This is a genomic window from Aquimarina aquimarini, assembly GCF_900299535.1.
In the GTDB taxonomy this organism is placed as follows: Bacteria; Bacteroidota; Bacteroidia; order Flavobacteriales; family Flavobacteriaceae; genus Aquimarina; species Aquimarina aquimarini.
In genome coordinates, this window is the sequence record NZ_OMKE01000049.1 from 57,672 (window position 1) to 115,342 (window position 57,671).

The window sequence follows — 57,671 nt, forward strand, 5'->3', positions numbered from 1 at the left end:
GAGTTTTTGATTTCATGAACTCAAGAACTGATTACAATCCTACATATCGGGTTTTCAAGGAGTATTTTGTAGTTTGTTGGGCAGGAAAAGAAAAAAGACAAAATGGAGAAACCTATTATTCTAGAGTTGATATTGAATTAATTAATGAACAGGTTAAATTATTTTATTCAGAACTAGATGAAGTAAGCATATCATTAACCAATGATCAGTTTAAAATCGTAGAATACGTACAATTAGGATTACAAGATAACTTTGCGTATTATCCTTTAGAAGAAGTAACCATTACTTTTAAGGATAATGCAAGTTATGACATCGAAAATAAACTTCTATTTGAGCCTCCTCAATTTGATCGCAAAACATTACATCATCTGTACAATAGCAATAATAGCTTAATAGAAAAATTAAAAAACAATAGTTCATTATCTAAAAATGATGAGAAAGATATTATCAATCTTCCTGCTACATACCTAATATGTTATTTTAATGATTTTTATGAAGCAAAGGAGAGGCTAGAAGAAGCAAAACCGTATCTAAAAGCACATAATGATACTGCATATTCCCTTTACAAAGAAAGTATGCGAATCTTAAGAAAAGTTAGATACAATTAAACAATATATAACAATTATTAGTAATCAATAAATTAGCAAACTCATATTATGGGAAGAATTTTAGTCATTGGAGATATGCACGGCGCTTTGAATGCTCTACAGCAAATACTCAAAAGAGCAAAAGTTACCCAAGATGATACCTTACTATTTTTGGGAGATTATGTAGATGGCTGGAGTCATAGTGCTGAATTAGTTTCATTTTTAATACAACTCAACACTTCTCATAATTGCATATTCATAAAAGGAAATCATGATGATCTTTGCTACACTTGGTTAACCAAAAAAACATATAATCCTGATTGGATTGAACACGGTGGACAGGCAACAATAGACTCATATGCAAAACTATCTCAAGAAGACATTAATATTCATCTTGATTTTTATAAGAATCTTATTAATTACCATGTTGACACCCATAATCGACTGTTCCTTCATGCTGGGTTCACCAGTATTCATGGGCCACATCGAGAATATTTTGATGAATCTTTCTATTGGGATAGAACGCTATGGGAGACTGCTCTTGCAATTGATCCTACGCTCAAAAAAAACAATCCAAAATACCCGAAAAGACTGTTACTTTTTGACGAAATTTATATTGGCCATACGCCAGTAACAAGAATTAACCAAACTACTCCAGTACAAGCAAATTGTATATGGAATATAGATACAGGAGCTGCATTTAAAGGAGCGCTAACTATAATGGATATCAATACTAAAGAGTTTTGGCAAAGTGACCCTGTTTATCAATTATACCCCGATGAAAACGGAAGGAATTAAAAAAGAAAAAGGTAACAAAAAGGCACAACTATTGATATAATGTTGTAAATGACAAAAACCAAGAATCATGAAAACAACAATTAAATTTTTAACCTATAGTTTACTAGCATTTTCTTTGGTGTTTATAATTATCAAAGAAAAGGTTCATTTATGGAAAAAATAAACTCAAAATCAATCCAACTATTATAGAAACAGAACTACGCACACTCTCTTATAAAAAAGAACTTACTTATACCAGATAAGATATAAGTCACATCATTCATGACCTATTCACAATGAAAATGATGTAATACCAATTTGGTATAATTAACTCAAAAATATTTTTCTTCGACCAATCTATTTTGTAGTTTTAAAAACACAAATTTAAAATCAACTCATCAATGGGAATTTTTGACGAAATAAAAAAGAAGCTTAGCCATGAATTTATAGACATCATAGAGTGGTTAGACTATACAGATGACACTATCGTACATAGGTTTGAGCGATACCAAAATGAGATTAAAAACGAAGCAAAACTTATTGTAAGAGAAGGACAAACTGCAGTCTTTGTAAATGAAGGGCAACTAGCAGATGTTTTTACTGCAGGAACATATACATTAAACACACAAAATCTTCCTATCCTATCTACTTTAAAAGGATGGAAATATGGTTTCAACAGCCCTTTTAAAGCAGAAGTATATTTTGTAAACACCCATTTGTTTACAGATGAGAAATGGGGAACAAAAAACCCAATCACTCTAAACGATGATCGTTTTGGACTCGTAGAAGTGCGTGCTTTCGGAACCTATGCTTTTAAAATCAATGATGCAGGAAAATTTATTATAGACATTGTAGGAACTGATGCAAATTTCACCAATTTTGAAATCAACGAACATCTTAAAAGTCTGATTTCTACTCGTTTTACAGATACTATCGGCGAAGCTAATTTACCTATTGAACTTTATGCGGCGAATACTACAGAATTATCAGACACCTGTCTCGAGGTAATGCAACCTGAATTCAACTCTGTTGGAATCTCTCTTGAAAAATTCTTTATAGAGAATGTATCTATGCCAGAAGAGCTGAAAAAAGAAATTTTTGAATACAGCAGAATTGATAAACTAGATTTGGATAAATTAACCAAGTTTAAAACAGCCAAAGCTATTGAAGCAGCAGCAGCCAATGAAGGAGGAACTGCAGGTGCTGGAATGGGAATGGGAATGGGATTTGTTCTTGCACAGCAAATGGGTGGTATGATGAGCCCAATGGCAGGACAACAACAAGCACACACTCCTCAACAAGCAACTCCAGTAACCCCACCACCAATACCAGTGCAAGTGCAGTATTTTTATGCACATAATGGACAACAAGCAGGCCCAGTATCTTTTGAGCAATTAAAAGCATTATTTGCAAACAGAACTATTAATAAAGATGCTCTGATATGGAAACAAGGAATGAGTAATTGGACTGCTCTAAAAGATATAGAAGAATTAAAATCATTTCTTGGCGGAAACACACCTCCTCCTTTACCAAGTAACTAATTTATAGTGTTTAGAATAAAAAAACTCAGCTTATAGCTGAACACATCAAGATTTTGTAAAATATCAAAGAATATCTTTGACAAACTTATACAGTGTATAAACTAGTCGTTTTTACAAGACTTGCGATACGCACATGGAACAAAAAGAAAAAAAAGCAGTTTCAGAACATAAAAAATCCTGCACTAATTGTGGCGCAGAATTAAAATATAAACCTGGAACTAAACATATTACCTGCGAATATTGTGGTCATCATGAAGAATTCACACACGCTACTGATGGGTTTCAAGAATTAGAACTAAAACCTTATCTACAAGAAATGGGGTCTCAATCTCATTCTGAGAAAATCATGATGTTGCATTGTAAAAATTGTGGTGCAAATCAACATATTGAAGAAAACTATAAATCTTTGCATTGTGTTTATTGTACGATGCCCCTAATTATAGAAGATGCTTATAAGGAAGATTGGATTCTACCTGGAGCAATACTCCCTTTTCAATTTGATCAAAAAAAATCACATCAAATTTTTTCGAAATGGGTAAAAGGTTTATGGTTTGCTCCTAATAATCTCAAAAAAGCTACTCTAGACCCACAAAACACCAAAGGGCTATACTTACCATACTGGACTTTTGATGCCCAGCTATACGCCAATTACAGAGGAGAACGAGGAGACTATTACTATGTCAATGTACCCTATACAACAACCGTAAATGGGAAACAGGTTTCAAAAACCCGAAGAGAGCGCAGAACCAGATGGTCTTCTGCCAGCGGAAACATAAATGGTTTTGTCGATGATACCCTAATAAAAGCATCTCACCAAAACAAAAATCCTATTCCTAGAAAAATATCGAATTGGAATCTAAATTCACTAGAATCCTTCAATACTGGATTCTTAGCAGGTTTTGTTACCGAAAAATATACGATACCTCTTAAAGATGGCCACCTGTCTTCTACAAAAGAAGCAGAACGTATTGCTGATACGTGGGCTAGACAAGATATCGGGGGAGACACTCAAAGAGTACATCATATTGATATGAGTTTAAGTCAAGAAACTTTTAAACATATCCTTCTTCCTGTCTATATAAGTGCATATCGATTTAATGGCAAAAAGTATAATTTTTTTATCAATGGTCAAACAGGAGCAATTTCTGGAAACAGACCCTATTCTTTTTGGAAAATATTTTTCTTCGTACTATTTATAGCAGCAATTATCGGAGCAATAATATGGTTTTCAGAAAAATAACAGCTACCTATTAAAACACCTTAAGACAATCAAAAAAAACCTCGCTTTGTTATTTCAGTAACTTGCGAGGTCTTATACTAGTTGTATTTTATTTTTTGCTTAAACTAAAAATAATTCAATTCAGATCACGATTATTTTAATTAAGAATTAGTATAACGTTTTAATAGCTTACTTGTAGATGCATCATGCTTTTCAATCTTACCAGTGTCTATCTCAGAAAGTATTGTGGTTGCTAGTTGCTTACCCAGCTCTACACCCCATTGATCATAACTAAAGATGTTCCAAATAACTCCTTGAACAAAAATGCGTTGTTCATACATTGCCACCAATGCACCCAGACTTTTTGGAGTAAGTTTATCAATCAAAAGAGTTGTAGTAGGCTTATTTCCTTCAAAAACTTTGAATGGCATTAATTGCTTGAGTTTATCTTCAGACAAATCTTTACTTTTCAAGTCAACGAGTACTTCTTCTTCTGTCTTACCATTCATCAAGGCTTCTGTCTGTGCAAAGAAATTTGCCATTAATTTATCCTGATGGCTCTGATCTTGGAATAAAGAATGTTTAAATCCTATAAACTCTGCAGGAATCAATTTCGTTCCTTGATGAATTAATTGAAAAAATGCATGTTGCGCATTTGTTCCTGGTTCACCCCAGATAATTGTACCAGTTTGATAATCCACAGGGTTTCCATTACGGTCTATACTTTTTCCATTACTCTCCATAATACCTTGTTGTAAATACGCAGGTAATCTATGCAAATATTGAGAGTAAGGAATAATAGCTTCGCTCTCTGCCTCAAAGAAATTATTATACCAAACACTTATCAACCCAAGAATAACGGGTATATTCTCTTCAAAAGGAGTGTCCTTGAAATGTTTATCCATTTCGCAAGCTCCTTTTAGTAATGCTTCAAAATTTTCATACCCTACAGTCAAACTTATAGATAATCCAACGGCGCTCCATAATGAAAAACGACCACCTACCCAATCCCACAAAGGGAAAATATTTTCTTGAGCAATTCCAAAATTGGTAACATTGGCTATATTACTGGATACTGCTACAAAATGCTGACCAACCGCTTCTTTTGGTGCTTTTTTAACAAACCATTCTCTTGCTGTAGTTGCATTGGATAAGGTTTCTTGTGTAGAAAAGGTCTTAGAAACTACCACAAACAAAGTAGTTTCAGGGTTTAATTCTTTTAAGTTTTGATGTACATGATCTCCATCTACATTAGAGATAAAATGTGTAGTCAAGTGATTTTGATAATAAGCCAAAGATTCTGTAATCATAGCAGGCCCAAGATCAGATCCACCTATTCCTATGTTTACAATATCCGTAAACGCTTTGCCTGTATACCCCTTAAGGGTTCCAGAAATGACTTGATCACTAAACGTTTTTATCTTTTCTTTTACAGCTGTAATTTCTGGGATAATATTTTTACCATCAACAATAACCTCATGTGTTGATGGAGTTCTAAGTGCTGTATGTAAAACTGCTCTTTCTTCTGTTTTATTAATAACACTTCCTTCAAAATAACGCTGTATGGCTTCTTTAAGACCTGTTTGGTCTGCAAGATCCAACAACAATTTCTTTGTTGTATTATCTATTCGGTTTTTGGAGTAGTCAACATAAAAATCTTGCCAAGAAATAGAAAAAACATTTGCACGCTCAGAGTCTTGCTTAAAAAGATCCTTGAGATGAGTATGTTTTATCGTTTCATAATGTGACTTTAAGTCTTGCCAAGCTTTTGTGGTGGTAGGGTTTATAGTTGGTAGTGACATGGTTATAAAATTTCTTCTGTTTTTTTTGGTTTTTCTGGTTCAAACAATATACTGTCTAGCTGTGTTCTTAATGGTTTTATGTGATTATAAAAACCTGTTTTTAGGCTATCTGCTAATGGTTTTGATGCAGGAAGATCTTCTCTAAAAGGATCTACTTCTTTCCCGTTTTTCCAAAACCTATAACATACATGAGGGCCACTGGTATTACCTGTCATACCAATATACCCTATCACATCTCCTTGTTTTACAAATTGACCTACCTTTACAGCTTGTTTACTCATATGTAAATATTGCGTATCATAGGTTGCATTATGTCTTATCTTTACGTATTTACCATTCCCTCCTTTTCGTTCGGATTTGGTTACGATACCATCTGATGTTGCTAGAATAGGTGTGCCTACTGGTGCTGCAAAATCGGTTCCTCTATGTGGTCTAATTTTGTTACCATAATACTTGATTCTTCTTTTGAGATTATACCTAGAAGAAATTCTACTGAATTTTACAGGTGCTGTAAGAAATGCTCTTCGCAAATTATTAGCTTTCTCATCAAAGTAATCCATCGACTTATTAATAGAATCATCCATAAACCTAAATGCATAGATAGATTTTCCGCGATGTTCAAAATACGATGCTTTAATCTGGTCAACTCCAGCAGGAATTGAATCATCTATAAAACGTTCTGTATAAACCACCTTAAACCTGTCTCCCGCCTGTAGTCTGGTAAAATCTATTGTCCAAGCATAGATATCTGCCATATTATATGCTACCAGAAAATTAAGATCCATATCATCAAAGGTTTGCATCAGACTACTATTAATGGTTCCTGAAGCAACTTTTTCTACTAGTGTTACTGGTTTTTTACTTTTTCTAGCACTTATACTATCTCTTAAATCAATTACCGTATAATCTATCTTATTATTCTGATAAACAAAAACCTGCACTTTATCTGTCGTATCTTTAGATTTAAGAAGCGTATATGGTTTTCCTGCTTTTATTCTAGCCACATTAAATGTGTCTTTGATTGCATTGGTTATCTCAAAAACCTTGGCAGTACCTATACCGTGAGTATCCATAATTGCACCAAAACTATCTCCTGATCGTATCGTATCTCTTACTACATTAAAATCATTCAGAACATATCCAAACTCCCTAATAACAGGTGGTGCTTTTTCTTCTTGCACTAGCTCAGAAGCACCATTCATTATTTCTTTTTTTTCTTCTTTACATGAGAATAATACTACCATAATTAGTAGTAAGTAACCTATTTGTTTCAACTGACAATTATTTATTTTGTGGTATTAAATTGATGAGTTACCCATTGTTGACCCCAATTTTCTTTCTCTTCTTCACTCCAAAGATTAGGAAAAAACATGATTCTCTGAAAACTTGGAGGCAAGAAACTTTTCCAGTTGGTTCCTCCAGTAGCTTTAACCTCTCCTTTTCCTTTACTGAGATATCTATAGGCTGCACCCATATGCATTAATAACCAATTAATATTCACATTAGTGTCAAAAGTACGTAATGCTTCTATAAGATGGGTATTATTTCGCTCTTTTTCGGGAAGCTCCTGATATTTATGAAAAATAGTACTGTGCTGTACTTGCTGTGCAATACGCATCATTCTTGGCGTATATCTATATTCAAATTGTTTGAGAGTTAATGTTTTTTCACCTGTATCTTTATCTGTCGCACCAGATTTCCAGTATAAGTATTCAAACACTTCTCCTAATTCGTCTTTTTCAGAAAATTGATTTCTTTCTTTAGAACTCACCAAATGCACCAAAGGAGTTGAATAAATCTCGATTAATCTAAATTGCACTGATTGAAAACCACTAGCTGGCAAAAGAGACATTCTATATTTGAGAAATTGCTCTTTATCCATTCCTTTGATCATCACATCAAAAGAGTTAATTAAAACATTAAAATAGCGATTTACTCTTTCTATTTTTGATATAAAAAATATAGCTGTTTGCAACTTATCATCAATGATTTGTTTTAACTCATGTATGATAAGTTTAAAATACAATTCTGTAATCTGGTGATATGTAATAAATATCTCTTCATCAGGAAAATGAGTTCTGGGTATTTGCAAACTCAACAATGTATCTAGATGGATATAATCCCAATAGGTAAGATATCGGTCGTGAAGAAGACCGTCTAGGTATGAGCCTAGGTCCTGACCAGAATTTTTAAATTTTTTTTCTAATTGCTTTATTTTTTCAGCAATCTCTGGTTTTATAGATTCATTCATTAATCTACTATAATTTTAAACGGGTGTTTTAGCCCTTTGAAGGCATCTAAATCTGCTTTTATAGAACCTACTAGTATATCTGCTTTTATTCTTACTGGCATTCTATTATCATCATCACTCACCCACACAGTCATACTTTCTTCTTCTTTAAAAATCCTTTCTGCTTGCACATAGGGTCTGAATTTTAAACATGCAATTTTACCCATTTTAGTTTTAATAACTTCTCTTCCTAAAAACTTTAACTTAAATCGATAGTTTTCATTATCAAAAAACATATTTACATATTGTTCATCCCCTTTTTTTAGAGAAGATGTATTGATCTTATTACGTAAGTAATAAAACGAAGACATCATATCTTGTACTCCAGGCTTGATCGCAAAAGATTCTTTGGTGTTATATTTTTTATTAAACACTCTTGCTTTATTTCCTTTATAATCAAAATTGATTTCTATATCCTTGGTATGCCCTCCTTCATTTATCTTTCTAATAAAACGATATGGTTTTACCTCTTGTCTATCTATATATGTTTCATAATAATCTTCTACTTTAAAAAAAACACTTAAAATACCAGATGATTTACCAGTCCCGATTATATGATGTACTGGTACGCCATTTAGTTTTTCATCTTTAATTTCTAGTGTTGCATAACTAGCTGTAAAAAGACCGTAATGAATTCTAAATTTGAACCATTCTCCTGCATCAAACGCTTTATGGTTTTTTTGAGAAGAAACAGTCATGGCACTTATTCCTAAAAGCAATGTAAAAATATACTTTTTCATAGTATGGGGGCATTGTTATTATTCGACTTATATATTGATTGGTTATATATAATTACAATATCCATTCCAAAAATAACATTTAATGTGAAGAGATAAAAACTAATATTGCTATCAAATTTAAAATATAAAAACAAAAAGAGAGCCACCACAGCTCTCTCTTTTACTTTTATTAACCAACTAAAAACTTAAATTATGAGAATAATTATTGTTATTAGATATAGGCGGTAACCACTCCACCTCTATTTGCAAAATTGCACTTTTTTTGAATAATTATCAAACGAAAACGTTTTTTTATTATGAATTTTAACATAAGTTTATACTGTAACCTATAAAGATTGCATTTTTCTCAAAAAAACTAAAAAACCATTATACTTAATAAAAATCGTGTTTTTCAAAAAAACTAACCAAGCTTACACATTAAATAGTTGGCTTAATTTATAGGTTCATACTGTTTTACTACCTGATTTATTTTTCCAAAAATAGTTTCTCCTTGGTCATTTTTCATTTCGATCTCTATACGATCTCCAAAACTCATAAAGGGAGTTTTAGGCTTCCCATCTTTTATAATTTCAAGACATCTAATTTCAGCAAGGCAGCTAGACCCATTAGGACTCCCTTGGTTTGCAACTGTACCAGATCCTATTACTGACCCTGCCATCAACGATCGAGATTTGGCTGCATGGGCAATCAATTGACCAAAATCAAATGTCATATCAACACCTGCATTAGGAGTTCCTATAATTTTAGAGTTTACTGTAGAAATAAGTGGCAAATGAACCTTTCCTCCATCCCAAGCATCTTCTAATTCATCAGGAGTTACTACTACTGGAGAAAATGTAGTCCATGGTTTTGATTGATAAAACCCAAATTGCTTAGATAACTCGTTAGGAATCAAATTCCTCAAAGAAACGTCATTAATAATTGCAATAAGCTTGATATGGTTTCGTGCATTTTTTGCATTTACTCCTGCAGGAACATCGTCTGTTATTATAGCTACTTCAGATTCAAAATCAATCCCCCATTCTTCATTCTCAATTTCAATATCATCATTTGCTCCTATAAATGCATCTGAAGCCCCCATATACATTAAAGGGTCTGTCCAGAAGGTTTTTGGTAATTCTGCATTTCTTGCCTTTCTTACCAATTCTACATGAGTAACATAGGCACTACCATCTGCCCAATGATATGCTCTAGGAATAGCTGCCATTGTTTCTGATGAATTAAAATCAAAAACATCAGACAACTCATTATTTTGCAATTGCTTGTATACTTCCTCCAATTGAGGCGCAATAGTATCCCAATTATCCAATGCTCCTTGCATTGTTTGAGCTATCTCAGGAACTTTTACAGCCTTGGTTAACGCTTTATTTACTACAATTAACTGACCGTCTCTGGTATGATTTTTTATTGTTGCTAATTTCATTTTTATGTTTTTACATAGAAGTATACGTTAGATTATACTCCTTGCTTTTATATAATAAGTTGATGGATATAATTACACACACTAATGTATACCAAATGAAGCACATAGTATGTCTATACAATTGGTATACAATAATGGATATAAGAAAACAGATTTGTTTTCCTGATGTATGTTATTTAATCTGACAGGTGTTTCTACAAAGTACCTCGCTGCTCTTGCTCTCTTTCTATAGCTTCGAATAGTGCTTTGAAATTACCTTTTCCAAAGGATTGAGCTCCTTTACGCTGTATAATTTCAAAAAACATGGTAGGCCTGTCTAGTACTGGTTTTGTAAAAATCTGAAGAAGATACCCTTCATCATCCCGATCGATTAGAATTCCTAATTCTTTGAGCGGAGCAAGATCTTCATCTATTTCACCAACACGATCTAAAACTGTTTCATAGTAACTTGCAGGAACGGTAAGAAAATCCACTCCTCTTTCCTGAAGTTCAGAAACAGTTTCTATAATATTGTCTGTTGCCAATGCCATGTGTTGCACTCCTGCACCATTGTAAAAATCAATATATTCTTCTATCTGTGATTTTTTTCTTCCTTCAGCAGGTTCGTTTATAGGAAACTTAATACGTCCATTCCCATTACTCATTACCTTACTCATCAAGGCCGTATACTCTGTAGAAATATCTTTATCATCAAAAGATACTAATTGTGCAAATCCCATAACTTTGGCATAAAACTCGCACCACTTATTCATTTCATTCCACCCCACATTACCTACCATATGGTCTATAAACTTAAGCCCTGTAGATTTTGTTTTATACGGTTTATCCCATGCAGTATATCCTGGTAAAAACGTTCCGTGATACTCTTTTCTTTCTACAAAAATATGCACTGTTTCTCCATAAGTATGAATTCCTGAAAATACCACTTTACCATTTTCATCTTCCTCTACTCTAGGTTCCATATATGATTTAGCTCCTCTTTTTACTGTTTCTTCATAGCTTTTGGTTGCATCATCAACCCAAAGAGCAACAGCTTTTACACCATCTCCATGTGCATTTATGTGATTATTGATTTCTCCGTCAGGTTGTAATGGCGATGTAAGGATCAAACGTATTTTATCTTGTTGCAACACATAAGATACGCTATCCTTTCTTCCTGTTTCTAACCCAGCATAAGCGACTATCTGAAACCCCCATGCGGTTTGATAATAATACGCTGCTTGTTTGGCATTGCCAACATAGAGTTCTACATAATCTGTTCCTAATAATGGTAAAAAATCTCCAGCTTCTGGAACTAATTTTTCTAAATTTTGAGGTGTTGTATTACTTGACATAATGTTTTTGATTTATATAAATTAAAATAAATGAATCAACAAGAAATGTTTTATTGAATTTCTTGGACAAATTGATTTTAAAGCGCGCTACCACATCGCCCTTAAATGGGCTGTAATATCCTTCCTGTAATTTAGCATACTATAAAATATATTTCTAAAAAAGCACCCATGCATCTTATTGATTATAAATCATTTAATCGACAGGTTTTTGTTAATTAATCTAACCATGATTTATGATACTCCTCATCAGCTATTTTCATAGCTTCTTCTGTTACCATAAGAGGTTTAAAAGTATCTACCATAACTGCTAGTTCATCAGTTTTGGTTTTACCAATACTTCGTTCTGCCGCTCCAGGGTGAGGCCCATGAGGAATTCCTGCTGGGTGTAGTGAAATATGCCCTGCATCAATATCATTTCTACTCATAAAATCACCATCTACATAATACAACACCTCATCACTATCTATATTACTATGATTATAAGGTGCAGGAATACTCTGTGGATGATAATCATATAATCTTGGTACAAAAGAACAAATCACAAAAGCATCTGTCTCAAAAGTCTGATGTACTGGTGGTGGTTGGTGTATTCTTCCTGTAATAGGCTCAAAATCATGTATAGAAAAAGCATACGGAAAACTATATCCATCATATCCAACAACATCAAAAGGATGTGTTGCATAGATCATATCAAAGATTTCATCTTGCTTTTTTACTTTGATCAAAAAGTCTCCTTTTTCGTCATTTGTTTCCAACTCATATGGTCTTCTTAAATCACGTTCGCAAAATGGCGAATGCTCTAATAACTGTCCAAACCAGTTACGATATCTTTTGGGAGTATAAATAGGTCTTCTTGATTCTACAATAAACAAACGATTATCTGTAGTATCAAAATCAAGCTTATATATTGTCCCTCTTGGAATAACGATATAATCTCCATATTTAAAATCAAGATTACCAAGGTGACTTCTAAATTTTCCACTTCCGCGATGTACAAAGATCAATTCATCAGCATCAGTGTTTTTGTAAAAATAATCTTTGGTAGACTCTTTTGGAGCAGATAAAATAATACTTGCATCACTATTGGTAAGTACATTTTTTCTGCTTTCTAAGTAATCATTTTCTGGAGCTACCTTAAAACCATGAAATCTATATGATTTAATATTGTTTTCGATTGCCACTTTGGGAGCTACATTATAGCTTCCTTTAATTTCTTTTACCTGTGTAGGTCTTTGACAATGATAAGAATTAGTAGACATTCCGTCGAAACCTATTGTTCCGAATAATTGTTCATAATATAAACTACCATCAGGTTTTTTAAAGATGGTATGACGCTTGGGAGGTATTTCTCCTAATGAATGATAAAAAGGCATAGTATTGCATGTTTAAGATAGTAACTACTTTTTTTGATAAAGACAACAAATAGCAAGGTTACCTTATTCGGGATTCCGTTTAATAAGGTAGTGTAGTAGTAATAATAAATCCTGCCAAAACAAGCTCATAAGAACACAAATATCGTAAATATTTCTATTCTTTTGTAATTTAATTGTTTAAAACCAAAAACCAATGCTAAAAAACCAATTACTTTCTTCCAGTTCAGGAGAATATGTATACTTAACTTGTATTGGTCCTGCAAAGGTATCTAAACCATATCCTAAAGCATATCCAGAATACTCAGGGTCCTCAAACCACCTTCCTGTGCTAAATAGTTTATTACCTGCATTAGCAAAATTAGCAGATGCATTAATGTGATTTTTCTTAAACACCTCATAATCTATAGAAAAATATGCTTTTGCAAAACTTCCTCCTGTTATTCCCAAAAAGTCATATCCATAAAAAGGGATAAAGTTATTGATAGTTTTAGCCCCAAAACCTCCTAATAAAAAATTAAGAGAATTAAATTCTGTATTTCCTATTTTGGTACCTGCTTCCATTCCCATATTTGCGGATAGATTTTTATATATAGGCGTAGCAAAACCTAGGTGTGCCTTTGCAATCGAAAATTCATTAAAAGTATTTGTGAAATCAGAAGAAAAGAGATAAGTGTGCAAATCCCCTTCAAATAAAAATCCTCGTTTTGGAAAATACTTATTGTTATATGTATCAAGTTTTACATATCCAAAAGCACTCCAGTAATCACTATCATCAAATACTGTTCTTGGTACTTGATTTTCATCTTCTCCAAATGTTTCAGAAATAATATTAAGACGTTTATATTCTGCCCCAAGACCAACTGAAAAAGTTTGTTGTAATAATGTTTCTGCATATGCTTGTATATTAAGGTCTGCATATTCTATATCGATGGTATTGATTCCAATATCTGGGGGAGTCTCTCCAAACTCGCCTAAAAAATCAAAATCTATAGGCTTCCTAAATTTTGTATACCGAGCTTTTAATCCAGTACTCCAATAAAACCCTTTATCAATATAATAATCCAAATTATATCGAATATTATCTCCTAAAGCAACATCCACAGAAAGAACATCATTGTCTACCAAAAGCCTTTTTCTGGTTACATTCACCAAAGCTGCTGTTTTATATAAATCATCATAATGTAATGCAAAACGCAATAACATTTTGTTTTCACTTTCTTTGACATTAAGAACTAATTCTTTTCCTTCTTTATTATCAACTAATCTATGGCTTACCCGATCAAAATTCCCTGTAGCTGATAAGTTATTGATTCCTTCATTTAGCTTTTCATAGGTAGTGACTACTGGGGTTTTAAGCTTTAGTTTTCCTTTGATATAGGCTCTGGTATATCGTTCATGTCCTGAAATAACTAAGCTATTAACCACAATGGTTTCTGAGTTTTTTGGTACTGGTGGGGGCACGACAAGCTGTTTTTGTCGCATAGCAATAGCTTTCAGCTTTTCAAAATTAGCAAATGCTGCTTTCTCTCCATTGGTAATAATCTGATCTGCCTGATCAAAGGAAAGTACTGAAAAACCTTTAATAGAAGGTTTAATATAAAGATCTGTTTCAGATACCTTGTCTCTCATGGCTTTGTAGGTTCTGAAATTACTGATTTGCAGCATGATATTAGTCACCGAATTCAACTGATCCTTTGACATCAAGCTATCCTGTACATCAATACCTATTACTACCTCTGCTCCTTTCTCTTTAATTTCTTTTACAGGGTAATTATTAGCTACTCCCCCATCAGTCATCAAAACTCCGTTTAATTCTATCGGACTAAAAACAGAAGGCAACGCACCACTAGCAGCAACAGCTTCTGGCAAATATCCTTTATCTATAAGTACTTGTTCTCCTGTTTCAATATTGGTTGACATACAGAAAAAAGGGATAGGAAGTTTATCAAAATCTTGTATATCATTTACATGTGCAGTATATCTAGAGAGTTGATTGTAAAAATTCTGCCCTTTAGACAACCCTTTGGGTAAATCAATCTTAAACTTATCAAAAGGAAGAGTAATAGCGTACTTCTCTGAATCTTCACGTTCATAAAAAGTTTTAGCATCTCTAGGCAACTCATCTTGTATAAAAGCATCAAAATCAACCGCTCTAAATATAGAGTCTAATTCTGCAGCACGATATCCTGATGCATATAATGCTCCTACAATTGCCCCAATACTTGTTCCACCTATATAATCAATACGTACTCCTGCTTCTTCTATAATTTTTAATGCTCCTATATGCGCGAGTCCTTTTGCTCCACCACCACTCAATACCAACCCAACTTTTACATCTTCTATGTCAGAATTATCATCTAACACGTTGTTTCCTTGTGACCAAATTATAGTAGGGATAAAAAACAGAAAAAGCATTACCACACCTATATAAAATTCTATTTTATCATGTTTTACCACCCTTATTCTTTTTAGAAAGATAATAATTATACACTTTGGTTGCGCGTGAATTCCCTATCACTTCTATCAATTCTTCTAAAGAAGCTTCGCTTATTCTTTTTACAGACCTAAAATGCTTTAATAATTCTACAACGGTCTTTTCTCCAATTCCAGGAATTAAATCCAATTCAGTTTCTAAAGCTGCTTTACTTCTTTTTTGCCTATGAAAAGTAATCCCAAATCGATGGGCTTCATTACGCAAATGCTGAATAACTTTCAACGATTCTGATTTCTTATCCAAATACAATGGTATTGAATCTCCTGGATAGTATATTTCCTCTAATCGTTTCGCGATCCCTACAATAGCTATTTTTCCTCTTAAACCGAGTTCTTCTAAAGCTTTCAACCCAGAAGAAAGTTGTCCTTTTCCTCCATCTACAATTATCAATTGCGGCAAAGGCTGCTCTTCTTCTGTCAATCGCTTGTAACGTCTATACACAACCTCTTCCATCGAAGCAAAATCATTAGCTCCTTCTACAGTCTTTATATTAAATTTTCTATACTCTTTCTTACTTGGCTTTCCATTTTTAAAAACCACACAAGCAGCAACAGGATTGGTTCCTTGTATGTTTGAATTATCAAAACACTCTATATGCCTAGGTTCTTCTGAAAGCCTAAGGTCTTTTTTCATTTGAGCCATCAAACGTTTTATATGTCGATCAGGATCCATAATCTTGATTTGCTTAAAACGTTCTTGTCTATAGTATTTTGCATTTCGCAATGATAGATCTACAATCTTTTTCTTATCACCTAATTGCGGAATAGTGATTTTTAACTTTTCTCCAACATCTACTTCAAAAGGAACAAATATTTCTCTAGACATCGAGCTAAAGCGTTGCCTAATATCAATAATTGCTAATTCTAATAATTCTTTATCAGATTCATCCAGTTTTTTTTTGATTTCTGTGGTATGAGATCTAATAATAGAGCCGTGCGATAATTGAAGAAAATTAATATAACCATAGGATTCATCTGATATAACCGAAAACACATCAACATTACTTATTTTTGGATTAACTACAGTTGATTTTGCTTGATACTTCTCTAATATCTCTATTTTCTCTTTAATTCGTTGTGCATCCTCAAACTCCATTTTCTCAGCATGCACCATCATCTGATCTTTAAAACGAATCAAAGATTCTTTGAAATTGCCTTTTACAATTTGGCGAATCGCCTCTAGGTTTTCGGTATATTCTTTTTCTTCCTGTAAGTCCTCACAAGGGCCTTTACAATTACCCAAGTGGTACTCTAAGCAAACTTTATATTTTCCATTGTTGATTTTTTCCTGAGACAAATCATACGTACATGTTCTAAGAGGGTATAGTTCTTTGATAAGATCCAAAAGTGTATGAACTGTTTTTACCGAGGTGTATGGCCCAAAATATTCTGAACCATCTTTAATAAGTGTACGAGTAAGAAATATCCTAGAAAATCGTTCTTTTTTAATGCAAATCCACGGATATGTTTTATCATCCTTGAGCATAACATTAAACCGTGGCAAATATTTCTTAATCAGATTATTCTCTAGTAACAATGCATCTGTTTCTGTTTCTACAACAATATGTTTTATGTTGTAGATTTTCTTTACCAGAAGCTTTGTTTTATAATTATCATGATTTTTTGTAAAATAAGAAGTGACTCTTTTTTTTAAATTCTTTGCTTTCCCTACATATAGTAATTTATCATCCTTGTCATAGTATTGATATACCCCTGGACTGGTAGGCAGTGTTTTTATTTGTATGTCTAATGTTGCTGCTTCCATATTCTAACTGTAAAGTTAAGGGTTTACCTCAATTGTAATACAACTTAGCGATGTTTAAATTTTTGTTAACTACTTAAAAAAGGAGGCTTTTCTATTAAAAATAAGGGATGACCCACAATGCTTATTGATTTTTACTACTTTAGTACTTCTAATACCAGTATGTCTTTTGAAGAGAGAAAAAAAAATAATTAACCAAACCAACAAAATAGGGTTTTCACTTTTGGAATTAAAAAGTATCATTGCAAAAGTCAATAAATATTATTGTATTAACACATATAAAATCAACATAAACTCACAATACAATCTTCTGGGTGTAATATATCAACATTATAACGACCAAGAACTTATAGTCTCGTATACTCATATTATATACTTTCTTAAATTGATTGACTTTAGATATACTAATGGTAATTTTTGGGATACTACTCAATCAAAAAAACATCTTATAACCTAACCTTGCAATGAATATCAAAATTTTGTCGCGTAGTACAAATTTATACTCTACCAACGCATTAATTCAAGCAGCAGTAAAACGCAAACATAATGTACAAGTAATTGATCCTCTTAGCTGTGATATTGTTATTGAAAAACAAAAGCCTGAAATATATTATAGAGGTAAAAAATTAGACCATGTAGATGCTGTAATTCCTAGAATTGGATCTTCCAATACTTTTTATGGTACTGCTGTAGTGCGACAATTCGAATTAATGAATGTATTTACCACCCTCAAATCTCAGGCTTTACTTCAATCCAGAGATAAACTCAGGAGTTTACAGATATTATCAAAGGCAGGATTAGGGCTTCCAAAAACGGTATTTACAAATTATTCTAAAGACACATCAGAGGTTATCTCTCATGTAGGGGGAGCTCCTTTAATTATTAAACTTCTTGAAGGTACTCAAGGTCTAGGCGTTGTTCTTGCTGAAACCAAAACAGCTGCAGAATCCGTATTAGATGCATTTAATGGCCTACAGGCAAGAGTTATTGTGCAAGAGTACATCAAAGAAGCAAAAGGAGCCGACATTAGAGTTCTTGTAGTTGATGATCGGGTAGTTGGCGCAATGAAAAGACAAGGAAAAGAAGGTGATTTTCGTTCTAATTTACATAGAGGAGGCACTGCCTCTACAATTACCTTAAGCAAGGAAGAAGAACAAGCAGCCATAGAAGCTGCAAAAGCTTTGAAAATGGGAGTGGCTGGAGTAGATTTATTACAGAGTAAAAGAGGCCCTCTTATCCTTGAAGTAAATTCGTCTCCTGGTTTAGAAGGCATAGAAAATGTAACACAAAAAGACATTGCAAAAACTATTATTCGTTATATAGAAAGAAGCTTGTAATACGATGACCAAAACAACCGAAAAAAATATTCTCAATATCTTAGGCAAAGAAGTGTTGCCAGGAACTAGCACTACAATCAATTTTAATATTGCCAAGTTATATACTTCTACCAAGGTAGAGATTCCTATTATTATTGAGCGCTCAAAACATCCAGGCCCTACTGTACTAATAACTGCTGGTATTCATGGCGATGAAATAAATGGTGTAGAAGTAGTACGACAAATTATTGCTAAAAAAATCAACAAACCATCAAAAGGAAGTATTATTTGTATTCCTGTTCTTAATGTATTTGGTTTTTTGGGTATGAATCGTTTTTTTCCTGATGGTCGTGACTTGAACAGGGTCTTTCCTGGTACCAAAAATGGTTCACTTGCCAGTCGTTTTGCCCATCAGTTTATTAATGAAATTTTACCTACCGCAGATTTTTGCCTAGATTTCCACACTGGGGGAGCTAGCAGGTTTAATGCTCCTCATGTGCGTGTTGATCCAAAAAATGAACAATTGATAGCGCTTGCTAAAATTTTTAACGCTCCTTTTACCTTACTATCTAAAAACCTTGATGGCTCATATCGAGCAACTTGTGCAAAAAAAGGAAAAAATATTTTATTGTTTGAAGGGGGTAAATCTCAGAGTAGTAGTAAAGAAATAGCTAGAGAAGGGGTGCAAGGAACTATGAGAATACTACATCATTTAGGTATGCTACACTCTAATTTTGACCTTCCTATTCGTGATTCTGACACTTTGGTTATCAAAAAAAGCTTCTGGATGCGAGCAAAATACAGTGGCTTATTACATATCAAAATACCAATTGGCAAACATGTAGAAAAGGGAGAAATATTAGCTACTATTACTGATCCTTATGGCAAAATGAGACATGTAGTCAAAGCAAGTAACGAAGGATATATTATAAATGTAAATGAATCCTCGATTGTATATAAAGGAGATGCCATTTTTAGAATAACCAAAGAATCTGTAAATGAATAAAAAAGAGCTTAGAGTCAAATACAAAATGCTTAGATCACAATTGAGCCTTGATCAAATAGAAGACCAGAGTATTGATATTGCTAATCGTTTACTCACACTACCAATTTGGGAAAAGACATATTATCACATTTTTCTACCTATTGAAAAACAAAAAGAAATCAATACTGAATTTATTCTTAATATTCTTTTGGGTAAAGATAAAAATGTAATTATATCAAAAAGTAATTTTACAGATAATACACTGGATCATTTTTTGCTTACTGATACTACTGTAATACAAACAAACTCTTGGGGTATTCCTGAACCCATAGATGGAATTCCTATTCCTGAGAATAAAATTGAAGTTGTCTTTATCCCCCTATTAGCTTTTGATCAAACAGGAAATCGAGTAGGTTACGGCAAAGGGTTTTATGATAAATTTCTAGCAAAATGTAATCCTAATACCTTAAAGATCGGTCTATCGTTTTTCTCTGCAGAAAAAGAAATTGATACTATTCTGGGTACCGATATAGGTTTGGATATATGCGTCACTCCTACAAAGGTATATCACTTTAAAAAGTAATTTAAGCTTCTTTTTGAGGGAATGCTCTCTTATTAAAAATAATTAATAAGAATACACCTACGCTTATTGCTGAGTCTGCAATATTAAATACAGGATCAAAAAATGAAAAATGCTCACCTCCTACAAAAGGAATCCACTCTGGCAAAATATCATCATAAAATGTAAATTGAATCATATCTACTACTTTACCATAAAAAACTCCTTCATACCCTCCTCCTTCAGGCAGAAAGCTTGCTACATGGATATTGGTGCTCTCACTAAACAACATGCCATAAAATATAGAATCTATAATATTTCCAAAAGCACCTGCAAAGATTAATGCAATACAAAATGTAAGTATTGCCGAGCTATTCTTACGAACCGAATCATACAACCAGTACCCTATTCCTGTAATTGCAACTACTCTAAATAAGGTGAGAACTAATTTACCATAACTTCCTGGAAGTTCTACTCCCCACGCCATTCCTTTATTTTCTACAAATATGATGCGAAACCAATTGAAGACCTCTATGTCTTGATGAAGAGTAAAATGAGTTTTGATATAAATTTTGGAAATTTGATCAATAAGTAATACCAAAATTATAACTAAAATAGATTTCTTTAAAGACATAAATATGTTGATTTATCTGGCTATAAAAGCGACGGACAAAAATAGTGTTTTATTGGTGAAACTCAAATTACAAAATTAAAGAAGAGCCATATTTAATGGTTTAACAAGAAAGGTTCAAAAAAATTGCCCTACACCCCAAATAAAAATTAGTGATAAACCGTCATATCTTTGGGATGTAGGGTATTTTTTGAATAAACATCTACCTGATATTTATTGTAGATATCAAATAAACAATTATTTACATTTTACACTATATAAACAAAATTACCTATTTCTTAATTTTTTGCATTCCTTGATTTGTTTTCCAATCAATCAAAGGAGAAGAATAGTATTTAACATTCATACGCTCTAGAAAAGGCCCTTGGTTTGCTAAACGCACTTTATAATCCTCCCAATTACGGTTCTCCTTAGCAGTCCATCCAATTTCTGCATAACCTATAGCTCTAGGGAAAGCTAAATATTCTAGCTCATCAATATCGCTAATAGTCTCTGACCAAAGAGGCGCTTCTATTCCCATAATACTTTTCAAGGGCACATATGATTCTGGAGTCCAAATATATGCTGTATCTGTTGGAATATGACCTACCCAATCCAACCCATACTTGGAGAGAGAGTCATACTTCATATCTAAATACGCTTTTTCAGCTGGAGACATAATAATTTTCATTCCTTTAGATACTGCAACCTGAGTATTTTTCTTACCTCTCCAATGTTGAGAGATAGAAGAAGAGCTTATATCTGCATTGGCTACCTCATCCCATCCAATCATACGTTTCCCATACTTTTGCACAATTTTCTCTACCTTATTTACAAAATATATATAGTCTTCCTTTTTGGTCACTAGACTTTCATCTCCCCCAATATGAAAATACGGCCCAGGAGTAATAGCAGCTACTTCACGAATAACATCATCTATAAATGCATATACTGTATCTTTTTTGGTATCAAAAGTGCTAAATCCAACTCTGGTTCCTTTATACAATTTAGGTGTCTTACCATTTCCGTTCAGAAAAGGATAGGACACTGAAGCAGCATTTGTATGCCCAGGCATATCAATTTCTGGTATAATAAGTATATGACGAGCTGCAGCATAATTCACAATATCAGTATATTCCTCTTGTGTATAAAAACCTCCAGATTTTCCTCCTACTTCTGTACTCCCACCAATTTCTGTAAGTTTAGGCCATGATTTAATCTCTATACGCCACCCTTGATCATCAGTAAGGTGTAAGTGCAATACATTAAATTTATAATAACTCAACACATCGATATATTTCTTAACATCCTCTACAGCAAAAAAATGACGAGCCACATCTAACATAGCACCTCTATATTCAAATTGAGGAGAATCTATAATTTTGCCTGTTGGTATTACCCATACTTTATTTTTTGTAAGCGTATCATTACTTATTTCTGGAATAATCTGGCGCAATGTTTGAATACCTCTAAAAGCACCTGTGGCTGTACTTGAATGTAATGTAATCGTATCTTGAGCGATATGCAATTGATAGGCTTCTGGAAGGTTCTGATCAAGAGTATCCGATTTACGAATATTAATGACCGTTTCTATAGTTGTAATAGTATCGATATTTACTGGTAGCTCTATACCTGTCTTAGATTTTATTTTATCTGCCAGAAAATTCCCTACCTCTTCAAAACCTTCTACATCTTTAGAAGTGTAAATCGCTGTATACTTATCAAGAGCAAAACCATCATTTGTAGAGATTATTTCTAACGGTTTCGGAATTAAATTCTCTTCAACCAAATTCGTTTCTGGAAAATTGATAACCCTCTTTGGCTTTGGTTGGGTGCAAGAAATAGTTGTGATTGTAAAAAGTATGGCAAATAAACTGCCAACAGAGGAGAGTTTTATCATCATTGTTTAATTTAAGGTTTATACGTATATCTTCTATTATGTTTATATAATGAGTTACTATTTAGCTCTGCATAGACACTAATAGTAAATAAAAATCATCAAATCCTTCCAAAAAAGCATATTCAGGGACAAAAAACTAATTAGTATACTACAAAATTGAAAAATGCTGATTCAAAAAAACATTTATATCTATCAAAATAAAGCCTCATAACTTTTAAAGTTATGAGGCTTCTATATAATATATTATTTAATACACTAGCTAGCTTTGCATGTTTTTTGCTTCAATACTTAATGTAGCATGAGGAACTAGTTTTAATCGTTCTGGATTAATTAATTTACCTGTTACACGGCAAACACCATACGTTTTATTTTCTATACGCAATAATGCATTTTTTAAATCACGCACAAATTTCTCTTGCCTGATAGCAAGTTGTGTATTTGCTTCTTTAGACATTGTTTCACTACCTTCTTCAAATGCTTTAAATGTTGGTGAAGTGTCATCTGTACCATTATTACCATCATTTTTGTATGCACTACGCAACAATTCTAAATCATTCTGTGCTTTTTCCATTTTTTCAAGGATAATCTCCTTAAAACTTGCTAAATCTGCATCACTGTACCTTACTTTGATATCTTCTGCCATATTCTTAATGTTTTTTAATTATCAATTGGGTTGCAATGTCGTCAAACGCAATTTCTGTACCATTTATTACATCTGAAGCAAACTCAATTGTCTCGGTTAAGGTTTCATTTTTAATATAACTCTCGTTAGTGGCAATAGCTTCCTGGATAATTTCGTTATTCTGGAAAACAATTCCTATTTTATCAGTCACCTCAAAACCACTATCCTTACGTATATTTTGAATACGATTTACAAGTTCTCTGGCAATTCCTTCTTTTTTGAGTTCAGGACTTATTGTTACATCTAGTGCAACTGTCAAAGCTCCTGAGTTTGCAACCAACCAACCCTCAATATCCTGAGAGCTTATTTCCACATCACTGGTACCTAATGTAATAATTTTATCATTAATTTCTACATCAAAATGACCTGTTTGTTCAAGAATTTTTATAGCTTCTTGATCAAAATCCTGTATCTTACTAGCAATCAGCTTCATATCTTTACCAAAACGAGGGCCTAATGCTTTAAAATTAGGCTTGATTTGTTTTACCAATATCCCAGAAGCATCATCTATGAGCTCTATTTCTTTAACATTTACCTCACTTTTAACCAAATCAGCGATATCATTAATCTCATTCTTTTCTGCCTCATTAAGCACAGGAATCATAATTCGTTGTAATGGTTGTCTCACCTTTATCTTTTCTTTTTGACGTAAAGAAAGTACCAAAGAAGAAACGGTTTGAGCTTTTTGCATTTTATGCTCTAACGATTTATCTACAAATGCTGGATTGTATTCAGGAAAATGAGCTAGATGTACACTTTCAAACGTTTCTTTTTGAGTTCCTGCAATCAAATCCTTATACAATCTATCCATAAAGAATGGTGCTACAGGAGCTCCTAACTTAGCTACTGTAAACATACAGGTATACAATGTCTGGTATGCAGAAATTTTATCTTGCTGGTAATCTCCTTTCCAGTATCTCCTTCTACTTAAACGTACAAACCAGTTACTTAAATTTTCTTGTACAAAATCAGAAATCGCTCTTGTTGCCTTTGTAGGCTCATAATCATTATAATACTCATCTACATTTTTGATCAAGGTATGCAATTCACTTAATATCCAACGATCAATTTCTGGACGTTCTGCCAATGAAATATCTGCTTCTGTATATGCAAAATTATCAATATTAGCATATAGTGTAAAAAACGAATAAGTATTATATAGTGTCCCAAAAAACTTACGACGCACCTCTGCAATTCCTTCTAGATCAAATTTTAAATTATCCCAAGGATTTGCATTACTAATCATATACCATCGGGTAGCATCTGGCCCGTATGTATCTAAGGTTTCAAATGGGTCAGCTGCATTACCTAATCGTTTAGACATTTTTTGCCCATTCTTATCCAGAACCAAACCATTTGATACTACATTTTTATAGGCTACATCATCAAAAATCATTGTTCCTATTGCATGCAGTGTATAGAACCATCCACGAGTTTGGTCTACACCTTCTGCTATAAAATCAGCTTTTCGATCTCCTGATTCTACTTTTTCTTTATTTTCAAAAGGATAATGCCACTGTGCATAAGGCATTGACCCCGAGTCAAACCACACATCAATCAGGTCGCTCTCTCTTTTCATAGGTTTCCCCGAAGAAGAAACTAGAATAACCTTGTCTATTACATTTTTATGTAAATCAATTTTATCATAATTCTCCTCACTCATATCACCAATCACAAAATCTGCAAAAATATCTGCTTCGAGTACTCCTGCCTCTATTGCTTTGGCCATCTCCTTCTTTAGCTCTTCAACAGAACCAACAATAAGCTCTTCTTTACCATCTTCTGTTCTCCAGATAGGTAAAGGAATTCCCCAAAATCGTGATCTAGAAAGATTCCAATCATTTGCATTTGCCAACCAATTACCAAAACGCCCTTCTCCAGTCGCCTTAGGTTTCCAGTTAATCCCCAAATTAAGTTCATGCATACGATCTTTAAAATCTGTAACTTTTATAAACCACGAATCCAATGGATAATATAGTATAGGTTTATCTGTACGCCAGCAATTTGGATAACTGTGCACATATTTTTCAACTTTAAAGGCTTTATTTTCTATTTTTAATTTAATAGCAATTTCTACATCTACAGATTTCTCTGGAGCTTCACCATCATCGTAATATTCATTTTTAACATACTTACCACCTAGATCTCCCATTTCCTGAATGAATCTACCTTGTAAATCTACTGTTGGTACTAGATTATTATTTTCATCCATTACCAATAGTGCAGGTACTTCAGGCTTTGCTTGTTTTGCCACAAGGGCATCGTCTGCACCAAAAGTAGGTGATGTATGTACAATTCCTGTCCCGTCTTCTGTGGTAACAAAATCTCCTGCAATGACTCTAAAAGCATTCTCTGGATTATGATACGGCTGTACATAATCTATCAGTTGCTCATATCTTGCGTCTACCAAATCTGCTCCTTTGAATTCTTTTAAGATGAAATAAGGTATCTTTTTATCTCCTTGTTTGAACGCTTGCACTTCTACTTCTGTCTCTACTAAAGCAAACTTTCCTGCAAATTGTTTTCCAATAAGGTTTTTGGCAAGAATTACATGTATTGGTTCAAACGTATATTGATTAAACGTTTTTACCACAACATACTCTATTTTTGAACCAACTGTTAAAGCGGTATTTGACGGAAGTGTCCATGGCGTAGTTGTCCATGCTAAAAAGTATATTTCTTCCTGAATATCTTTAAAAAAAGAGGGTAATGTTTCTTTTATTGCTTTAAACTGAGCTACTACCGTTGTATCGGTTACATCTTGATAGGTTCCTGGTTGATTAAGCTCATGAGAACTTAATCCAGTACCTGCCTTTGGAGAATACGGTTGTATTGTATACCCTTTGTAAAGCAATCCTTTTTTATAGATTTCTGACAACAACCACCATACACTCTCCATATACTTAGGTTTGTATGTGATATAAGGATCCTCCATATCTACCCAGTAGCCTATCTTTTGAGTCAGATCATTCCAGATATCAGTATATCTCATTACCGCTTTTTTACAAGCCTCATTATATTCTTCTACTGATATCTTCTTACCAATATCTTCTTTGGTAATACCTAATTCTTTTTCTACACCTAACTCTATTGGAAGCCCATGTGTATCCCACCCAGCTTTACGCTGTACTTGAAATCCTTTCTGAGTTTTATATCGACAAAAAATATCTTTAATCGCACGAGCCATTACGTGGTGAATGCCTGGTAATCCATTTGCCGAAGGAGGTCCTTCAAAAAAGATAAACGGCTCTGCCCCGTCACGCTCACTAATACTTTTTTCAAATATGGTATTCTGTTGCCAAAAATCCAATATTTCTTCAGCTACTTTAGGTAAGTCAAGTCCTTTGTATTCAGGAAACTTCGTGCTCATTTGATCGTACTTTCTGTTAAGTCTGCGAAAATAAGGATTTTCTAGAAAAAAGAAGCCCGAATTCACTATACGATATCAAATAATTGTTACATAATCATTATTTTTTAACAATCTCCTTAATTTTTGAACAAAAAATCAATAATCCATATTCTAGACCTCTCAACAAGCCCTCTAATAAGATATTCATAATTAAATACTATTCTCTTTCTTTGAAGTGGTTTAAAGTTTTTTCAATTCACAATAAAAATGATTTATTACCTATAAGATTTTATTATTTTTAGCTCGTTGTTGTTATCTTAAAAAAAACAATTGAATTACAGATATGAAAAACACGTTACAAGTTACACTTATCCAATCTCATCTAGCTTGGGAAAATCCTATACAAAATCGCGCTGTTTTTTCACATAAAATCAATTCCATATCTCAAAAAACAGATTTGATCGTGTTACCAGAAATGTTTACTACAGGGTTTACTATGAATCCTGAAACAGTAGCTGAAACTATGACTGGAGAGACAATGCAATGGCTCATCAAAATGGCCAAAATATCTAATTGTGCTATTACAGGTAGTATCGTGATTAAGGAGGATGATATGTTCTACAATCGTATGATATTTATGTATCCTGATGGTACTTATGAATCCTATAACAAACACCAATTATTTACTTTGGCCAAAGAACAGCATGTTTATACAGCTGGGCAAAAGGAAGTAATTGTTGAGTATCTGGGCTGGAAAATAAAGCTTTTGATTTGTTATGACCTGAGATTTCCTGTATGGGCAAGAAACACTACTAATTATGACACTTTGATATATGTGGCTAGTTGGCCAAAAATTCGTATAAACGCTTGGGATACTCTGCTTAAAGCACGAGCAATAGAAAACATGTGTTACTGTATTGGAGTAAATCGTGTAGGACTAGATGGAAAAGGCTTTGAACATAATGGACATTCTGCCATCTATAATGTTTTGGGAGAATCAATATTACAAGAAAATCCTATAGAAAAAGAAGCTATTCTTTATGCAACTCTGAAAGCGGATCATATCAAGCAAACAAGAAAAAAACTTCCTTTTCTACAAGACAGAGATCATTTTACATTTCTCTAGTCTTGATCCAAAACAAAAGTTTGTTTTATCTCCCAATTTGCCCTTACATCAACAGGTGCATCAAAATACCGAATTTCTTCGGGCTGAATTCCTTTTAAGAAATTACCTGAATCCCATATTCCATTATCATTACTATCAACTATAACACGAATAAAATATTTAGAAGGATCCAAATGATCAAATGTTAAGACTCTTTGCTCTCTTGCTACTTGTTCAGCTATTACATTTTCCTTTTCATCAGTGATCTGAACCAAAACTGGATACGCCTCTACATTCTCTAAGGTTAAAAAAATTGTTCCGTAATCCGCCAATCTTTTGGTTCTGAAATTAATATTTATAGTATCATTAACGTTACCTACAAAATCCTTGACTGCCTCTGGCAAAAACTTCAAATTATAGGCGTTGCTCTCTGTTTTATCAAAAATCAATTCAACTTCATTGGTATGAATATCTAAATCAACAGAAAAAGGAACTTCTAGTGTATCTTTATCTGTAAGTGAAATTAGCTTTTCATTAATACTATCTAGCGCAGTGTTTGCAGAAAAAACAAAATTTTTATTGAGTGCAAGTGTATTTCCTACATCAGATGCTAATACCAGAGAGTCCTTATATTGATCTTTAAACCTGGTTGTTATTGTGTCTTTATAGTTTTTGATATTGGTTACTTCAAATAATAATGAATCTGCTTCAAAAAATGGCCTAAACCAATAATGTAAAGTATCTTTTTTCTTATCAGGAAAAACTCTCGTTTCAAAATCATCTGGAACTTTACTTAACAGCTTTACCTGCATACTATCTTTTACTCCCTCATATGGGAAAATAAATTCATTTTTTGAAACTTGTTTTGGGTGTAAAACTTTAAAATCAAGTATTTCTTTAAACAAAGTAAGATTAAATACTTTGGCCGTATCTTTAGGAAGTGTAATTATTTCTTCATAAAACCCTATTTTATCTTGTTTAGGATCATATGTGTAGTTATTAGAAACGTCTTTTAAAGCAATCAGCTTAAATTTTCCTTCTTTTAAGTTATGTAAATCAAAAGCTATAGTATCTAGAGTATTGGTTATATATCTAGGTACATTTTTATAAACTACAGAATCACTATACTCTTCATCAATTTCATATAGTGCCACAGTAACATATTCATCTGCTTCTTTTTGAACCGCATCGCTCACTGTTCCTTTTATACTAAGCGAATCTAGAAAATCTCCTGTAGAAAAAACATATCTAAAAAAAGGATTTGGATTTTCTTCGTTATTATCAACTATACTTTCGCCAAAATTAATGCTATAAGTAGTGTTTTCTAATAAGGTATCGATAAACTTAATTTTTATAAACTTATTTGCACTTCCCATAGGAGTAATTGTTGGCTTTGGGTCCATAGGAGGAGAAACAATAATTTGTTTCTGTGCATCTTTTAACTTCACATATTCATCAAAATATATACGTATCTCTTTTTTATTAAAACTTGTAGAAAAGTTAGGCGGAAAAGCTTTTACAACAACTGGAGGTGTCTCATCTTTTGGGCCACCCGTTATAGAACCTTTTTTGGCACAACCAACAATAATGATAATTGATGCCGCGACAAGCAATATTGTATGTATTCTTTTGCTCATAATCTCTACAATAATTTTAAGACACAAAGAAACAACTATATTTAAAAAACAAAAAACTTAAAAATAGTCCTCTAAAAAAAAGTCTGTATACTCTTTTTGTATGAGTTACTCTGCCATTGCCATAGTAGCGATACTTATTTTTACTCTTGGTATATCTTTTATCACATTCACACAAGATTCTATTGTCGCTCCTGTTGTAACAATATCATCTACCAACAACACATGTTTATTCTCTAACAAAGACTCGTTTTGTGTACCGAATGTTTCAACGGTATTCATCCATCTGTTAAATTTTACATGTTTGGATTGTTTTTTATTGTAAGAATTTTTTTTCAATACTGAATCAATATATTCTGCATTCAATTTTTTAGCAATTTCAATACCAAATTTTTCTACTTGATTGTACCCTCTTTCTCTCAACCTTACCTTATGTAAAGGAACTGGAATCACTACATCAATACTCTGGTACCTAGTTTTTTGAGATAACTCCTGACCCAACCATCTTCCTAGTTCTTCACCCACTTCTTCTCTTCCTCTATACTTGAGATTATGAATTAAATTTTGCACCAGGCTATCTTTATGAAAAATAAATAGAGAGGTCACATTTTCTATTTTGATTCGCCCATAAAATACTTTTTCAATTTTTTTTGCGTTTACGTTATGAAAATTGCCCAAAGGGAGTCTATGCCTGCAAGAAGTACATAGCAACCTTTCGTTTTTGTATAAAGGGCTGTCACAGGCAGCACAGTATATAGGATAAAATAAGTATATGAAGTCTCTTAACATTTTGATAGGGAGATTAACATTAATTATTATATTTAGCCATTTAAAATAACCATCAAACAATTATAAATTTCAATTATGACAACTCAGAACAATAACTTGACCCTTAAAATTCTAATCGGTGTTCTAGGAGCGCTGTTACTTATTTTAGGGATATTTACGTATAAGTTTTACAACGAAGAGAAGCAAAATAAAGCAATTTTGCAACAAGAAAAAGATCTTATTGAAAGTGAATTAGGCGAATTGATAACAAAATACGACAATGCTATTGCTCTTAATGAAGTGATGGATGATCACCTACTTAAAGCAAAAGAGCGTATTGTTGTGTTATTAGACAGCGTAAAAGACAATGATGCTAACTTGGCATTGATTTCTCGATACAGAAGAGAAGTTGGTAAACTTAAAAAAGAACGTGAAAGATTGTTCAAACTTGCAGATAGTTTGACAACTGCAAACACACAATTGACAACAGACTTAGATAGTACATCTACTGCACTAAATCAAAGAATTATTTTGGCTGATTCTTTACAGACTCAAAATAGTAAACTTGCAGAAATTGTAGAAAGAGGTTCTGCTCTTACTGCCGCAAACATCAAAGCAGAAGGAGTACGAGTACGTAACAGTGGTAAAATCACTGGGGCTTCTAAAGCTAGTAGAGCAGAAAAAGTAAGAGTTTGCTTTACACTTTCTCCAAATAAACTAACAGAAAAAGGAGATAAAGATTTGTTTGTACAGGTTATCAACCCTGAAAACACTCTAATTGGAGATAAAATAGCGGTAAACTTTGATAAAGGTAATGCTATACTTACTTATAGTGGTCGTAATAAAGTATTTTATGAAAATGAAGCTTTAGATGTATGTATATTGGTTGATGCAGCAGAAGGAGAATTGGTAAAAGGTAATTATATCGTAAACTTATTTTCTGGACCAAGAATGGTATCAAATACTCAGTTTGAGTTAAGATAATTATAATCAACAAAATTATAAGCCGCCATGTTCTCAATAACATGGCGGTTTTTTTGTTTTTTATTAATAATCTTTTGTTTTCATAAAAAACTAAATCAGATTCGTTTTCAATTCATTTTAATTCAATTATTTTTGTGCAATGGCAAATCAAGAAGATAAATTTAAAAAGGTTATTGCCCATGCAAAAGAGTATGGGTATATTTTTGGCTCGAGTGAGATATATGACGGACTAAGTGCTGTATATGATTACGGTCAAAACGGGGTAGAATTAAAGAAAAACATAAGAGAGTACTGGTGGAAAAGTATGGTAAATATGCACCAAAATATTGTAGGGCTAGATGCTTCAATATTCATGCACCCTACCACTTGGAAAGCCTCTGGCCATGTAGATGCTTTTAATGACCCTCTTATTGACAACAAAGACTCTAAAAAAAGATATAGAGCCGATGTTCTTATAGAGGATTATGCCGAAAAACTAAACCAAAAAGCACAAAAGGAAATTGCTAAAGCCAAAAAACGTTTTGGTGATGATTTTGATGAAGCTCAATTCGTAGCAACCAATCCAAGAGTCGTAAAATACCTTTCTAAAAAGGAAGAAGTGATACAACGCATGGCAAAGTCTCTTGAAAACGAGGACCTTGCTGATGTAAAAGCATTAATAGAAGAACTAGAAATTGCAGACCCAGAAACAGGCTCAAAAAACTGGACAGAGGTAAGGCAATTTAACTTAATGTTTGGAACCAAACTAGGTGCATCTGCTGAATCTGCAACAGATTTATTCTTAAGACCAGAAACCGCACAAGGTATCTTTGTTAACTTTTTGAATGTTCAGAAAACTGGACGAATGAAAATTCCTTTTGGTATTGCCCAAACAGGAAAAGCATTTAGAAACGAAATTGTAGCCCGTCAGTTTATTTTTAGAATGCGAGAGTTTGAACAAATGGAAATGCAATTCTTTGTACGACCAGGAGAAGAGATGAAATGGTATGAATATTGGAAAGAAACTCGATTAAACTGGCACCTATCATTAGGGCTAGGTAAAGAAAATTACCGTTTTCATGACCATGATAAATTAGCGCATTATGCCAATGCCGCAGCAGATATAGAATTTAACTTCCCATTTGGATTCAAAGAATTAGAAGGTATACACTCACGTACAGATTTTGACCTCAAAGCACACGAAAAACACTCTGGTAAAAAACTACAATTTTTTGATCCTGAGTTGAAAGAAAGCTACGTGCCTTATGTTGTTGAAACTTCTATAGGGCTCGACAGAATGTTTCTTGCCGTATTCTCTACTGCACTACAAGAAGAAAAATTAGAGGACGGTAGTAGTAGAGTAGTATTAAAACTACCAGCGGTAGTTGCCCCTGTAAAAGCAGCAATACTTCCACTAGTCAAAAAAGATGGTTTACCCGAGATCGCACAAAAAATTGTAAATGATCTAAAATGGAAATTTAATGTTATCTATGATGAAAAAGATGCAATCGGACGCCGATACAGAAGACAAGATGCCAATGGGACTCCTTTTTGTATCACTATAGATCATGATACAATAACTGATAATAAAGTTACCATACGAGATCGTGATACAATGGAGCAAAAAAGAGTTGCCATTACAGAACTTAAAACAATCATTGCAGAAAAAACCGATCCTGAATATTGGTTACAATAATTTAAGGAAAACGCACCGTTTTCAATATAAAAGCTATCTATTAAATAGGTAGCTTTTTTGTTTTTCACACCTTTTTAGCTCGGTTTATGTTAAACCTCTATTTTCAGGCACACTTCTTTTTTAAGGCCAAAGTCCTCTTTTTGAGAGCTTATTATAAATCTTAAAAACGGTATCATATACAATCCAAATATGGTGATAGTTTTTATGTATTATAAATTAATGTTTTCTTTCTAAAAAACTCTTTTTTTTGCAAACGATTTAGATAAAGTACTAATTAGTTTATTATATCCTAAAAGTTTAGTCGTACTTTAGTAATTAAATTAAAACCTAAACTCAACTATAAATCATCGCTTATGTTAGTAAAGAAAACTGTAATAGTTACTTTTCTATTTTTCACCTCAATAGGATTCTCTCAAAAGAAAAAAGTGATGCATGCTAGTAGAATTACGACTGCTAGTTATATGAAGGTAATAGAACCACTAACTGGAAAAAAATTAATCCCTGCAAAATCAAAAGAAGGTAAAATAAACCCTAGAAAGACTGGCGCAAACAAGATTGTTCCAGGAAAAGGTTTCCCCCGTGGAAAAGACCCACTACTTATACAACAAAAAAATAATCAAAATATGAGATCAGGGAAGGCTCCTTCTCTAACTTTTGAAGCAAACTCCAGCCCCAATTCTCCTTCTGACCCAACAGGAGCTATTGGCCCTAATCATTATGTAAGTGCCAAAAATTTTGGGTTTGCTATACATGATAGAAGCGGAACACTACTACAATCAGGATCATTAGAAAATATATTTCCAGGAGAAAGATTAGGAGACCCGATCGTTTTTTATGACAGCTTTGCCGACCGATTTGTAATAACTCAATTTGATGGTAACCCTAATGATTCTGGAGACCCACAAAATGGTTTTTTGGTTGCAGTATGTCGAGGGTCAGACCCTGTAAACGATGGCTGGTTTATGTATCGGTTTTTTACGGGTACTTTTCCTGATTACACAAAGTTTTCTGTTTGGTCTGATGGGTATTATGTTACTGCCAACAAAGATCAAGGCTCTATACAAGATAGTGAGGTTGTATATGTAATCGAAAGAGAAAAAATGTTACGAGGAGAAAGAGAAGATAATGTAAAAATGGTTGGTTTCCCTCTTCCTGGGGCTAGAATAGGTGGGTTTTATAGCCCTGCATCATTCAATGCAATAGGAAACACATTGCCACCTGAGGGTGATGCAAAAATTATTTATTTTCAAGATGATGGATGGGAAGGTGTTGATCAAGATATCTTAAAACTATGGAACATCAATGTAGATTGGGTTTCTCCTATCAAATCTACCATTACAGAAGATCAAGAAATTTCTGTGACTCCTTTTGATTCAACTTTTGACGGAGGGTCATTTAGTAATATTCCTCAACCAGGAGGTGGTAGTAGTATTGATGTATTACAAGGTGCAATCATGTTTGCAACCAATTACAGGCGCTTTTGCGACTATAATACTGTTGTCCTAAATTTTGCTGTCGATATCGATGCAACATCTGATAATGTAGCTGGAATACGTTGGTATGAACTACGCCAAGATAGTGATGGCCAGCCATGGACCGTGTATCAAGAAGGAACTTATACATCTCCCAACGGAAAAAGTGCATGGTGCGGTAGTATGGCAATGGATATTTATGGTAATATCGGCATGGGGTATACTACTATGGGTACTATTGATACGGGAGCAGATGCAGATAGCTTTGTATCGATCAAATACACAGGTAGACTTGCTGGTGATCCCTTGGGAACCATGACGATTACAGAGCAAGAAATTAAAGCTGGTACAGACATACAACGCGGCGGAGGAAATCGCTATGGTGACTACGCTCAACTTACTGTGGATCCCTTAGACGATCAAACATTTTGGCATATCGCAGAGTATTTTGAAGATTCTGATGATAATTCAAGGAATATCGTTGGTGTTTTCAAAGTTGATGCTGGTACCACCACTACTGATGTTGGTATTATTAGTGTTGATGCCCCTCAAAACAATAGTACTTACACAAATAACGAAACTATCACTGTAACTATCAAAAATTATGGTACTACCGCCCAAAGTAATATTCCTATTAGCTACACAATTAATGGTGCAACAGCAATTACCGAAACTTTTACAGGTACAGTCGCTCCATTAGAAACAGCTTCTTTTTCTTTTGCTACAAGTGCCAATCTTAGTACAGAAAGAACCTACACCGTCACCGCAGAAACCAATCTGGCAGGAGACACTGTTGTAGGAAATGACTGTAGTGTAACAACTCTCAACAATCTATTTTCTAGAGACATTGGGATAGGAAATTTGGTATCCCCTACAACTGATAATGGTATTGCTACCTCTCCAGAATCAATTACTATTACCTTATTCAATCACGGTTCTGTCACACAAAGTAATATTCCTGTTTTTTATATTTTGAATAATGGCTCCAGAATAAATGAAGTTTTCTCGGGCACACTGCAATCACGCGAAGAAGCTACTTATACATTTACTTCATTAGCTGATATGACGGGAACAGGAAGTTTTATACTTGAAATAGGTACTGCTCTTACTGCGGATGAAAATACCAGTAATGATAGCATTACACAAACGATAGACAGAGAGCTTTGTAAACCTACTGCCGATTGTACAAGGTTTGGAGATGGGATTGTTTCTTTTGAGTTATCTAATGTCATCAACTCCCAGATTGATTGCAATACAGGGTATGAGGATTTTACAACTAATTTCACCATTAATCTAAATCGATCTATAGGAGCATACACTTTGACTTTACAAACAGGATTTGCTGATCAGGAAGGGTCTGAACGAATATCTTTATGGGTAGATTATAATGATAATTTCGTTTTTGAAACATCAGAGTTACTCATCAGTAATAAAACAGTAGAAAAAGCCAATCAGGATCAAGAGTTTGATCTTTTAGTATCAAAAGACGCTCCTTTAGGGAAGCATTTATTAAGAATTCGTGCAGGAGATACAAATACGAATAATGGAGACTCACTTAATGATCCCTGTGGCTCTATGGAGTTTGGTACAACACATGACTACACAGTAGACATAGGGGAAAACAAAAATATTGACACTCAATTACTTATAATAAGCGAGCCGAATAATCAATTTTTGATTACCAAAACAGATCTGGGTTCTGACAGTGAAACAAGAATTTATGTTTTTAATATTCTAGGACAGGTTATTGCTACCAATCTCATACAAAAAGACGCCAATGACAGGTTTATTTATACCCTAGATATGTCGTATGCTAGGTCTGGAGTTTATTTTATTAGACTAGGCAATAGTAAAAAAGCAGATGCTGTCAAATTTATAGTGCAATAGACGAGAGCTAAAGTTTATCTCTCCTAGTAATCTCTGTAATAGAAACAGGACGTGCTTCATTACACCTACTTGGCATTCTAAGGCTAGAAAATTTCACCCACACATGTTCGGAGATTTCACTTTTAAAAAACTCTTTTAAATTTATAGGATCCAGATTATCTTCAAACTCTTCGACATTAAGTATATAAGAGCAATCAGTATTCTTACTCGTAACAATAGTTCCTTTACTAAATCCTTTTTCTTTCATCTCTTTCAAAAATTGTTGTTTACTTGTTTTGGAATCAGCATTATCTTTGGTTTCTACTCCCTTTGTAGGGATACAGTTGAATATGCTAAATGCGAGAAATAAACAGGTGATTTTGAGCATATTTTTCATGTTTTGTGATGTTTACCTATAAAGATCATGAAAATTTATTAAAACCCTACTGCATTTAGATCATTAAAATGCATAACTATGACAGTTCATTTTCTATTTTTACTAAAATTTAAATTGATAGCACAATGAAAATCGTATCCTATAATGTAAATGGAATCAGAGCAGCAATAAAAAAAGGATTTTTAGAGTGGTTACAACAGGCCGACCCTGATGTAATTTGCCTTCAGGAAATAAAAGCCAATAAAGAACAATTAGATCTAGATCTGTTTTCACAAGCAGGATATTCTTATAATTACTGGTATAGTGCTCAAAAAAAAGGATATAGTGGTGTCGCTATTTTATCTAAAACAGAGCCCAAACATGTAGCTTATGGTACTGGGATAGATTATATGGATTTTGAGGGTCGTAACCTAAGAGCTGATTTTGACGGAGTTTCTATTATGAGTTTATACCTGCCTAGTGGCACCAATACAGATCGTCTAGAGCACAAACTTAAATACATGGCTGATTTTCAAACCTATGTAAACGACCTCAAAAAAGAACATCCTAATCTGGTTATTCTTGGTGATTATAACATATGTCATCAAGCAATAGATATTCATGATCCTGTACGTAATAAAAATGTGTCTGGTTTTTTACCTGTAGAACGAGAATGGATAGGTAATTTTATGGATAGCGGTTTTATTGATTCTTTTAGACACTTTAATACAGAACCTCACCAATATTCATGGTGGAGCTATAGAGCTAATGCAAGAGCAAACAACAAAGGATGGCGTTTGGATTATGGTATGGTGTCTAAACCTTTACAAGATAATTTAAAAAGAGCCGTTATCTTATCAGAAGCTAAACATAGTGATCATTGTCCTATTGTTGTAGAATTAGAAGTATAGTTTTTAAACCCCTAAATACCCCATAAAATGATTAAAAAAATTGTGTTGATGGTACTTGTCGGTACTCTTATGTCTTCTTGTGTTTCGACTAAAGTGTATAAAGATCTGGAAGGAAAATATGCCAGATTGAAACGAGAAAATCGTAAAAACAAAGATGCTCTTTCTACCTTAGAAAAAGCAAATAATGCAAATAAAAAAGCACTGGAGCAGTTAGATGCCGAATATCAAAAACTCAAAGCAGAGAGGGATGATCTCGAAGGAAAATACAATGCTGCTCAAGCTAATTATGAAAATTTAAAAAGCTCTTATGATGCATTAGAAAAAAATAGCTCTGCGGCCATTGCATCAAATAGTAAAAAAAACAGAGAATTATTAAAAAAACTCGAAGAGAAAGAACGTGCATTAGCAAAAGAACGTAGCCGTCTAGAAACCTTACAAAGGGACTTGAATTCTCGCTCTAAACGCATTGATGAATTAGAAGGTCTAATAGCTGCCAAAGATGCAAAAATGCAAGCTCTAAAAAGTGCAATCTCTAAAGCGCTTCGTAATTTTGAAGGTAAAGGTCTTACTGTAGAAGAGCGCAATGGTAAAATTTATATTTCTATGGAAAACAAACTCTTGTTTGAATCTGGTAGTTGGGCTGTAGGAACGCAAGGACAGAAAGCGGTAAAGCAGCTAGGTAAAGTATTAGGTCAAAACACTGATATTGCAGTTCTTATAGAGGGTCACACCGATAATGTGCCTTATACTGGAAATGGACAGTTATCTGGAAATTGGGACCTTTCTACCAAAAGAGCCACTGCTATTGTGAATATTTTATTGCAAAACAAAAAAATTGATCCACAAAACCTCACTGCCGCAGGAAGAGGAGAATTTGCTCCCGTTGCTTCTAACGGTACTAGTGCAGGAAAAAGCAAAAACAGACGTATTGAAGTGATTTTAACACCAAAACTTGACGAGATCACAAAATTATTGAATGATATATAATATCACTTGATTATAGTACCTCACAAAATTATTTGATTATTGGCTAATTAATTCTGTTAATTAGCCAATAATCAATAAAAAGTAAACTCTACAAGAAGAAATTATAAGAATAGATTTCTACTTACAATAAGGTGAAAAAATATTTTCTGACTAATGTGCATGCCCCCCTTCTCCACTATTTTTTGCTGTTGCCAATAGTGTAAAAGCATCATTAATCACCAATTGGATTGTATTTATATCTTTGGTCTTGTCTTCTAGTGTAATTGCTACAAATCCATCTTCTTCTGGTCCTTTTACAATAGGTATCATCTCAAAACCAGTAATCATTTTTTCACCTTCTTTTCTTTTTTCACCAATTTCAAACACATAATACTTTTCCTCAAAACGTACTATTGCAGCTTCTGGAACAGTATATGCTTCTTGTGTACCCACCTCTATTCTTGCATTTACAAACATTCCAGGAAGTAATTCATGATTTTCCTCTTTTAAGTGTCCATGTATTGTTATTGATCGATCTTCACGTACATTATTACCAATCAGAAAAACCTCTGCTTCCATCCATGTATCAGGTTGATTTGCCAGACGAAAACGAATGCGTTGTTCATTTTTGATCAACGGAATATCATCTTCATACACTTTGAGTTCTACATGTAAATCATCGGCATTAGTGATATCCATTAGCACATCTTGAGCACCAAAATATTTTCCCGTATTTACATACACCTCACGCACTACCCCATTGATTGGGGAATACACATTAACTACAGAAAATATTTTTCCCTTTCTTACACTTAAAGAGCTAACTCCTACCATTTTCAATTTACTTTCCAACGCCTGAATACTTGCTTTATTAATCAAATAATCACTTTTTGCTTTTTGAAATATCTTTGTTGAAGAAACCTCTTCTTGGTTAAGTGTTTTCTGCCGTTCATAATCAGCCTTCAGGTATTCGTTTTTTGCTATCGCTTCGAGGTAGTTTTGCTGAAATTCTATAAACTGAGGGTTCTCTACTCTTGCTACAAGTTGTCCTTTTTTTAATCTTGTTCCAGGAAGCATATCGGTAAATTTCAAAAAACCTCCATAGGGCACGGTAATAGAAAGATTACTTTGCGGGGGTACATCTATCATTCCGTTCACACTCAACTCCTTTCCGATATTTCGTTTTTTAACTACTCCAACTTTTATTTGAGTTTGTTTTATTTGTTTATCTGTCAATTCTATACGATCTTCATGAGTATCTTCATGCTTTTCTTCAGAAGAAACTGTTGCTGTGTTATTACATCCCGAAGCAAAAAGAAGGGCAAGTAATACTGGTATTATATATAGGTTTGTTTTCATTATTATTGAATTGCAATTATACTTTCGATTTCTATAAGTGTTTGATTGTAAATATTCAAAAACTCTAAATACTTGGTTTTGATACCCAAAGAACGATTAAGCCCTTGTACATATTCTATATACCCAATAGCTCCTTCTTTGAATGCCAACAGGGACTGTTTTAATAACAGTTCTGATTGTGAAATCGCATTTTTCTTATAATACGATATGTTTTTTTTATTTTTCTGAAGCTGATGCATCAGTGATTTCAACTGTGTGTTGACCTCGTTTTCTATCACTTTGATTCGTGTCTCACTCTCTTTTTGATATATTTTGGCTACTTTGATCTTTGCTGAATGAGGTTTACTCCATATAGGAATAGCCAACCCTAATTGTACACCAGTAAATCGATCTGATGTATCAAAAACTGTTGACGTCCCATTTTTTCTTTCTCCTGGACCATTAAACGATTGATTAAAATAACCCAATGTAATATCAGGAAGCATCTCTGATACTGCTACCGATTTTTTAAGTTCTGCAATGGTAATTTGCTCTTTATAAAAAGACACCTCAGGATTTTTTTCTATCCCTTCTATATTTTGTGAGATCAAGAGGGGCTCTGGCTTCATTTCTAAGCTAGAAACATCGATATCAACTGCTGTTTCAGAGTTCATTAATTTTTGCATGACTAACTGATATTCCTGTATAGCAGTAGTATTGTTTTGTATCTGTATTTGCAAATCAGCTAATTCTGCATTGGCAGTTGCTTTTTCTAGCGCATTACTCTCTCCTGTCTTGAAACGTAAATTTGCCACATACGCAAATCTCTGATAAATACTATCTTGTTTTTGCAATAGCTGTTGTTTACTCTTAAGAAACCATAGTTGATAATAGGTAGATTTAAGCTGCTTTATCATCTCGTTTTGAACTACTTGTTCACGTAATTCACTAGATTTTATAATTGCTTTTGCTAGTTTATTCTGCTGAACATATAGTGTAGGAAATGCAAATTTCTGACTGATACTAAAGCGACTATCGTTATCATAGTCACTATTTGTTTGTCCATATTCAAGACTGAATTTCATTTTTGGTAGATTAATACTTGTTCCTTTCAGCACACGTTTCTGTTCTGTTTGCAGTAATGCTACCTGTACATTTGGATTGTTTTCTAATCCTACTTTTATAATTTCTTCTAAATCTTGATACACCACTCTTTGTATATCTGCCTGTGCACGTATTGAGGTTATATTACCAAATAACCCAAACAATACTAATAATGGAAGTACTTTTTTTATTGGTTTCATTTGTATTCTTTTTTCAAAATAATAGTATAGAATAGGTAATACTACTAGGGTCAAAAAGGTAGCCGTAATCAACCCGCCTATCACTACTGTTGCTAGAGGTCGTTGTACTTCTGCCCCTGAGGTTTGAGAGATTGCCATTGGCAAAAACCCTAACGAAGCTACTGTGGCTGTCATAATTACAGGGCGCAACCTAGTTTTGGTACCTTTATAAATGCGTTCGAAAACATCAACAATCCCTTGTTTTTTTAATCTATTGAATTCTGCTATCAGTACTATACCATTTAGTACAGCAACTCCAAATAAAGCTATAAAACCTACTCCTGCAGAAATACTAAAAGGTAGATCTCTAACCCAAAGTGCAAAAACTCCTCCTATGGCAGAAAGAGGGATAGCGGTAAAAATTAGAACACCTTGCTTCAAAGATCCAAAGGTAAAATACAGCAATATAAAAATAAGGAGTAATGCCAATGGCACTGCAATTGCCAATCGATTTTTAGCTTTAATTAGGTTCTCAAACTGACCTCCATAAGCTACTGTATAACCTGAGTCCATTTTTACCTGAGCATCTATTTTTGATTCTATTTCTTGTACTACACTTTCTACATCCCGATTACGCACATTAAAAGCAACGATGATCCTCCTTCTGGTATTATCCCTTTGTACTTGATAGGGACCATCTTTGATAGCTACTTCTGCTACTTGCTGTAATGGGATCTGCTCTCCATTATGTCCATTTATATAAAGATTTTGCACATCGGTGACACTAGTTCTGTTATTATTATCTAGTCGTACTACCAGATCAAAACGTTTTTCTCCTTCATAAACCAATCCAGCAGAAGCACCTGCAAAAGCTGCCTGTATGGTATTATTTACTGTTTTGATATCTAATCCATATTTTGCCAATTGCGCCCTGTTGTAATCAATGACGATCTGAGGTACTCCTGTTACTTCTTCAACATAAACATCTACAGCCCCTTCTACTGTATGGGCTATTTTACCTATCTGATTTGCATAGAATGAGAGTTGCTTAAGATCTTCTCCATACACTTTTATTGCCACATCTTGTCGAACCCCTGTCATGAGTTCATTGAAACGCATTTGTATCGGTTGTTGAAAACCAAAAGCTACTCCAGGAATCACTTCTAAGGCTTCCCCCATTTTGTGTGCTAATTCTGATCTATTTGTAGCTGATACCCATTCTGATTTATCTTTGAGGATAATCATCATATCTGCTGCCTCTACTGGCATGGGGTCAGTTGGTATTTCTCCTGATCCAATTTTTGAAACCACTTGTAAAACTTCGGGAAACTCATCAAGCAATATTTTTTCTGCTTTGGTTGTCGCTTTTATCGTATTAGATAACGAACTCCCTGTAAGTACTCTGGTTTCTACTGCAAAATCCCCTTCTTCTAATATGGGTATAAATTCACCCCCTAGAGTATTAAACACCAAATACGCTACTATAAAAAGTCCTGATGTAATAGCTAGGATTAGTATTCTGCTACGCATCGACCATTTGATTATAGGTTCATATAGCTTATAAAAGAAATTCATGATTCTATCAGAAATATTTTCTTTATGTGTTCCTTTCTTATTCAACACCAAAGCAGATACCATAGGAACATATGTGAGAGATAGTATGAAGGCTCCCATAATGGCAAAACCTACAGTTTTTGCCATTGGGCCAAACATTTTCCCTTCGGTTCCTACCAATGCCAAAATGGGCAGGTACACAATAAGTATAATAATCTCTCCAAAAGCAGCAGAGTTTCTGATTTTACTGGCAGAAGCATACACCTCATCATCCATCTCTTTTTGGGTCATTCTTTTTGTAAGTTTTAAAGCCCCAAGATGAAATACTGTTGCTTCAACAATGATTACAGCTCCATCTACTATCAATCCAAAATCAATAGCACCAAGACTCATTAAATTTGCAGAAACCCCAAAAAGATGCATCATTCCAAAAGCAAATAATAAGGATAGTGGAATAACAGATGCTGTAATCAATCCTGCACGCCAGTTCCCTAATAATATCAAAAGAATGAATATAACAATGAGTGCACCTTCTACAAGGTTTGTTGTTACAGTTCCTATGGCATTATTTACAAGTTTTGTTCTATCCAAAAATGGTTCTATAACGACCCCTTCTGGTAAAGTTTTACTTATAGATGCCATTTTATTTTTTACATTTTTGATGACTTCGGCAGAATTTGCTCCTTTTAGCATCATTACAATAGCGCTTACCACTTCTCCTTCTCCATTTCGAGTGGTAGCCCCATAACGAATTGCTTTTCCCATTTGCACTATGGCAACATCATTAATCAAAATAGGAATCCCATCTGTAGTTTGCTTAATCAATATATTCTCTATATCTGCAATACTACCTATTAGCCCTTCACTTCTGATAAATAGAGATTTATCATTTTTTTCGATATAGGCACCTCCTGTATTTTGATTGTTATTCTGTAATGCATTGAATATTTCTGAGATAGATACATTCATAGCGTTTAATCGTTCTGGACGTATAGCTACCTCATATTGCTTAAGATATCCACCAAAACTACTCACATCTGCCACTCCTGGCGTGCCTAGCAATTGGCGTTTTATAATCCAATCTTGGATAGTTCGTAAAGCTGAAGCATCATACTGATCTTCATATCCTGACTCAGTGGTAATAACGTATTGATATATCTCACCCAATCCAGTAGTGAGAGGCGCTATCTCTGGTTTACCAATATTAGCAGGGATTTGTGATTGCACTTCTACAAGACGCTCGCTAACTTGTTGTCTTGCCCAATAAATATCTGTTTTCTCATCAAAGACAATGGTCACTACGGATAATCCAAAACGAGAAAAAGAGCGTATTTCTTCAATCTCAGGAATGGTAGCCATTGTAATTTCAACAGGAAAAGTAAGTAGTCGTTCTATCTCTGGTGCTGCAAGAGTAGGTGAAGAGGTTATCACCTGTACCTGATTGTTTGTTATATCAGGAACCGCATCTACTGGTAACTGTTTTAGAGAGTATATCCCCCAAACAATTAATGCAAATGTTAGTATTCCTATAATCAATTTATGAGTTATAGAATACCTAATTATGGTATTAAGCATATTATATTTTTAATTCAGTTATGTATTACGATATGCTTCATTTTTTTAATAAGACATATCGATTATAGTGAGTCTTCTCTTTAAAAAGAAGACATATCAGGACGTAGTTATCCTTTAAACTGAACTAAACTTTGGGGGGTTGAAAAGGTAAATCGAGAATCTCTTTACCTGCACTATCAAAATGAGTAAATAATTGAGGATACATTTCTGGTGATAGTAATTGATATGAATTAATATCAAAATCAACCACATGTACATGACAGCAATGACATTGACAAAAAGGAGAACACAAATCATTTTCTGTAGAGTGATTGTGAGTATCTCCTGCACATGCTGAAATTTCTAATTGTGTGTTTTCTGCAATAGGAATATCATCATTGCATGGCATAAGATTAAGTGCCAAGAAATAGATTGATAATATGAATGCAAGTATCTTCACAATTCAAAGATAATAATATTATAGCCAATATGCTCTGCTTCATATTCACAAAAAAACTGTTATATAATGTTTAAGAGAGATAGAATAAGTCAGGAAACAAATAACAACTTATCTTCTAGTTATATCTAACGACTTCATACATTGTATTGCTCATATCAGAACATAGATTTTCTCTTACTTTAAAAAATACTTCTTTGTCTTTACTTATATCTTGAGTTAGATTTTTGAAATCATTTGCTGGAGAATTCACAAAACCAAAAACGATCTCTTGTCCAGCGCTAATCATATTAACAATACCTGCTCCCGAATTAATAATTCTTTTTATCCTTACACTTGTAGTTGCTTTAAATTTTTTATCACAGAGCATTCCATCTTTTTTCAGTTCTTGCACTACAGCAACCAAATGAACTGTATTGGGGTCAACAGCTATACTCTGAGTATCACCAAACTTAGGCTTTTCTACTTTAGATATAGTGTCTTTAATTCCTTTTTCTTGTGCAACACTATTAGATTTACAAGAAAACAATAATATTGCCAGTACTACATATAGTATTTTGGTCATAATATAATTTTAAAAAAGAGGTTGAAAAATTCAACCTCTTTTTATATATAGAAATTATCGTTTTACAATTTTAAATGTATTATTAGTTGTTCCTCCATAAACTCTTACTACATATAAACCTGCTGGCATACTTGATGCATTCCATGTCAAATCGGAATTTGCATCAATATTTCCTTTAGAATACACCAGATTACCCGTGTTATTAAAAATATTTATAGAAATTTTCTCGCTAGACTTTGAAGTTATTTTCTTAAGATTAAACGAGAACTGGTCGCTAGATGGATTTGGGTATACCGAAATTCCTTTTTCTACATCCAATGTAGCTAGAGGCTCTGCTATTGAAGGGCCATTACCTGTGCTACCATCATCTACTGCTCCATAAATCTGGAATATTTGATCAAGAGGATCTCTACCAAAAGCAATTGAAACAGGTGTCCAATCAATTGCTCCTGTACCAAATAAATCTAATTCATCTTTAAGATGTGGTTCTTGGCCAATTCCTCCATTTTGAGAAGCCCAGAACCATTGAGTTGAATCTGGGTTAAATGCCAGATTTGCGTATACTGATAGCCAGTAGCTTCCACTTTGTAGTGTTACTCCTTGCGGCAACATTAAATTCAAGTTTAAATCTGAAGGATCAGAAATCGGTACAATCTCTCCACTATTATATACCTCAGCACCAGGAACACCTGCATTGTCTTCGTATATAACCACCGTTGCATTAGTTAATTGAGGTGAGTTATTTCCTGATCCAAAAGCTACAATTCTTTCTAATGTCCATGTGTTTCCTGCTGGAATAACAAAATCATCCGCAGATTGCACTAGCCCGCCGAAATCTACAAAAAATTGAGATGGCAATGTTGATACAGAACCTGCTACTTGCTCATAAACAGGAAGTTCAGATATTGACACTGTAAACCCTTCTGCTACTTGCTCATCTCCCGAGGTTGCTACAAGTCCTATGGTTGCTTTTCCTAAACTATCAGGGGCAAAAGAAAGGGTAACTGTGTTCCCATCTAAAGTAGCTGTTACTAATTCTGGATTAGAATTGGTAAACTCAATATTTATTGGCGCTCCACTAGAGTGCACAAATAAACCAGTAACATCTACTTGTATACTTTCACTATTTTCTGCAACTAAAAGATCTTCTAATAAATAAGCTACACTCAATGATGACTCTGGTAATTCATTAAATACAGGGAACCTGGCACTATATAATCCGCTACCATGAGCGGCTACCGCAATAAATCCATCTTTACGAGTTTTCACCTCATCTGTTACTGCATTTCCTATAGCAAAAGGCTCTTTGATCCAACGAGTTCTTTCTCCATTTAACCTATTGGTGTAATATAACCCTGTACTTGTTGCTGCATATACTTTTTGTAATCGTGAACCAAAGAATCCCTGGCTACCTCCAAAAAATGCTGTACTTCTTACTGAGGGTCCATTACCACTTCCATCTGCATTTTCTTCTAGATTTCCACTGATATTAGTCCAAGTATCTCCTCCATCAACAGTAAGAAACACACTGATTACTCTATAATTTGAAAAAGTAACAATCACTCTATCAGAATTTGAAGGGTCAACATTGATATCATTTACAAATCCTTCTGGCAATCCTTTTCCTGTAGAAACATCTACTACTGTCTGATCATCTAAGTTAGCATTATCCATTCTATAGATACCACCAGAGTTGGTACCGTAATACAATCTATTAGCTATTGGATATTTAGAAACATCCAATGATGTTATTGTTGTTCCTGCTGGTGTATCTGTATTTGGTAAATCTACCCAATTTACGGTTGCAAATGCATTAGAAAAAAGCGGAACTTCATCTAAATTGTTATTCCTCCATATTCTATTACCCGCTGGCAAATACATGATGTTATCATTATTTGGGTCTAAGATAAATGGAGTAATAAAAGCAAGATCATTTGCTCCTGCTGGTCTTATTCTTGTAAAGGACTGAAACACTCCTGCCTCATCAAAATTAAATCTGTATACATTTCCTCTTTGTGAAGAGACATATCTTGTTCTCCCATTATCTGCAATTGCACTATAAGCACCATCTCCTCCAAAATCCTCTATCCAAGGTTCGATAGAACTTGTAGAAGATGTAAACCATGTACCATTATCCTGAAAACCAGCCACTAAATCATCACTGTTTGCCTCTGGATCAAAAGATACATGATATGGCTGTGTTGTTATATACCCATTATTTAAAGAAACCCAATCAACAGGTTCATCAGCAGAAGTTGATGTTGTAACATCCTCTGTCACAAAGACTCCTCCATCATTACCTGATAGTACTTTATTAGGGTTAGATGGGTAAAATAATAATGCGTGTTGATCAGGGTGTTGATCAGGATATACACTTACATCGTTTTTTGGAGAATACCCTGCTATCCAACTTTCTTGCCCTGCAGGGGTTGTAAAACCAGTAGTTGATCTATAAATATTAGTTCCCCCTACAAACATTAAATTAGGGTCAACAGGACTCACCTTAACAATCATATTATACCCTCCTTGAAGGTTTAGATCTCCTACACGGCCTCCTATCCCTATAGGTAGATTTGCACTTAAATCTGTCCATGTTTCTTCTGGTGTAGCTGCAGCTGCATCGTACTTAAATAAGAACGCTGGTCGGCCACCTTCATTTGGGTTTTGAGTAAAAAAGTAAACAACATTCTCGTTAGATGGATCAATACCCATCACCGTTCTTCCATAATCTACTGGTAAAAACTCAGGTGATATCTCTGTCCAAGTACCTACATCTCCATTGGTAGCGGTAAAATATCCATTATTAGGAGTTCCCCCTGAATCAATCGTTGCATAGATTTGTCCTGTAGTTGTAATAGCAACCTCGGCAGTGTTATCAAAATCTCCTGCTAACACTTCTTCAAATGAATTCCCTCCATCTTTGGATTTATGAACCCCATTAAAAGTTCCTACAAAAATATCTCCATTAGTAGGATTAATAGCAATCGAATTAATCAAATCAAAAGGAGAAAAAGCTCTTACGTCATTATCATTAGTAGCTTCCAAGAGTCTCCAGGATCTACCACCATTAATAGATTTGTACACTCCCGTTCCTTGAAAAAAAGCTCCTCCTGCACTTGCAGAGTTACCAAAGCGTTCTCCTGAACCATAATACCATGTATTATGCTTGCCAGGTCTAGGGTCTTGCACTATACAGGTAATACTTGGTGACTGCCTTCTATTGGTTACTTTTCTCCATGTTTTACCACTATCGGTAGAACGCCATAATCCTCCAGAAACTCCTCCTGCTAGAATTATATTTTCATTGGTACGATCAATTGCTAATGCTCTTGTTCTTCCTCCTACATTATAAGGGCCTCTATTTTTCCAGTATGAAAAACGACCTGCTTTAGAAGATTTTGCAGAATTGGTAATCGATTGTTTTGAATCGTTTCCTGTTGCAATTTTACTAGCAAAGCTAACTTCTTTAGTTCTGATTCCCAATGGAATCTCTCCTGTTTTGGGGTCTTTGAGTCTTTCAAATTCCCACTTCATTCTTTGTATCGCATTGTCTCCAACTTTTTTCACATTATCCTTAGATCCATATTTACTATCATAAATTTTGGATTGTTTATAAAGCGAATGTCCTTTTACAGGCTGGTCTGCCTGATTTTTAAGTTGTTGCGAACTTACTGTAGTAATGGCTCCAAAAAGAGAAGCCGCCCAAACTGACTGTCTTAGGCAAAATAAAAATCTTTTCATTTTTTAAGCTGATTTGTGAGTGATTCTCAAAACTAGCTTAATTTTTTGAATTATTTTATTAAAATTTATGAAAAATTATGATTTTTTTATTCTTTTGATAACACGAATTCTAAATTTTTCGTAATCACATGGCATATATCTTCGGTCACAATAACGGGATCACTTACTATCGAGATATAACCTGTTTTACTTATTGATATAACATATGTTCCTTTGCGCTCATATGCTCCTATAAAAAGATTGGTCCCTTTTACATTTTCTAATGTTTCTGAGTATTGTCCATCGGTAGCCATTACTATAATACCTTCTGTCAAAACTGCTCCACTTGTAGCATCTTTAATAATGATTTCTAATCCTGGTCTGGCTTCTTCTGTGCATAATATAGGATCTTCTGTAGTATCATCACTTGTGCAGGACACACTAATAACTAATAAAATCAAAAAGATTTTTTTCATGTTTTTATAACTTTTAATATTACTTATATACAAGATTAAGATGCTAATAAACAATCAAGGTTGCGTTTTCTATAGCTTATAATTTTTCAAACAAAAAAAGCATCCTTAATCAAGGATGCTTTCTATTTTATTATATAAAATTAACTACCTAGAGATCAAATTTAATCCCTTGTGCCAATGGTAACTCTGTAGTATAATTTATTGTGTTTGTTTGGCGACGCATATATACTTTCCAAGCATCTGATCCTGATTCGCGCCCTCCACCTGTTTCTTTTTCTCCACCAAATGCCCCACCAATCTCTGCACCAGAGGTTCCTATATTTACATTTGCAATCCCACAATCTGATCCTGCATGAGATAAAAAACGTTCTGCTTCTCTCAAATTATTCGTCATAATTGCAGAAGATAGTCCTTGTGCAACTCCGTTTTGTAATTCGATTGCATTTTCTATATCTCCACTATACTTTAAAAGATATAATACTGGAGCAAATGTTTCATGCTGTACTATTTCAAACGAGTTATTTGCTTCAGCAATGGCTGGTTTTACATAACATCCACTTTCATATCCTTCTCCAGTAAGCACTGCTCCCTCAACAATAACAGTTCCTCCTTCTTCTTCTACTCTTTTTAGAGCATTTTGATATCCTTTTACGGCATCTGTATCAATTAATGGTCCTACGTGATTATTTTCATCAAGTGGGTTTCCTATTCTCAATTGTTTATATGCATCAACTATTGCTTTTTTTACTTGATCGTAAATAGATTCATGGATAATCAATCGCCGTGTAGATGTACATCGTTGCCCTGCGGTACCAACGGCACCAAATACAGCTCCAATCACTGTCATTTTAATATCTGCATCTGGACTCACAATAATAGCATTGTTTCCTCCTAGCTCTAAAAGTGATTTACCGAGACGTTGTCCAACTGTTCCTGCAACAATTTTACCCATACGAGTAGATCCAGTTGCAGAGATCAAAGGAACCCTTTTGTCTGTTGTCATCATTTCTCCTACTTTATAATCTCCATTAATCAGGCAAGAAATTCCCTCGGGCAAATTATTGTCTTTTAAAACTTTAGTTATAATATTCTGGCATGCAATTCCGCATAGTGGTGTTTTCTCACTAGGTTTCCAGATACATACATCGCCACAAATCCATGCTAGAGCAGTATTCCACGACCATACAGCTACTGGAAAATTAAATGCAGAAATAATACCTACAATCCCAAGGGGGTGGTATTGTTCATACATTCTATGTCCTGGGCGTTCTGAGTGCATAGTTAAACCATGTAATTGTCTAGATAATCCAACTGCAAAGTCACAAATATCTATCATCTCCTGTACCTCTCCTAGGCCTTCTTGATATGATTTTCCCATTTCATAAGAGACTAATTTACCCAGAGGTTCTTTTAATCGTCGCAACTCTTCTCCAAACTGCCTTACAATCTCTCCTCTTTGAGGAGCTGGCATCACTCTCCATGTTTTAAATGCTTCTGTTGCGGTTTGCACCACTTTTTCATAATCTGCTGCGGTAGTAACTTCTACCTTACCAATCAATTGTCCATCTACTGGAGAATGTGACAGGATTGTCTCTTCTGAAGAAAACCAGTTTGATCCTGTAGAAGTTCCTTTATTATGCGTTGAAACACCTAATTCTTGCAGTGCTTCTTGAATTCCGAAATCTAGTACTACTGTTGCCATCTTAATATGCTACTTTTATAAAAGGTAAAGATACTCTCTTTTAAAGATAAATTAAATTTTGAAAGATTCTATCCTAAATTTTGAAATATTTTATAATAAATAAGTTTAAAAAAAATCAATTCTATAATAAACTAGTGTCTCACAAATTAATTTGATTACTTATCATATATCAAAATCTCTATAGATACTCATTTTACAATACACAAAAAACAAAAAGAACTATCAAAAGTATTTCTATAAAATAAAGAAATCGCTCAAACAAGATTTCTCTTGTAGAGCGATTCCCAACTAAATAACCAACCAAAAAGTTAATATTGTTAAGTGCTACCTTACTTTTATTTTGAAAGCTTTCTAAAATCAGCTTTTTTTATTCTTTTCTTTTCATTCTGAGTAGGCTTTCCTTTCTCAGAACTCTTGAATTGTATGTGCCTTCTTCCTACAAACTGATATACAGTTTCAGAATTTGGATGAAACAATTCTATTTTACTGTCATTTATAACGGACAACTCAAAGAATTCATTGCCCAAATAATCGTAATCAAGTGTTAAAGTTTTCCTATCAAAAATGTTAATTATATCATTTACTTCATAATGCCCTGTATAATCATAGAAAATATCATTGATAGGGATTCCTATTTCATCTTGAGAGCTTTGAAAATTTTCTCCTGATCCAAAATATGAGAATTTTAAATAATTTTCATTATCAAATTCATTCAATACCCCGTACTCACTAGTAAATACTTTTTCCCAGGTTTCATATTCTTGTAAGAAATAATGAATATTATCATAAAATACGCTGTCATAATCAAAATTACTACGTTGATACCCTATCAAATAATAACTTGTATTTGTCACCTCATCATACATTTCTATCTCATTATCAGAAATTTGTGATATCACAAACCTATATACTCCATCTATATCATGATCAATATCTAAATCCATTTGAAACGTATCATAAAAACCAACATCTAATCCAAAACCATTGCCGTTACTTCCCATTCCTACCAAATTATTATTTGCCAAGAAAGTTCCGTTTCTAAATGAAACTGTAAATGCTTTTTGCAAAAACGGAACCTCACCATTACCCTTTGTACGCTCAATATCTACATACCAAATTTCATAGGTATTTAGTAATTGATTCAAAGTAATTCTTGGTTCTTCGATATACACATCTTCTTCGATAACAACTTCTGCTACACAAGAGGTTAATAGTATTGAACTTAAAAAAATAACCGAAAGTAATTTTAGCGTTTTCATATGCTTCGTGTTTTCAATTTCATTTATGATAAACCAAAACGCATGCCAAACTTTTAATTGATTGATTACTGGTCTTTTATTTTGAGGTGTATTTTTCCTATTTTTGAAGCCACAATCTTTTTTATGGAAAAAAAACCAAAATTCGCAGTACTTGGTGGTGGTAGTTGGGCAACCGCCATTGTAAAAATGCTTACCGAAAACCTAAATGAAGTTGGTTGGTACATGCGAAGCACTTATGCTATAGAGCATCTTAAACGACAACAACATAATCCCAATTACTTGAGCTCTGTAGAGTTTAAAATAGAACAACTTAAATTAACCAACGATATTAATGAAGCAATTACGAGTGCAGATTATCTTATTTTTGCAATTCCTTCTGCTTTTCTTCATAGTGAACTAGAAAAACTTACTGTATCTCTAAAAGATAAAGTTATTTTCTCTGCTATAAAAGGTATCGTTCCAGAAACGGGTCTTATTGTAGGAGAGCATTTTCATGATACATATAATATTCCTTTTAATAATATCGGAGTAATTACAGGTCCTTGCCATGCAGAAGAAGTTGCCTTAGAGCGTTTATCATACCTTACTATTGCTTCTAATGATGAAGAAAAAGCTAAAGTTATGGCAGATTGCTTAAGTGGAGATTATATCAAATGTAAAATCAGTGATGATATCATAGGAACAGAATATGCTGCTGTTCTTAAAAATATATATTCTGTAGCTGCTGGTATTGCACATGGATTAGGATATGGAGATAATTTTCAGAGCGTTTTGATGAGTAATGCTATTCGAGAGATGAAACGTTTTATCAAAAAAGTACACAAAATGAAACGTAACATTAATGATTCTGCTTATCTGGGAGACTTATTAGTAACGGGGTATTCTATTTTTTCTCGTAATCGAATGTTTGGTAATATGATTGGTAAAGGGTATACTGTAAAAAGCGCACAGATGGAGATGAGTATGATTGCTGAAGGATATTATGCTGCAAAGACTGCCTATGAGCTTGATGCAACAAAAGAGGCAAGAACGCCTATCATTGATGCTGTACATGATGTTTTGTATGAAAATAAGGATCCAAAAAAAGTATTCAATAGACTTACAGACAAGCTAGACTAATTATTGTTATCTTCATATCATTTATTTTTATAATCTTATGGATGAGCTTATCACAACTTTTTATACTGCGTTAAACAATCGCGATGCCGAAACTATGATTTCTTGCTATCACGATGATGTCATTTTTGAAGATCCTGCTTTTGGAAAATTAAAAGGGGATAGAGCAAAAAACATGTGGCGTATGCTATGTAAAAATGCTAAGGATTTTAAATTAGAATTCTCTGAAATAGAAACAAATGACCAAATAGGATCTGCAAAATGGCAAGCTTGGTATACATTTAGTAAAACGGGAAGGTCTATTCACAATAAGATCAGTGCTCAATTTGAGTTCAAAAATGGTAAGATCATAAAACATACAGATCATTTTAATCTACGCCGATGGGCATCTCAAGCTATTGGTTGGAAGGGATCATTACTTGGGGGAACAGGATTTTTTAAGAAAAAGTTAATTCTACAAACTAATACCATGTTAGATAAATTTACAGCTTCCTGATTAATATTTCATTTTATGAATACTTTACAAATCAAATCTCCTCTTGTCTCTATCAATTGGCTTTATAAACATCTAAATGATACTGATCTAGTAATTCTAGATGCAACGATCAAAAAGGTAACCGCTGATACAAATACTCAAAAACAATATCAAAAAATAAAAGGTGCTCGTTTTTTTGATTTAAAAAAGACTTTTTTTGATAAAAACACAGCTATCCCTAATATGCTACCCTCACCAGAAGATTTTACAGAGGCATGCAAAACATTAGGCATTAGCTCTCATCATAAAATAGTCGTCTATGATACACTAGGCATCTATTCTAGTCCTAGGGTATGGTGGATGTTTAAGACAATGGGATTTGATAATATCGCAGTGTTAGATGGTGGGTTTCCTGCTTGGCAAAAAGAAAAATTACCCTGCGAAAAACTAGAATCTGATATACACACATATGATCTAGGAAATTTTGAAGCTACCTATATTCCTAAGCTAGTCACTAGTGCACAAGGTATTCTTGCAGAAATAAACAACACCAATACACTCATTCTAGATGCAAGGTCTTCTGGTAGATTTAAGGCCACAGAACCAGAGCCTAGAGAAAGTTTAAAAGGTGGTCATATCCCTAATTCTATGAATCTACATTATATAGATGTGCTTAACAACGGAAAAATGAGATCTACAAACGAATTAGAAGAAATTCTAAAGAATTTTAATATTGAAGATAAAAAACTGATCTTTACATGCGGATCAGGAATTACTGCTTGTATTATCATGCTTGCTACCGTACTGGTAGGATATAAAAATGTATCTATATATGATGGTTCCTGGAGTGAGTGGGGGCAACTGAATGGTGCACCCATTGAATGTTAATTACAATACATCTATTTTATTTTATGAATAATTTTTTTCGATTAGCTCTTTGTTTTATTTTATTATCTGTAAATACCTATGCGCAAAAAGCACAAAAATTTAACCTTCAGGATTTTTATAAATACGATTCTGATCTAGAATATACTGTAGATTCTATTTTTAATGCATTGAATGATCGGCAAAAAGTGGCACAAATGATCATCACCTCTGGAGGAGAAATAGGAAAATCTAAAGCTACTGTTCAAAAATTAACAACTGAAAATGCTATTGGTGGCGTTGTTTTCTTAAAAGGTCATAAACAAAAACATATAGAAGATATAAAAGCACTTAATACTATTTCTTCTCAAAACAATACACTACCACTTCTTTTTAGTATGGATGCAGAGCCTAGTTTGTTTGCCAGTAGAATTAAAGGCGCTCCAAATGTAGGTAAAACAATAAATATTAAAACCGAATCACAATCAGATTCTATTGTAGATATCATAAATCAAGAACTTAAAACTATAGGAGTACACCACAATTATGCTCCTGTACTGGATGTTAGCCCAAATAATGAAGCTATCAAATCCCGAAGTTATGGAGATGACAAAGAGGTTGTAGTACGTCTGGCTAATCAATTTATAAAGCACACACAAGAAGGTGATATCATTGCTACTGCAAAACATTTCCCTGGTCATGGCCTTGTAAAAGGCGATACTCATAAGCAAAGTGTATATATTGATGGCCCTTTACAGGAGATAGATAACTATACGAAAATTATTGAGGATGGTGTCATCTCTATTATGATTGCTCATATAACAATTGATAACAATGAAGAATATGGAACTGATGGTTTACCTTCTAGTTGTTCTCCTAAAATTGTTAGTGGTTTACTAAAAGAAAAAATGGGATTCAAAGGCATTATTATATCAGATGCCTTGAATATCATGAAAGCTGTTACAATTCTCGACAATGCCCCTCTACTTGCCTCTAAGGCAGGTTGCGACCTAATTTTAATGCCACAAGACGAGATAAACACTATTAATTCTATACTGGCAGAAATAAATGTCAATACTTCTTATAAAAAACAAGTAATGCAATCTGTAAAAAAAATAATACGATTAAAGGTTTGTGCTGGAGTAATTAGCATCTAATTCATAGTCACAAAAAAACAAACACTTGCTCTTGTAGATAAAAACCAAAAATAACCTTAATAATTAATAAATTCATACAATGATTGAAATTTTAGCTTTGAGCTATTTTATTAAACAAATCAAAAAAATCGCAGAAGAAAAAGGTATTAAAGCAGGAAAATGGATTGCCATATTAGTAGGGTCTTGGTTTGGATCAGAAATACTAATCTTTATAATTGCTTTTGTATTTTTTAATGTATCAAGAGATCAGATATTAATTGTAATGCTCCCTGCATTGCTAGTAGCTGCTGGAGTAGCATATTTTATTTTGAATAAAGTAAAAGCATTACCTTCTCAACACACATCAGAACAAACAGCTAAGTCCTAAAAAAATTCAAAAAACATAGTTTTTTACAGAACATCATTAACAAAAAATATTGTTAATGATGTTCTGTTTTACAACAAAATACGTTTACTCATAAACAGCAAAAACATAGCATCCAAAAAAGACAAATTTACACTATAAAGATGAGCTATCGACAGAAACCCATATTCCCTATCAAGTAATAAATTGTCCTAAACCAACAAACACTTCATATTTCTTTGCGATTACATTTGTTACAAAAAAACAATCCTATGAGCACACAAGAAATTATTACACTGTTTGAGACTTCAAAAATCTTAGATTACATTTTATACTTTTTTGTAATCAATAGTGTGTTTACCCTTTTTGAAATCTTTTTAGACATTCTTACTACCAAAGAAAGAAGATGGAAAGATACTGGAGCAAATATTATCATTTTTTTTATGAGTCAATTACTAGAAAAGACCGTATTCGGCTCTATTGGGATTTTATGTTTACTACCTTTTTATCATATATCTCCTTTTGAAATTCCAATGAATGGCTGGACTTGGTGTATCGGACTACTACTTGCTGATTTTACATATTACTGGATGCACAGACTCGAACATGAGCATCGTATTTTATGGGCTAATCACAGCGTACATCACTCCTCAGAGGATTACAATCTTACTATTGCCATGAGATTGAGCATTATAGAAAGTGCCATAGAATGGGTATTTCTAATTCCAATGATTATTATAGGATTTACCCCTTTTCAAGCTATAGTCTCATTAATTTTTATTGCACAATATCAAACCTGGATTCACACAGAACGAATTATCAAACTTGGATGGCTTGATGAGATATTCAATACTCCATCAGTACATAGAGTTCATCATGGTTCAAACAAAAAATATATTGACAAAAACTATGGAGGTGTTCTTATCATATGGGATAAATTATTTGGCACTTTTCAAAGAGAGGAAGAGAAAGTCATTTATGGACTAACAAAAAACATTCATACCAACAACCCAATAAAAATTAACTTTATTGAATACAAACACATTTGGAATGACTTAAAGCTATGCAAATCATGGAACGATCGCTTCAGGATTGTTTTTGGCAATTTAATCTGGAGACCTTCATACTTTAAAAAACAAAAGTAAAGTATTAAAAAAATACACTTAGTCAATTTGTATTTCCTCTAATCCAAGGTTTTCAAAGAAAATATCAACATCAAAATCATTCTCAAATGCCAACTCATAAAAATGGCGGGCTTTTTTTTCATCCTTTTTAACCTCTTTCGCTATAGTATAGATTGCCGCCAATT

The 57,671-nt window shown here is 33.6% G+C and carries 44 protein-coding genes (2 of these 44 cut by a window edge); 19 read left to right on the forward strand and 25 right to left on the reverse strand.

All coding sequences use genetic code 11. The features are described from left to right. From DG508_RS17910 to DG508_RS17925, 4 genes are all read left to right on the forward strand, one after another. Positions 1-608, forward strand: partial view of an ATP-binding protein gene (locus DG508_RS17910; RefSeq protein WP_108869458.1) — the 3' portion only. The gene continues 529 nt to the left of window position 1, outside the view; 608 of the gene's 1,137 nt are visible here — the last part of the coding sequence; its start codon lies off the left edge, out of view; its stop codon occupies positions 606-608. Between the two features lie 48 nt (positions 609-656). Then, a complete protein-coding gene (locus DG508_RS17915) occupies positions 657-1,385 on the forward strand; it encodes a metallophosphoesterase (protein ID WP_108869459.1) in 729 nt (242 codons plus the stop codon). Positions 1,386-1,765: 380 nt separating this feature from the next. Beyond that, a complete protein-coding gene (locus DG508_RS17920) occupies positions 1,766-2,905 on the forward strand; it encodes an SPFH domain-containing protein (protein ID WP_108869460.1) in 1,140 nt (379 codons plus the stop codon). A 133-nt stretch (positions 2,906-3,038) separates the two neighbouring features. After that, entirely contained in the window at positions 3,039-4,145 is a 1,107-nt protein-coding gene (locus DG508_RS17925; protein ID WP_108869461.1) for a TFIIB-type zinc ribbon-containing protein, read from the forward strand. A 140-nt stretch (positions 4,146-4,285) separates the two neighbouring features. Here DG508_RS17925 and pgi read toward each other — a convergent pair whose 3' ends face one another. The 9 genes from pgi to uvrC all read right to left on the reverse strand — a co-directional run bounded on the left by pgi (position 4,286) and on the right by uvrC (position 17,344). Beyond that, positions 4,286-5,926 carry a glucose-6-phosphate isomerase gene (gene pgi, locus DG508_RS17930; RefSeq protein WP_108869462.1) on the reverse strand — a complete coding sequence of 547 codons (1,641 nt, stop codon included), beginning with the start codon at positions 5,924-5,926 and terminating at the stop codon, positions 4,286-4,288. 2 nt (positions 5,927-5,928) lie between these two features. After that, a complete protein-coding gene (locus tag DG508_RS17935) occupies positions 5,929-7,200 on the reverse strand; it encodes a peptidoglycan DD-metalloendopeptidase family protein (RefSeq protein WP_234418258.1) in 1,272 nt (423 codons plus the stop codon). An 11-nt stretch (positions 7,201-7,211) separates the two neighbouring features. After that, on the reverse strand, positions 7,212-8,177 hold the full coding sequence (locus DG508_RS17940; protein WP_108869464.1) for a tryptophan 2,3-dioxygenase family protein: 966 nt from the start codon (positions 8,175-8,177) through the stop codon (positions 7,212-7,214). Next, the gene (locus DG508_RS17945) at positions 8,177-8,956 is read right to left on the reverse strand and encodes a DUF3108 domain-containing protein (RefSeq protein WP_108869465.1); all 780 of its coding nucleotides are present in this window, start codon (positions 8,954-8,956) and stop codon (positions 8,177-8,179) included. Before DG508_RS17945 ends, DG508_RS17940 begins: the two co-directional genes overlap by 1 nt. 430 nt (positions 8,957-9,386) lie before the next feature. Next, positions 9,387-10,379, reverse strand: coding sequence for a fumarylacetoacetate hydrolase family protein (locus DG508_RS17950; protein ID WP_108869466.1), 993 nt, complete (start codon positions 10,377-10,379; stop codon positions 9,387-9,389). 194 nt (positions 10,380-10,573) lie between these two features. Beyond that, entirely contained in the window at positions 10,574-11,713 is a 1,140-nt protein-coding gene (gene hppD, locus DG508_RS17955) for a 4-hydroxyphenylpyruvate dioxygenase (RefSeq protein WP_108869467.1), read from the reverse strand. Positions 11,714-11,928: 215 nt separating this feature from the next. Beyond that, positions 11,929-13,086, reverse strand: coding sequence for a homogentisate 1,2-dioxygenase (locus DG508_RS17960; RefSeq protein ID WP_108869468.1), 1,158 nt, complete (start codon positions 13,084-13,086; stop codon positions 11,929-11,931). Positions 13,087-13,263: 177 nt separating this feature from the next. Continuing rightward, on the reverse strand, positions 13,264-15,543 hold the full coding sequence (locus tag DG508_RS17965; RefSeq protein ID WP_328515279.1) for a patatin-like phospholipase family protein: 2,280 nt from the start codon (positions 15,541-15,543) through the stop codon (positions 13,264-13,266). Beyond that, positions 15,530-17,344: an excinuclease ABC subunit UvrC gene (gene uvrC / locus DG508_RS17970; RefSeq protein WP_108869469.1), complete on the reverse strand. Its 1,815-nt coding sequence runs from the start codon at positions 17,342-17,344 to the stop codon at positions 15,530-15,532. The genes DG508_RS17965 and uvrC overlap by 14 nt, the downstream gene beginning before the upstream one ends. Before the next feature lie 461 nt (positions 17,345-17,805). Between uvrC and rimK the strand changes: the two genes are divergently transcribed. Genes rimK through DG508_RS17985 form a run of 3 tightly spaced genes read left to right on the forward strand, consistent with a single transcriptional unit; the run spans position 17,806 to position 20,225 of the window. After that, positions 17,806-18,678, forward strand: coding sequence for a 30S ribosomal protein S6--L-glutamate ligase (gene rimK / locus DG508_RS17975; RefSeq protein WP_108869470.1), 873 nt, complete (start codon positions 17,806-17,808; stop codon positions 18,676-18,678). A gap of 4 nt (positions 18,679-18,682) precedes the next feature. Beyond that, positions 18,683-19,663: a succinylglutamate desuccinylase/aspartoacylase family protein gene (locus tag DG508_RS17980; RefSeq protein ID WP_108869471.1), complete on the forward strand. Its 981-nt coding sequence runs from the start codon at positions 18,683-18,685 to the stop codon at positions 19,661-19,663. Then, positions 19,656-20,225, forward strand: a complete 570-nt coding sequence (locus DG508_RS17985) for a 5-formyltetrahydrofolate cyclo-ligase (RefSeq protein WP_108869472.1) — start codon at positions 19,656-19,658, stop codon at positions 20,223-20,225. Before DG508_RS17980 ends, DG508_RS17985 begins: the two co-directional genes overlap by 8 nt. A 1-nt stretch (position 20,226) precedes the next feature. Here DG508_RS17985 and DG508_RS17990 read toward each other — a convergent pair whose 3' ends face one another. The 4 genes from DG508_RS17990 to ileS form a co-directional block, all read right to left on the reverse strand. Continuing rightward, positions 20,227-20,835: a lipoprotein signal peptidase gene (locus tag DG508_RS17990; protein ID WP_108869473.1), complete on the reverse strand. Its 609-nt coding sequence runs from the start codon at positions 20,833-20,835 to the stop codon at positions 20,227-20,229. Positions 20,836-21,103: 268 nt separating this feature from the next. After that, positions 21,104-22,711, reverse strand: coding sequence for a beta-N-acetylhexosaminidase (locus DG508_RS17995; protein ID WP_108869543.1), 1,608 nt, complete (start codon positions 22,709-22,711; stop codon positions 21,104-21,106). A 259-nt stretch (positions 22,712-22,970) separates the two neighbouring features. Then, positions 22,971-23,354 (reverse strand): TraR/DksA family transcriptional regulator, encoded by a 384-nt coding sequence (locus tag DG508_RS18000; protein WP_108869474.1) that lies wholly within the window; start codon positions 23,352-23,354, stop codon positions 22,971-22,973. A 4-nt stretch (positions 23,355-23,358) separates the two neighbouring features. Next, a complete protein-coding gene (ileS, locus tag DG508_RS18005; RefSeq protein WP_108869475.1) occupies positions 23,359-26,763 on the reverse strand; it encodes an isoleucine--tRNA ligase in 3,405 nt (1,134 codons plus the stop codon). 322 nt (positions 26,764-27,085) lie between these two features. On the opposite strand from ileS, the gene DG508_RS18010 reads away from it, so the two are divergent. Next, positions 27,086-27,868 carry a nitrilase family protein gene (locus DG508_RS18010; protein ID WP_108869476.1) on the forward strand — a complete coding sequence of 261 codons (783 nt, stop codon included), beginning with the start codon at positions 27,086-27,088 and terminating at the stop codon, positions 27,866-27,868. Here DG508_RS18010 and DG508_RS18015 read toward each other — a convergent pair. Continuing rightward, positions 27,865-29,484 carry an Ig-like domain-containing domain gene (locus DG508_RS18015; RefSeq protein WP_108869477.1) on the reverse strand — a complete coding sequence of 540 codons (1,620 nt, stop codon included), beginning with the start codon at positions 29,482-29,484 and terminating at the stop codon, positions 27,865-27,867. The two genes, DG508_RS18010 and DG508_RS18015, sit on opposite strands and share 4 nt — an antisense overlap. Positions 29,485-29,589: 105 nt before the next feature. After that, the gene (locus DG508_RS18020) at positions 29,590-30,051 is read right to left on the reverse strand and encodes a ComF family protein (protein WP_328515280.1); all 462 of its coding nucleotides are present in this window, start codon (positions 30,049-30,051) and stop codon (positions 29,590-29,592) included. Positions 30,052-30,345: 294 nt separating this feature from the next. Between DG508_RS18020 and DG508_RS18025 the strand changes: the two genes are divergently transcribed. The 3 genes from DG508_RS18025 to DG508_RS18035 all read left to right on the forward strand — a co-directional run bounded on the left by DG508_RS18025 (position 30,346) and on the right by DG508_RS18035 (position 36,267). Then, entirely contained in the window at positions 30,346-31,233 is an 888-nt protein-coding gene (locus DG508_RS18025; RefSeq protein ID WP_108869478.1) for a hypothetical protein, read from the forward strand. Positions 31,234-31,372: 139 nt separating this feature from the next. Beyond that, complete coding sequence (locus DG508_RS18030) at positions 31,373-32,908, forward strand: glycine--tRNA ligase (RefSeq protein ID WP_108869479.1); 1,536 nt, start codon at positions 31,373-31,375, stop codon at positions 32,906-32,908. Between the two features lie 353 nt (positions 32,909-33,261). Continuing rightward, positions 33,262-36,267, forward strand: a complete 3,006-nt coding sequence (locus DG508_RS18035) for a T9SS type A sorting domain-containing protein (protein WP_108869480.1) — start codon at positions 33,262-33,264, stop codon at positions 36,265-36,267. Positions 36,268-36,274: 7 nt separating this feature from the next. Here the strand turns inward: DG508_RS18035 and DG508_RS18040 are convergent, their stop codons facing one another. Then, a complete protein-coding gene (locus DG508_RS18040; protein WP_159090914.1) occupies positions 36,275-36,634 on the reverse strand; it encodes a hypothetical protein in 360 nt (119 codons plus the stop codon). A gap of 134 nt (positions 36,635-36,768) precedes the next feature. Here DG508_RS18040 and DG508_RS18045 point away from each other — a divergent pair, with 134 nt between their 5' ends. Together DG508_RS18045 and DG508_RS18050 are read left to right on the forward strand one after the other, a co-directional pair. Next, positions 36,769-37,533 (forward strand): exodeoxyribonuclease III, encoded by a 765-nt coding sequence (locus tag DG508_RS18045; protein WP_103864946.1) that lies wholly within the window; start codon positions 36,769-36,771, stop codon positions 37,531-37,533. Between the two features lie 27 nt (positions 37,534-37,560). After that, a complete protein-coding gene (locus DG508_RS18050) occupies positions 37,561-38,520 on the forward strand; it encodes an OmpA family protein (RefSeq protein ID WP_108869482.1) in 960 nt (319 codons plus the stop codon). 150 nt (positions 38,521-38,670) lie between these two features. Here DG508_RS18050 and DG508_RS18055 read toward each other — a convergent pair whose 3' ends face one another. The 8 genes from DG508_RS18055 to DG508_RS18090 form a co-directional block, all read right to left on the reverse strand. Continuing rightward, positions 38,671-39,858, reverse strand: a complete 1,188-nt coding sequence (locus DG508_RS18055) for an efflux RND transporter periplasmic adaptor subunit (RefSeq protein ID WP_108869483.1) — start codon at positions 39,856-39,858, stop codon at positions 38,671-38,673. 2 nt (positions 39,859-39,860) lie between these two features. Next, entirely contained in the window at positions 39,861-44,249 is a 4,389-nt protein-coding gene (locus DG508_RS18060; RefSeq protein WP_108869484.1) for a CusA/CzcA family heavy metal efflux RND transporter, read from the reverse strand. A 124-nt stretch (positions 44,250-44,373) separates the two neighbouring features. Further along, the gene (locus DG508_RS18065) at positions 44,374-44,688 is read right to left on the reverse strand and encodes a DUF6660 family protein (RefSeq protein ID WP_328515281.1); all 315 of its coding nucleotides are present in this window, start codon (positions 44,686-44,688) and stop codon (positions 44,374-44,376) included. 115 nt (positions 44,689-44,803) lie between these two features. Continuing rightward, a complete protein-coding gene (locus DG508_RS18070; protein ID WP_108869486.1) occupies positions 44,804-45,250 on the reverse strand; it encodes a hypothetical protein in 447 nt (148 codons plus the stop codon). 54 nt (positions 45,251-45,304) lie between these two features. Continuing rightward, positions 45,305-48,991, reverse strand: coding sequence for a T9SS type A sorting domain-containing protein (locus DG508_RS18075; protein ID WP_108869487.1), 3,687 nt, complete (start codon positions 48,989-48,991; stop codon positions 45,305-45,307). Positions 48,992-49,077: 86 nt separating this feature from the next. Beyond that, entirely contained in the window at positions 49,078-49,446 is a 369-nt protein-coding gene (locus DG508_RS18080; protein WP_108869488.1) for a hypothetical protein, read from the reverse strand. Between the two features lie 148 nt (positions 49,447-49,594). Continuing rightward, positions 49,595-51,148: an L-piperidine-6-carboxylate dehydrogenase gene (gene amaB / locus DG508_RS18085; protein ID WP_108869489.1), complete on the reverse strand. Its 1,554-nt coding sequence runs from the start codon at positions 51,146-51,148 to the stop codon at positions 49,595-49,597. A gap of 335 nt (positions 51,149-51,483) precedes the next feature. Continuing rightward, positions 51,484-52,407, reverse strand: coding sequence for a nicotinic acid mononucleotide adenyltransferase (locus tag DG508_RS18090; protein ID WP_108869490.1), 924 nt, complete (start codon positions 52,405-52,407; stop codon positions 51,484-51,486). A 123-nt stretch (positions 52,408-52,530) separates the two neighbouring features. Here DG508_RS18090 and DG508_RS18095 point away from each other — a divergent pair, with 123 nt between their 5' ends. The 6 genes from DG508_RS18095 (at position 52,531) to DG508_RS18120 (ending at position 57,507) form a co-directional block, all read left to right on the forward strand. After that, entirely contained in the window at positions 52,531-53,526 is a 996-nt protein-coding gene (locus tag DG508_RS18095) for an NAD(P)H-dependent glycerol-3-phosphate dehydrogenase (RefSeq protein ID WP_108869491.1), read from the forward strand. Positions 53,527-53,563: 37 nt separating this feature from the next. Next, the gene (locus tag DG508_RS18100) at positions 53,564-54,019 is read left to right on the forward strand and encodes a nuclear transport factor 2 family protein (protein ID WP_108869492.1); all 456 of its coding nucleotides are present in this window, start codon (positions 53,564-53,566) and stop codon (positions 54,017-54,019) included. Positions 54,020-54,034: 15 nt separating this feature from the next. Next, complete coding sequence (locus DG508_RS18105) at positions 54,035-54,886, forward strand: sulfurtransferase (RefSeq protein WP_234418259.1); 852 nt, start codon at positions 54,035-54,037, stop codon at positions 54,884-54,886. A 23-nt stretch (positions 54,887-54,909) separates the two neighbouring features. Beyond that, complete coding sequence (locus tag DG508_RS18110) at positions 54,910-56,019, forward strand: glycoside hydrolase family 3 N-terminal domain-containing protein (protein WP_159090915.1); 1,110 nt, start codon at positions 54,910-54,912, stop codon at positions 56,017-56,019. A 79-nt stretch (positions 56,020-56,098) separates the two neighbouring features. Then, positions 56,099-56,386: a hypothetical protein gene (locus tag DG508_RS18115; protein WP_108869494.1), complete on the forward strand. Its 288-nt coding sequence runs from the start codon at positions 56,099-56,101 to the stop codon at positions 56,384-56,386. Between the two features lie 248 nt (positions 56,387-56,634). After that, complete coding sequence (locus DG508_RS18120) at positions 56,635-57,507, forward strand: sterol desaturase family protein (RefSeq protein ID WP_108869495.1); 873 nt, start codon at positions 56,635-56,637, stop codon at positions 57,505-57,507. 18 nt (positions 57,508-57,525) lie between these two features. Here the strand turns inward: DG508_RS18120 and DG508_RS18125 are convergent, their stop codons facing one another. After that, on the reverse strand, positions 57,526-57,671 hold the 3' portion of the coding sequence (locus tag DG508_RS18125; protein WP_159090916.1) for a tetratricopeptide repeat protein. Its footprint extends 697 nt past the window's final position; the window shows 146 of its 843 coding nt (coding positions 698-843); its start codon lies off the right edge, out of view; it ends in the stop codon at positions 57,526-57,528.

What these genes read in the sequence shown, in the direction of transcription:
- DG508_RS18075 (WP_108869487.1), bottom strand. Translation starts at nt 48,991, where the DNA reads ATGAAAAGATTTTTATTTTGCCTAAGACAGTCAGTTTGGGCGGCTTCT.
- DG508_RS17985 (WP_108869472.1), top strand. Translation starts at nt 19,656, where the DNA reads ATGAATAAAAAAGAGCTTAGAGTCAAATACAAAATGCTTAGATCACAA.
- rimK (WP_108869470.1), top strand. Translation starts at nt 17,806, where the DNA reads ATGAATATCAAAATTTTGTCGCGTAGTACAAATTTATACTCTACCAAC.
- DG508_RS18105 (WP_234418259.1), top strand. Translation starts at nt 54,035, where the DNA reads ATGAATACTTTACAAATCAAATCTCCTCTTGTCTCTATCAATTGGCTT.
- DG508_RS18050 (WP_108869482.1), top strand. Translation starts at nt 37,561, where the DNA reads ATGATTAAAAAAATTGTGTTGATGGTACTTGTCGGTACTCTTATGTCT.
- DG508_RS18095 (WP_108869491.1), top strand. Translation starts at nt 52,531, where the DNA reads ATGGAAAAAAAACCAAAATTCGCAGTACTTGGTGGTGGTAGTTGGGCA.
- DG508_RS18120 (WP_108869495.1), top strand. Translation starts at nt 56,635, where the DNA reads ATGAGCACACAAGAAATTATTACACTGTTTGAGACTTCAAAAATCTTA.
- DG508_RS17925 (WP_108869461.1), top strand. Translation starts at nt 3,039, where the DNA reads ATGGAACAAAAAGAAAAAAAAGCAGTTTCAGAACATAAAAAATCCTGC.
- ileS (WP_108869475.1), bottom strand. Translation starts at nt 26,763, where the DNA reads ATGAGCACGAAGTTTCCTGAATACAAAGGACTTGACTTACCTAAAGTA.
- DG508_RS18045 (WP_103864946.1), top strand. Translation starts at nt 36,769, where the DNA reads ATGAAAATCGTATCCTATAATGTAAATGGAATCAGAGCAGCAATAAAA.
- hppD (WP_108869467.1), bottom strand. Translation starts at nt 11,713, where the DNA reads ATGTCAAGTAATACAACACCTCAAAATTTAGAAAAATTAGTTCCAGAA.
- DG508_RS17960 (WP_108869468.1), bottom strand. Translation starts at nt 13,086, where the DNA reads ATGCCTTTTTATCATTCATTAGGAGAAATACCTCCCAAGCGTCATACC.
- DG508_RS18100 (WP_108869492.1), top strand. Translation starts at nt 53,564, where the DNA reads ATGGATGAGCTTATCACAACTTTTTATACTGCGTTAAACAATCGCGAT.
- DG508_RS18110 (WP_159090915.1), top strand. Translation starts at nt 54,910, where the DNA reads ATGAATAATTTTTTTCGATTAGCTCTTTGTTTTATTTTATTATCTGTA.
- DG508_RS17940 (WP_108869464.1), bottom strand. Translation starts at nt 8,177, where the DNA reads ATGAATGAATCTATAAAACCAGAGATTGCTGAAAAAATAAAGCAATTA.
- DG508_RS17915 (WP_108869459.1), top strand. Translation starts at nt 657, where the DNA reads ATGGGAAGAATTTTAGTCATTGGAGATATGCACGGCGCTTTGAATGCT.
- DG508_RS17920 (WP_108869460.1), top strand. Translation starts at nt 1,766, where the DNA reads ATGGGAATTTTTGACGAAATAAAAAAGAAGCTTAGCCATGAATTTATA.
- DG508_RS18115 (WP_108869494.1), top strand. Translation starts at nt 56,099, where the DNA reads ATGATTGAAATTTTAGCTTTGAGCTATTTTATTAAACAAATCAAAAAA.
- DG508_RS18030 (WP_108869479.1), top strand. Translation starts at nt 31,373, where the DNA reads ATGGCAAATCAAGAAGATAAATTTAAAAAGGTTATTGCCCATGCAAAA.
- DG508_RS18090 (WP_108869490.1), bottom strand. Translation starts at nt 52,407, where the DNA reads ATGAAAACGCTAAAATTACTTTCGGTTATTTTTTTAAGTTCAATACTA.
- DG508_RS18040 (WP_159090914.1), bottom strand. Translation starts at nt 36,634, where the DNA reads ATGCTCAAAATCACCTGTTTATTTCTCGCATTTAGCATATTCAACTGT.
- DG508_RS18055 (WP_108869483.1), bottom strand. Translation starts at nt 39,858, where the DNA reads ATGAAAACAAACCTATATATAATACCAGTATTACTTGCCCTTCTTTTT.
- DG508_RS18000 (WP_108869474.1), bottom strand. Translation starts at nt 23,354, where the DNA reads ATGGCAGAAGATATCAAAGTAAGGTACAGTGATGCAGATTTAGCAAGT.
- uvrC (WP_108869469.1), bottom strand. Translation starts at nt 17,344, where the DNA reads ATGGAAGCAGCAACATTAGACATACAAATAAAAACACTGCCTACCAGT.
- DG508_RS17995 (WP_108869543.1), bottom strand. Translation starts at nt 22,711, where the DNA reads ATGATAAAACTCTCCTCTGTTGGCAGTTTATTTGCCATACTTTTTACA.
- pgi (WP_108869462.1), bottom strand. Translation starts at nt 5,926, where the DNA reads ATGTCACTACCAACTATAAACCCTACCACCACAAAAGCTTGGCAAGAC.
- DG508_RS18010 (WP_108869476.1), top strand. Translation starts at nt 27,086, where the DNA reads ATGAAAAACACGTTACAAGTTACACTTATCCAATCTCATCTAGCTTGG.
- DG508_RS18015 (WP_108869477.1), bottom strand. Translation starts at nt 29,484, where the DNA reads ATGAGCAAAAGAATACATACAATATTGCTTGTCGCGGCATCAATTATC.
- DG508_RS18035 (WP_108869480.1), top strand. Translation starts at nt 33,262, where the DNA reads ATGTTAGTAAAGAAAACTGTAATAGTTACTTTTCTATTTTTCACCTCA.
- DG508_RS17990 (WP_108869473.1), bottom strand. Translation starts at nt 20,835, where the DNA reads ATGTCTTTAAAGAAATCTATTTTAGTTATAATTTTGGTATTACTTATT.
- DG508_RS18070 (WP_108869486.1), bottom strand. Translation starts at nt 45,250, where the DNA reads ATGACCAAAATACTATATGTAGTACTGGCAATATTATTGTTTTCTTGT.
- DG508_RS18080 (WP_108869488.1), bottom strand. Translation starts at nt 49,446, where the DNA reads ATGAAAAAAATCTTTTTGATTTTATTAGTTATTAGTGTGTCCTGCACA.
- DG508_RS18060 (WP_108869484.1), bottom strand. Translation starts at nt 44,249, where the DNA reads ATGCTTAATACCATAATTAGGTATTCTATAACTCATAAATTGATTATA.
- DG508_RS17945 (WP_108869465.1), bottom strand. Translation starts at nt 8,956, where the DNA reads ATGAAAAAGTATATTTTTACATTGCTTTTAGGAATAAGTGCCATGACT.
- amaB (WP_108869489.1), bottom strand. Translation starts at nt 51,148, where the DNA reads ATGGCAACAGTAGTACTAGATTTCGGAATTCAAGAAGCACTGCAAGAA.
- DG508_RS17980 (WP_108869471.1), top strand. Translation starts at nt 18,683, where the DNA reads ATGACCAAAACAACCGAAAAAAATATTCTCAATATCTTAGGCAAAGAA.
- DG508_RS18025 (WP_108869478.1), top strand. Translation starts at nt 30,346, where the DNA reads ATGACAACTCAGAACAATAACTTGACCCTTAAAATTCTAATCGGTGTT.
- DG508_RS17950 (WP_108869466.1), bottom strand. Translation starts at nt 10,379, where the DNA reads ATGAAATTAGCAACAATAAAAAATCATACCAGAGACGGTCAGTTAATT.